At 70.5% G+C, this 57,671-nt stretch carries 47 protein-coding genes (1 of these 47 running past the window's edge); 23 read left to right on the forward strand and 24 right to left on the reverse strand.

Annotated features, from left to right (window positions below; genetic code table 11):
- Together IPZ69_RS17635 and IPZ69_RS17640 are read left to right on the forward strand one after the other, a co-directional pair.
- The coding region (locus IPZ69_RS17635; protein WP_235455088.1) for a DUF5753 domain-containing protein at positions 1-654 on the forward strand (654 nt) is incomplete at its 5' end.
- Complete coding sequence (locus tag IPZ69_RS17640; RefSeq protein ID WP_235455089.1) at positions 651-923, forward strand: DUF397 domain-containing protein; 273 nt, start codon at positions 651-653, stop codon at positions 921-923. The genes IPZ69_RS17635 and IPZ69_RS17640, both read left to right, overlap by 4 nt.
- Positions 924-1,081: 158 nt before the next feature.
- Here the strand turns inward: IPZ69_RS17640 and IPZ69_RS17645 are convergent, their stop codons facing one another.
- On the reverse strand, positions 1,082-1,276 hold the full coding sequence (locus IPZ69_RS17645; protein WP_030346161.1) for a hypothetical protein: 195 nt from the start codon (positions 1,274-1,276) through the stop codon (positions 1,082-1,084).
- A 190-nt stretch (positions 1,277-1,466) separates the two neighbouring features.
- Between IPZ69_RS17645 and IPZ69_RS17650 the strand changes: the two genes are divergently transcribed.
- Complete coding sequence (locus tag IPZ69_RS17650) at positions 1,467-3,596, forward strand: prolyl oligopeptidase family serine peptidase (protein WP_235455090.1); 2,130 nt, start codon at positions 1,467-1,469, stop codon at positions 3,594-3,596.
- Between the two features lie 149 nt (positions 3,597-3,745).
- On the opposite strand, the gene IPZ69_RS17655 is transcribed toward IPZ69_RS17650, so the two are convergent.
- Genes IPZ69_RS17655 through IPZ69_RS17675 form a run of 5 tightly spaced genes read right to left on the reverse strand, consistent with a single transcriptional unit; the run spans position 3,746 to position 9,282 of the window.
- Positions 3,746-4,783 (reverse strand): ABC transporter ATP-binding protein, encoded by a 1,038-nt coding sequence (locus IPZ69_RS17655; RefSeq protein ID WP_235455091.1) that lies wholly within the window; start codon positions 4,781-4,783, stop codon positions 3,746-3,748.
- A complete protein-coding gene (locus tag IPZ69_RS17660) occupies positions 4,776-5,750 on the reverse strand; it encodes an ABC transporter ATP-binding protein (RefSeq protein ID WP_235455092.1) in 975 nt (324 codons plus the stop codon). The genes IPZ69_RS17655 and IPZ69_RS17660 overlap by 8 nt, the downstream gene beginning before the upstream one ends.
- Positions 5,751-5,756: 6 nt before the next feature.
- Complete coding sequence (locus tag IPZ69_RS17665; RefSeq protein ID WP_235455093.1) at positions 5,757-6,737, reverse strand: ABC transporter permease; 981 nt, start codon at positions 6,735-6,737, stop codon at positions 5,757-5,759.
- Entirely contained in the window at positions 6,730-7,653 is a 924-nt protein-coding gene (locus IPZ69_RS17670; protein WP_235455094.1) for an ABC transporter permease, read from the reverse strand. The genes IPZ69_RS17665 and IPZ69_RS17670 overlap by 8 nt, the downstream gene beginning before the upstream one ends.
- A 6-nt stretch (positions 7,654-7,659) precedes the next feature.
- Positions 7,660-9,282, reverse strand: a complete 1,623-nt coding sequence (locus tag IPZ69_RS17675) for a peptide ABC transporter substrate-binding protein (protein ID WP_235455095.1) — start codon at positions 9,280-9,282, stop codon at positions 7,660-7,662.
- Positions 9,283-9,795: 513 nt separating this feature from the next.
- Here IPZ69_RS17675 and IPZ69_RS17680 point away from each other — a divergent pair.
- The 7 genes from IPZ69_RS17680 to IPZ69_RS17710 all read left to right on the forward strand — a co-directional run bounded on the left by IPZ69_RS17680 (position 9,796) and on the right by IPZ69_RS17710 (position 17,663).
- Complete coding sequence (locus IPZ69_RS17680) at positions 9,796-10,785, forward strand: ABC transporter permease (RefSeq protein WP_374293352.1); 990 nt, start codon at positions 9,796-9,798, stop codon at positions 10,783-10,785.
- 80 nt (positions 10,786-10,865) lie between these two features.
- The gene (locus tag IPZ69_RS17685; RefSeq protein ID WP_235455097.1) at positions 10,866-12,632 is read left to right on the forward strand and encodes an ABC transporter substrate-binding protein; all 1,767 of its coding nucleotides are present in this window, start codon (positions 10,866-10,868) and stop codon (positions 12,630-12,632) included.
- A gap of 118 nt (positions 12,633-12,750) precedes the next feature.
- Complete coding sequence (locus IPZ69_RS17690) at positions 12,751-13,731, forward strand: ABC transporter permease (protein WP_235455098.1); 981 nt, start codon at positions 12,751-12,753, stop codon at positions 13,729-13,731.
- Between the two features lie 52 nt (positions 13,732-13,783).
- A complete protein-coding gene (locus tag IPZ69_RS17695) occupies positions 13,784-14,821 on the forward strand; it encodes an ABC transporter ATP-binding protein (protein WP_235455099.1) in 1,038 nt (345 codons plus the stop codon).
- Positions 14,822-14,847: 26 nt separating this feature from the next.
- The gene (locus tag IPZ69_RS17700) at positions 14,848-15,891 is read left to right on the forward strand and encodes an ABC transporter ATP-binding protein (RefSeq protein ID WP_235455100.1); all 1,044 of its coding nucleotides are present in this window, start codon (positions 14,848-14,850) and stop codon (positions 15,889-15,891) included.
- A 261-nt stretch (positions 15,892-16,152) separates the two neighbouring features.
- Positions 16,153-16,659: an RICIN domain-containing protein gene (locus tag IPZ69_RS17705; RefSeq protein ID WP_235455101.1), complete on the forward strand. Its 507-nt coding sequence runs from the start codon at positions 16,153-16,155 to the stop codon at positions 16,657-16,659.
- Positions 16,660-16,922: 263 nt separating this feature from the next.
- Positions 16,923-17,663 carry a class I SAM-dependent methyltransferase gene (locus IPZ69_RS17710; RefSeq protein ID WP_235455102.1) on the forward strand — a complete coding sequence of 247 codons (741 nt, stop codon included), beginning with the start codon at positions 16,923-16,925 and terminating at the stop codon, positions 17,661-17,663.
- 289 nt (positions 17,664-17,952) lie between these two features.
- Here IPZ69_RS17710 and IPZ69_RS17715 read toward each other — a convergent pair whose 3' ends face one another.
- From IPZ69_RS17715 to IPZ69_RS17745, 7 genes are all read right to left on the reverse strand, one after another.
- Entirely contained in the window at positions 17,953-19,071 is a 1,119-nt protein-coding gene (locus tag IPZ69_RS17715; RefSeq protein ID WP_235455103.1) for an ABC transporter ATP-binding protein, read from the reverse strand.
- 12 nt (positions 19,072-19,083) lie between these two features.
- Positions 19,084-20,154: an ABC transporter ATP-binding protein gene (locus tag IPZ69_RS17720; protein ID WP_235455104.1), complete on the reverse strand. Its 1,071-nt coding sequence runs from the start codon at positions 20,152-20,154 to the stop codon at positions 19,084-19,086.
- Between the two features lie 28 nt (positions 20,155-20,182).
- Positions 20,183-21,163, reverse strand: a complete 981-nt coding sequence (locus IPZ69_RS17725) for an ABC transporter permease (RefSeq protein WP_235455105.1) — start codon at positions 21,161-21,163, stop codon at positions 20,183-20,185.
- 87 nt (positions 21,164-21,250) lie between these two features.
- Positions 21,251-23,056 (reverse strand): ABC transporter substrate-binding protein, encoded by a 1,806-nt coding sequence (locus tag IPZ69_RS17730; RefSeq protein WP_235455106.1) that lies wholly within the window; start codon positions 23,054-23,056, stop codon positions 21,251-21,253.
- An 89-nt stretch (positions 23,057-23,145) separates the two neighbouring features.
- Positions 23,146-24,180: an ABC transporter permease gene (locus IPZ69_RS17735; RefSeq protein WP_235455107.1), complete on the reverse strand. Its 1,035-nt coding sequence runs from the start codon at positions 24,178-24,180 to the stop codon at positions 23,146-23,148.
- Positions 24,181-24,751: 571 nt separating this feature from the next.
- The gene (gene typA / locus IPZ69_RS17740; protein WP_235455108.1) at positions 24,752-26,659 is read right to left on the reverse strand and encodes a translational GTPase TypA; all 1,908 of its coding nucleotides are present in this window, start codon (positions 26,657-26,659) and stop codon (positions 24,752-24,754) included.
- 197 nt (positions 26,660-26,856) lie between these two features.
- On the reverse strand, positions 26,857-29,052 hold the full coding sequence (locus IPZ69_RS17745) for an ABC transporter family substrate-binding protein (RefSeq protein ID WP_235455109.1): 2,196 nt from the start codon (positions 29,050-29,052) through the stop codon (positions 26,857-26,859).
- Between the two features lie 328 nt (positions 29,053-29,380).
- On the opposite strand from IPZ69_RS17745, the gene IPZ69_RS17750 reads away from it, so the two are divergent.
- From IPZ69_RS17750 to IPZ69_RS17765, 4 genes are all read left to right on the forward strand, one after another.
- Positions 29,381-29,671 carry a hypothetical protein gene (locus tag IPZ69_RS17750; RefSeq protein WP_235455110.1) on the forward strand — a complete coding sequence of 97 codons (291 nt, stop codon included), beginning with the start codon at positions 29,381-29,383 and terminating at the stop codon, positions 29,669-29,671.
- A 73-nt stretch (positions 29,672-29,744) separates the two neighbouring features.
- Positions 29,745-30,566, forward strand: coding sequence for a hypothetical protein (locus IPZ69_RS17755; protein WP_235455111.1), 822 nt, complete (start codon positions 29,745-29,747; stop codon positions 30,564-30,566).
- Complete coding sequence (locus tag IPZ69_RS17760; RefSeq protein WP_235455112.1) at positions 30,566-32,500, forward strand: fumarate reductase/succinate dehydrogenase flavoprotein subunit; 1,935 nt, start codon at positions 30,566-30,568, stop codon at positions 32,498-32,500. Before IPZ69_RS17755 ends, IPZ69_RS17760 begins: the two co-directional genes overlap by 1 nt.
- Positions 32,497-33,276, forward strand: a complete 780-nt coding sequence (locus IPZ69_RS17765) for a succinate dehydrogenase/fumarate reductase iron-sulfur subunit (protein WP_235455113.1) — start codon at positions 32,497-32,499, stop codon at positions 33,274-33,276. Before IPZ69_RS17760 ends, IPZ69_RS17765 begins: the two co-directional genes overlap by 4 nt.
- Before the next feature lie 18 nt (positions 33,277-33,294).
- Here IPZ69_RS17765 and IPZ69_RS17770 read toward each other — a convergent pair whose 3' ends face one another.
- Together IPZ69_RS17770 and IPZ69_RS17775 are read right to left on the reverse strand one after the other, a co-directional pair.
- The gene (locus IPZ69_RS17770; protein WP_235455114.1) at positions 33,295-33,597 is read right to left on the reverse strand and encodes a hypothetical protein; all 303 of its coding nucleotides are present in this window, start codon (positions 33,595-33,597) and stop codon (positions 33,295-33,297) included.
- 39 nt (positions 33,598-33,636) lie between these two features.
- A complete protein-coding gene (locus IPZ69_RS17775) occupies positions 33,637-34,758 on the reverse strand; it encodes a glycoside hydrolase family 18 protein (protein ID WP_235455115.1) in 1,122 nt (373 codons plus the stop codon).
- 81 nt (positions 34,759-34,839) lie between these two features.
- Between IPZ69_RS17775 and IPZ69_RS17780 the strand changes: the two genes are divergently transcribed.
- Positions 34,840-36,438: a hypothetical protein gene (locus IPZ69_RS17780; RefSeq protein WP_235455116.1), complete on the forward strand. Its 1,599-nt coding sequence runs from the start codon at positions 34,840-34,842 to the stop codon at positions 36,436-36,438.
- 60 nt (positions 36,439-36,498) lie between these two features.
- Here IPZ69_RS17780 and IPZ69_RS17785 read toward each other — a convergent pair whose 3' ends face one another.
- From IPZ69_RS17785 to IPZ69_RS17810, 6 genes are all read right to left on the reverse strand, one after another.
- Positions 36,499-39,087, reverse strand: coding sequence for a SpoIIE family protein phosphatase (locus IPZ69_RS17785; RefSeq protein WP_235455117.1), 2,589 nt, complete (start codon positions 39,085-39,087; stop codon positions 36,499-36,501).
- A gap of 249 nt (positions 39,088-39,336) precedes the next feature.
- Positions 39,337-39,765 carry an ATP-binding protein gene (locus IPZ69_RS17790; protein WP_235455118.1) on the reverse strand — a complete coding sequence of 143 codons (429 nt, stop codon included), beginning with the start codon at positions 39,763-39,765 and terminating at the stop codon, positions 39,337-39,339.
- Positions 39,766-39,863: 98 nt separating this feature from the next.
- Positions 39,864-40,274, reverse strand: coding sequence for a (deoxy)nucleoside triphosphate pyrophosphohydrolase (locus IPZ69_RS17795; protein WP_235455119.1), 411 nt, complete (start codon positions 40,272-40,274; stop codon positions 39,864-39,866).
- 30 nt (positions 40,275-40,304) lie between these two features.
- Complete coding sequence (locus tag IPZ69_RS17800; RefSeq protein WP_235455120.1) at positions 40,305-40,499, reverse strand: SPOR domain-containing protein; 195 nt, start codon at positions 40,497-40,499, stop codon at positions 40,305-40,307.
- A 296-nt stretch (positions 40,500-40,795) separates the two neighbouring features.
- Entirely contained in the window at positions 40,796-41,548 is a 753-nt protein-coding gene (locus IPZ69_RS17805) for a GntR family transcriptional regulator (RefSeq protein ID WP_235455121.1), read from the reverse strand.
- Positions 41,549-41,694: 146 nt separating this feature from the next.
- Positions 41,695-42,912 carry a DUF4190 domain-containing protein gene (locus IPZ69_RS17810; protein WP_235455122.1) on the reverse strand — a complete coding sequence of 406 codons (1,218 nt, stop codon included), beginning with the start codon at positions 42,910-42,912 and terminating at the stop codon, positions 41,695-41,697.
- An 87-nt stretch (positions 42,913-42,999) separates the two neighbouring features.
- Between IPZ69_RS17810 and IPZ69_RS17815 the strand changes: the two genes are divergently transcribed.
- Entirely contained in the window at positions 43,000-44,202 is a 1,203-nt protein-coding gene (locus IPZ69_RS17815) for a serpin family protein (protein WP_235455123.1), read from the forward strand.
- Positions 44,199-45,419, forward strand: a complete 1,221-nt coding sequence (locus IPZ69_RS17820) for a serpin family protein (protein ID WP_235455124.1) — start codon at positions 44,199-44,201, stop codon at positions 45,417-45,419. The genes IPZ69_RS17815 and IPZ69_RS17820 overlap by 4 nt, the downstream gene beginning before the upstream one ends.
- Here IPZ69_RS17820 and IPZ69_RS17825 read toward each other — a convergent pair.
- Positions 45,391-45,831, reverse strand: a complete 441-nt coding sequence (locus tag IPZ69_RS17825; protein WP_235455125.1) for a MarR family winged helix-turn-helix transcriptional regulator — start codon at positions 45,829-45,831, stop codon at positions 45,391-45,393. The two genes, IPZ69_RS17820 and IPZ69_RS17825, sit on opposite strands and share 29 nt — an antisense overlap.
- Positions 45,832-45,959: 128 nt before the next feature.
- Between IPZ69_RS17825 and IPZ69_RS17830 the strand changes: the two genes are divergently transcribed.
- Positions 45,960-46,943, forward strand: coding sequence for an SMP-30/gluconolactonase/LRE family protein (locus IPZ69_RS17830; RefSeq protein WP_235455126.1), 984 nt, complete (start codon positions 45,960-45,962; stop codon positions 46,941-46,943).
- Between the two features lie 11 nt (positions 46,944-46,954).
- On the opposite strand, the gene IPZ69_RS17835 is transcribed toward IPZ69_RS17830, so the two are convergent.
- The gene (locus IPZ69_RS17835) at positions 46,955-47,266 is read right to left on the reverse strand and encodes a hypothetical protein (protein WP_235455127.1); all 312 of its coding nucleotides are present in this window, start codon (positions 47,264-47,266) and stop codon (positions 46,955-46,957) included.
- 55 nt (positions 47,267-47,321) lie between these two features.
- Positions 47,322-47,543, reverse strand: coding sequence for a hypothetical protein (locus IPZ69_RS17840; protein WP_235455128.1), 222 nt, complete (start codon positions 47,541-47,543; stop codon positions 47,322-47,324).
- 218 nt (positions 47,544-47,761) lie between these two features.
- Here IPZ69_RS17840 and IPZ69_RS17845 point away from each other — a divergent pair, with 218 nt between their 5' ends.
- The 5 genes in view from IPZ69_RS17845 to IPZ69_RS17865 are tightly spaced (each overlapping or abutting the next) and all read left to right on the forward strand, a layout consistent with a single transcriptional unit that may run on beyond the window.
- Positions 47,762-51,379: a DUF4132 domain-containing protein gene (locus IPZ69_RS17845; RefSeq protein WP_235455129.1), complete on the forward strand. Its 3,618-nt coding sequence runs from the start codon at positions 47,762-47,764 to the stop codon at positions 51,377-51,379.
- Positions 51,376-52,497: an ATP-binding protein gene (locus IPZ69_RS17850; protein ID WP_374293364.1), complete on the forward strand. Its 1,122-nt coding sequence runs from the start codon at positions 51,376-51,378 to the stop codon at positions 52,495-52,497. Before IPZ69_RS17845 ends, IPZ69_RS17850 begins: the two co-directional genes overlap by 4 nt.
- Positions 52,497-54,866: a DUF5682 family protein gene (locus IPZ69_RS17855; RefSeq protein WP_235455130.1), complete on the forward strand. Its 2,370-nt coding sequence runs from the start codon at positions 52,497-52,499 to the stop codon at positions 54,864-54,866. Before IPZ69_RS17850 ends, IPZ69_RS17855 begins: the two co-directional genes overlap by 1 nt.
- Entirely contained in the window at positions 54,863-56,095 is a 1,233-nt protein-coding gene (locus IPZ69_RS17860) for a VWA domain-containing protein (protein WP_235455131.1), read from the forward strand. The genes IPZ69_RS17855 and IPZ69_RS17860 overlap by 4 nt, the downstream gene beginning before the upstream one ends.
- Positions 56,092-57,671 carry the 5' portion of a hypothetical protein gene (locus IPZ69_RS17865; RefSeq protein WP_235455132.1) on the forward strand. It continues 601 nt past the right edge of the window, so 1,580 of the gene's 2,181 nt are visible here — the first part of the coding sequence; its start codon is at positions 56,092-56,094; its stop codon lies off the right edge, out of view. The genes IPZ69_RS17860 and IPZ69_RS17865 overlap by 4 nt, the downstream gene beginning before the upstream one ends.

The raw sequence follows: 57,671 nt of genomic DNA on the forward strand, positions 1-57,671 counted from the left end.
CGGCCCGAGTATCTGGACAGGGCGGACGAGGTATTGGGGGCGGGTGGCCTGCTCTCGGCGATGAAGGAGGACGTGGCCAAGGTCCGGTACCCGAAGAAGGTACGGGACCTGGCGAAGCTGGAGGCCAGGGCGGTCGAGCTTCAGCTCTACGATCCGCTGAACATCCATGGGTTGTTGCAGACGCCGGAATACGCACGCGGCCTGCTCCTGATGCGGCGCCCGGCGTACACCGAAGACGAGGTGGAGCGGTTCATCGCCGCGCGAGTGGCCCGCAAGGTTGTGTTCGAGCGGGATCCGGCGCCCGAACTCAGCTTCGTCCTGGAGGAGTGGGCCCTGCGACGCCCACTCGGCGGGAGGGCGCTGCTACGCCAGCAGCTTGAGCATCTCCTTGAGGCAAGTCAGTTGCGGAACGTCGAGCTTCAGGTGATGCCGATGGATCGCGAGGAGCACGCAGGTCTGGCCGGCGGTATCGAGGTGCTGAAATTCACCGACGGCTCGGCGGTGGGGCGCTCGCCAGTGGTGGCCAACGGCCGACCGGCCTCCGAGCCCAGGCAGCTCCGTATCCTAGAACTGCGGTACGGCATCATCCGGGCGCAGGCTCTCACACCACGTGAGTCAGCCGCCTTCATCGAGCGACTGCTGGGGGATACATGATCCGCAACACCTCGACCGGGGACGCCTCGGATCTGGCGTGGTTCAAGAGCAGCTACAGCAGCAGCAGCGAGGGGGACTCCTGCGTCGAAGTCGCTCTGGACTGGTTCAAAAGCAGTTACAGCAGCGGCAGCGAGGGCGACTCCTGCCTCGAACTCGCCACCACCCCCAGCACCATCCACGTCCGCGACTCCAAGAACACCGCGGGCCCCCGCCTGGCCTTCTCCCCCGCCAGCTGGTGCGCCTTCGTGCCGTACGCGTCCGAGGACTGACGACTCCGGCAGGGGCTCACGCGCGGGCCTCCCGGGCAAAGACATCACCCGACTGCCGACACCACTTCAGCGCATCGAGTGCCTTCGCCGCGTCGAAACCCGCCCGCGCGGATCGTCCGGCCCCGGCGAGGCCGCCCGAGGGCCGGGCTCGGCGCGCGTCAGAACTTGATGCTGCCGATCATGCTCGCCACGTTCGTCGTCAGCTCGCTGATGGTCGGAGCGACGGTCGAGGAGGCGAGGTAGAAGCCGAGCAGCATACAGACGACCGCATGCCCGCCCTTCAGTCCCGACTTCTTGATCAGCAGGAAGACGATGATCGCCAGCAGCACCACCGCCGAAATCGAGAGTGCCACGGCGGCTCACCTCCAAAGATCCCGGGTACGCGGGGGGTTCGGACTATGGGGGTTGCAGATCGGTCCAGCAATTCCATACAGAAGCCAGCAGGTTCATACCCACTCAGCGGTAGTGATCATAACTATCCGTGCTCGCGCATGGCTCGGCGCACGGCCGCACAAGGGGGCGCATGGCCAATATGGTCGGGGTATGACGACCGAGCCTGACTCCTTCCCCCGACGGCACGCGCGGACCCAGCGTTTCACCCTCGGCGCGCCGCGCGCGTTCAGTGTGGCCCCCGACGGTTCGCGGGTCGCGTTCCTGCGCTCCGCGTCCGGTACGGACCGGGCCAACTCCCTGTGGGTGCTCGATCCTGCGGACGGCGCGGAGCGCGTGGCGGCCGACCCGCGCGCCCTCCTGGGGGGTGCCACGGAGCACCTCTCGCCCGAGGAACGGGCACGCCGCGAGCGCAGCCGCGAGGGCGGTGCGGGCATCGTCGGCTACGCCACCGACACGGCCCTGGAGTTGGCGTCTTTCGCCTTGTCAGGGCGGCTTTTCACGGCGGAGCTGCGGGCCGGCACGGCACGCGAACTCCCGGTCCCCGGCCCGGTGATCGACCCCCGCCCGTCCCCCGACGGACGGTACGTGGCGTACGTCGCCGAGGGCGCCCTGCGCGTGGTGGACGCAGAGGGGGAGGGCGACCGGGCGCTGGCGGAGCCGGAGTCGGAGGGGGTCGGCTACGGACTGGCGGAGTTCGTCGCGGCCGAGGAGATGGGGCGCTCGCGGGGCTTCTGGTGGGCCCCGGAGTCGGACCGGCTGCTCGTCGCGCGGGTGGACGACACGCCGGTGCGGCGGTGGTGGATCTCGGATCCGGCCCACCCGGAGCGTGAGCCACACCACGTCGGCTACCCGGCGGCGGGCACCGCCAACGCGGACGTACGCCTGTTCGTGATCGGCCTCGACGGGGTGCGCACGGAGGTCGCGTGGGACCGGGCGCGCTATCCGTATCTGGCGCGTGTGCACTGGTCAGAGGCGGGTGCGCCGCTGCTTCTTGTGCAGGCGCGGGACCAGCGCAGCCAGCTGTTCCTGGCGGTGGACCCGGAGTCGGGGGCGACCCGGATGGTGCACGCCGACGAAGATCCAACATGGCTTGAATTGTTCGCCGGGGTGCCCTGCTGGACCCCGTCGGGGCAACTCGTCCGGATCGCCGACGAGGGGGGCGCCCGGGTGCTCGCGGTGGGCGAACGGCCGCTGACCGGAGCCCAGTTGCACGTGCGCGCGGTGCTGGACGTCTCCGACCAGGACGTGCTGGTCGCGGCCTCGGCGGGCGAGGAGGTCCCGCCCTCCTCGGACTCTCCCGAGACCGGCGAGGTGCACGTCTACCGGGTGAGCGAACTCGGCGTGGAGCGCGTGTCGCAGGAGCCCGGCGTGCACTCGGCGGTGCGCGCCGGGGACGTGACCGTGATGGTGTCGGCGACACTGAATCGGCCGGGTTCCCGGGTGCAGGTCCTGCGTGACGGAAAACCGACGGCGACTGTCACGTCTTACGCCGAAGATCCTGGTTTGTCCCCCCGCGTGACGCTCACCGAGGGGGGCGCACGCCGAATTCCATGCGCCGTGCTTATGCCACGGGACTACCACGGGGACACTCCCCTGCCGGTGCTCCTGGATCCCTACGGTGGTCCGCACGGCCCGCGCGTAGTGGCCGCACACAACGCGCACCTGACCTCCCAGTGGTTCGCCGACCAGGGTTTCGCGGTGGTCGTCGCCGACGGCCGCGGCACTCCCGGCCGCTCCCCCGCCTGGGAGAAGGCGATCCACCAGGACTTCACCCTGAGCCTCGACGACCAGGTCGAGGCCCTCCAGGCCCTGGCGGAGCACCACCCCCTGGACCTGTCCCGGGTGGCGATCCGCGGCTGGTCCTTCGGCGGCTGGCTGGCGGGCCTCGCGGTGCTGCGCCGCCCGGACGTCTTCCACGCGGGCATCGCGGGCGCCCCGGTGACCGACTGGCGGCTCTACGACACCCACTACACGGAGCGGTACCTGGGCGATCCCGCCGCGGACCCGGCGGCGTACGCCAAGAGCTCCCTGATCACGGACGACGGCCTGTCCGCCGCGGCCGAGCCGCACCGGCCGCTGATGATCGTGCACGGCCTGGCCGACGACAACGTGGTCGTGGCCCACGCCCTGCGCCTGTCCTCCGCCCTGCTGGCGGCCGGCCGCCCGCACGAGGTGCTCCCGCTGTCGGGCGTCACCCACATGACCCCCCAGGAGCAGGTCGCGGAGAACCTCCTCCTGCTCCAGGTCGACTTCCTCAAGCGCTCCCTGGGCCTCGCGTAGAGACGGCAACGGGCCGGGATGCCATGGCATCCCGGCCCGTTTCACGGCACCCGCACGGCCGTACGCTGTTCAGACTGACGCGTCCGTATATCGGTGTCGGGTCGGCCAAGTTGCCTGCGTGTTAACGCGATTGTCACGGGTTTGTACGGCTATGCGACCTCCTCCGGCGGCACCACCCGCTTCTCCTCAGCGAAATGACACGCCGAATCGTGGGCGGCCGGTCCCGCCGTGGACCGGAACTCCTCCGGGACCGCCAGCGCCGGAACCTCCACCGCGCAGCGCTCCCGGGCCTTCCAGCAGCGGGTGCGGAACCGGCACCCGGACGGGACGTTCGTCGGCGACGGCACGTCACCGGAGAGGATGATGCGCTCGCGGTGCGCTCGGGCCTCGGGGTCGGGCACGGGGACCGCGGACAGCAGCGCCTGGGTGTACGGGTGCGTGGGGTGGTCGTAGATCTGCGCGTCCGTACCGATCTCCACGATCCGGCCGAGGTACATCACCCCCACCCGGTCCGAGATGTGCCGCACGATCGACAGGTCGTGCGCGATGAAGACGTAGGAGAGTTCGAACTCCTTCTGCAGGCGGGCCAGCAGATTGACGACCTGCGCCTGGATCGAGACGTCCAGGGCCGACACCGGCTCGTCGGCGACGATGATCTCGGGGTTCAGGGCCAGCCCACGGGCGATGCCGATGCGCTGGCGCTGGCCGCCGGAGAACTGGTGCGGATAGCGGTTGATGTACTCGGGGTTGAGGCCGACCACGTCCAGTAGCTCCTGGACCTTGCGGCGCCGGTCGCCCTTGGGGGCCGCCTCCGGATGGATCTCGTACGGCTCCCCGATGATGTCGCCCACCGTCATACGGGGGTTGAGGGAGGTGTACGGGTCCTGGAACACCATCTGGATGTTGCGGCGGACCGCCTTCAGGGCCCGGCCGGACAGCTTGGTGATCTCCTCGCCCTTGAAGCGGATCGAGCCCGCCGTCGGCTGCTCCAGGCTGCACAGCAGCCGCGCGACCGTGGACTTGCCGCAGCCGGACTCGCCGACGATGCCGAGGGTCTCGCCGCGGCCGAGCGTGAAGTCGACGCCGTCGACGGCCTTCACCGCGCCGATCCGCTTCTTGAAGACGATGCCCCGGGTGAGCGGGTAGTGCTTGACGAGGCCGCTGACCTCCAGGATCGGCTCAGCCATGCAGGCACTCCTGCCAGAAGTGGCAGGCGCTGGCGCGCGCTTCGGAGACCTCGTACAGCGGCGGCGGGTCGGTGCGGCACACGTCCCGGGCCATCGGACAGCGGGGGTGGAAGGCACAGCCCGGGGGGATGTCCATCAGGTTCGGCGGCAGGCCCTTGATGGCGTACAGCTCCCGGCCCTTGTGGTCCAGGCGCGGGATGGAGTCCAGCAGGCCACGCGTGTACGGATGCGCTGGCGCCTTGTAGATGTCGTGCACGGGGGCCGACTCCACGATCCGGCCCGCGTACATGACGGCGATGCGGTCGGCGACGTCCGCGACCACGCCGAGGTCGTGGGTGATGAGGATGAGCGCCATGGCGTACTCGCGCTGCAACTCCGCGAGCAGGTCCATCACCTGGGCCTGGACGGTGACGTCGAGGGCGGTGGTCGGCTCGTCGGCGATGATGAGCGCCGGCTCCAGGGCCAGCGCCATCGCGATCATGATGCGCTGGCGCATGCCGCCGGAGAACTGGTGCGGATAGTCGCGCACCCGCTGGGCGGCCCCCGGGATGCGGACCCGGTCCATCAGCTCCACCGCCCGCGCCCGCGCGTCCTTCTTCGACATCCCGCGGTGCACGACGAACATCTCGCCGAGCTGGTCGCCCACCGAGAGCACCGGGTTCAGGGACGACAGCGCGTCCTGGAAGATCATCGCCATCCCGGCGCCCCGGACCTTGCGTCTGTCCTCTTCTTTCAGCGTCAACAGGTCCTGGTCCCGGAAGAGGATCTCCCCGCCCGTGATCCTGCCGGGCGGCATGTCCAGGATCCCCATCACCGCCTGCGCGGTGACCGACTTGCCGGAGCCGGACTCGCCGAGCACCGCGAGGGTCTCCCCCGCGTCCACGCCGTAGCTGACACCGTTGACGGCCTTGGCGATCCCGTCCCGGGTCCGGAACTCCACGTGCAGGTCGCGCACTTCCAGCAGCACCGCGGTTCACCTCAGCTTCGGGTCGAGGGCGTCGCGCACCGCGTCGCCGAGCATGATGAACGCCAGGACCGTGACGGCCAGGGCTCCGGAGGGCCACAGCAGCGCGTGCGGGGCGTTGCGGATGTACGGGGAGGCGGCGGAGATGTCGATGCCCCAGGAGACGTTGGGCGGCTTCAGACCCACGCCCAGGTACGACAGGGTCGCCTCCAGCGAGATGTAGGTGCCGAGCGCGATGGTCGCCACGACGATCACCGGCGCCACGGCGTTGGGCGCGATGTGCCGCAGCAGGATCCGGCTGTGGGAGGCGCCCAGCGCGCGGGCCGCCTGGACGTAGTCGTTCTGCTTGGCGGTGATGACCGAGCCGCGCGCGATGCGGGAGATCTGCGGCCAGCCGAGCAGCACCATGAACCCGATGACCGGCCAGACCGTATTGCTGGTCACCACGGAGAGGAGGACCAGACCGCCGAGGACGACGGGGATCGCGAAGAAGACGTCGGTGATCCGGGACAGGAAGGAGTCCCAGGCGCCGCCGAAGAACCCCGCCAGACCGCCCAGGGCCGAGCCGAGGAGCGCCACCCCCAGCGTGGCGCAGACGCCGACCGTGACGGACGTACGGGCGCCGTAGACGGTCCGTGTGTAGACGTTGCAGCCCTGGCCGTCGTACCCGAAGGGAGCGCCCGGCTGGGAGCCCTCCTGGGCCTTGGCGAGGTCGCACTGCAGGGGGCTGCCGGAGGCGATCAGCGAGGGCCACAGGGAGATGACGACGAGGAAGACGATGACGAGCCCGGAGACGAGGAAGACGGGGTTGCGGCGCAGGTCCCGCCAGGCGTCGGACCACAGGCTGCGGGGCTTGGCCTGCGGGCCGGTGCCCTGGGGCCCGCCCGGCGTCCGCTCCAGCGTCTCCGCCTCGCTCGCCGCCAGATCCATCGCGCCGCCCGCCCCGGTGCCCGCGATGGCGCGATCGGGCTCGTACGACTGCTCAGGCATAGCGGATCCTCGGGTCGAGCACGGCGTACAGCAGGTCGACGAGCAGGTTGGCGACCAGGAAGACGAGTACGAGGACGGTCACGAAGCCGACCACGGTCTGGGTGTTCTGCCGCAGGATGCCCTGGTAGAGCTGGTAGCCGACGCCGTGGATGTTGAAGATCCGCTCGGTGACGATCGCGCCGCCCATCAGCGCGCCGATGTCGGCGCCGATGAAGGTCACGACGGGGATGAGCGAGTTGCGCAGCAGGTGCCGGGTGATGACCCGGTGTCTGGGCAGGCCCTTGGCGACGGCCGTACGGACGTAGTCGGACCGTTTGTTCTCCGCGATGGAGGTGCGGGTCAGCCGGGTGACGTAGGCGAGGGAGACGGCGGCCAGGACAAGGCCCGGCACGATCAGCTCGCCGAACGTGGCCGCCTGGGACACCGAGGGCTGGATCCAGTGCCACTGCACGCCGAGCAGGAGCTGGAGCAGCAGGCCGGTGACGAAGGTCGGCACGGAGATGACGACCAGGGTGGCGAGGAGCACACCCGTGTCGACGGGCCGGCCGCGGCGCATGCCGGTGACCACGCCGAGGGTGATGCCGATGACGATCTCGAAGAGGATCGCCACGATCGTCAGCCGGATGGTGACGGGGAACGCGGTCGCCATCAGCTCGGTGACCGGCTGGCCGTTGAACGCGGTGCCGAAGTCGCCGGTGAAGACGTTCCCCATGTAGGTCAGGTATTGCTGCCACAGCGGCTTGTCGAGGCCGAACTCCTTCTTCAGCTGGGCGGCCGTCGCCGGGTCGCAGGCCCGCTCTCCGCACAGGCCCGCGATGGGGTCGCCCATCACGTTCACCATCAGGAAGATCAGCAGTGTGGCCCCGACGAACACCGGGATCATCTGGAGCAGTCGCCGGACGACATAGCGCCCCATGGCGGCTCAGCTGACCTTGATCTCGTTGTAGACGGGGACGCTGAAGGGGTTCAGCGCCACGTTGGACAGCCGCTGCGAGTAGCCCGCGCTGCCGTTCTGGTACCAGAGCGGGATGGCCGCCATGTTGTCGCGCACCACCCCCTCGGCCTGCTGGAAGGTGGAGACCGCCTTGGCGGTGTCGGACTCCGCGTTGGCCTGGTCCACGAGCTTGTCGAACTGTGCGTTGGACCACTTGCCGTCGTTGGAGGAGGCGTTGGTGTAGTAGAGCGGCTGCAGGAAGTTCTGGATCAGCGGGTAGTCCATCTGCCAGCCGGCCCGGAAGGGGCCGGTCATCTTGTGCTGGCTGATCTGGTTGCGGAAGTCCGCGAAGGTGCCGACCGGGTTGCCCACGCAGGCCTTGTCGTTGCCGAGCGCGTTGTTGATGGAGTTGCACACGGCGTCCACCCACATCCTGTGCGAGCCGGTGTCGGCGTTGTAGGTGATCTTGATCTGGCCGCCCGGGAGCCCGCCGCCCTCCTGGATCAGCCGCTTGGCCTCGGTCGGGTTGTAGTCGCAGGCGGTCCCGCACAGGCCGTCCTGGAAGCCGCCCTCCGGGCCGAGCACCGGCGAGGTCCAGTCGGTGGCCGGGGTGCGGGTCCGCTGGAAGATCGTTTCGGTGATCTGCTTCCGGTTGATCGCCATCGACAGGCCGGTGCGGACCTTCTCCGAGCCGCTCTTGTTCCAGGCCTGGTCGTAGTACGGGAACGCGAGGGTCTGGATGATGCCGGCCGGGGTGTTGATGTAGCGGTCGCCGAGATCCTTCTTGACGTTCTTCAGCTGGGAGGCGGGGATGTCGTCGACGAGGTCGAGGTTGCCGGCCAGCAGGTCCGTGTAGGCGGTGTCGCTGTCCGTGTAGACCTTGAGGGTCACGCCGTCGTTCTGCGCCTTGTCCTGGCCGGGGTAGCCGTCCCACTTCTTCAGGGCCATCTGGGCGCCCTTGGTGTATGAGTCGATCTGGTACGGCCCGTTGCCGACCGGCTTGCTCACCCAGGCCGCGTGATCCTTGAAGAACGCCTGGGGCAGCGGGGCGAAGGCCACATAGCCCAGGGTGTCGGGGAAGCTGGAGAACTTCTGGTTCAGCTTCACCGTGAAGGTCCGGTCGTTCACGACCTTCAGGCCGGAGAGCGTGTCGGCCGTCTGTGAGCCACTGGCCGGGTGGACCTGGTCGTAGCCCTCGATGTAGCCGAAGAAGTACGCGTTCTTCTGGTTGTTCTTCAGGCTCGCGCCGTAGTTCCAGGCGTCCACGAACGACTTGGCGGTCACCTTCTCGCCGTTGCTGAAGGTCGAGCCGTCCTTGACGGTGATCGTGAAGTTCTGCGAGTCCGGGGTGTCGATCTTCTCGGCGAGCATGTTCTTGGCCTGGCCGGTCTTCGAGTCGTACCGCTTCAGACCGCGGAAGATCATGTCGAGGACCTTGCCGCCCTGCACCTCGTTGGTGTTGGCCGGCTCCAGCGGGTTCTGCGGGTCGCCCCAGGAGGAGCTGAGCACTCCGGCGCCTTCGCCGGAGCCGCCCCCTCCTCCGCACGCCGTCGCGGCGAGCGCCACCGCCATCGCGCCGGCGGCCCATCGGGCGTGCGTGGCTCCACGCATGGCGTGCCTCCTCCATGAGCGTTGATCCATTACCGGTCAATATCAGCGCAAATCACCCATATCGCATGCGCACGCCACCCAGGAGAGGGCCTTTCAGTGGACAGGTCATCCGGATGCACGCAGGCGTCCACCGGGGCCGTGAGCGATCTTGAGCGACGAACGCAATGGATCTACGCGGAACGATGCCGAAACGTTGGATTTCCTTGCGCCGATGTACGCATTTCGACACGCAGGCGTCCGCATATCGAACTCGTTGCCTGAATTGCCCCTTTAGTCCGATGTGAAGCACAGAATGGTTACATCGCGCTACCCGCGTAGCTACGGAACAGTCAAGTACGAGTAAAGAAGGTAAATAGACAACCAAGGCGACCGAGAATTTATTGACCTTGAATGAATTGCGTTGAAAAAGTCCGGCGTAGCCCGTAGGGGAGTGCCCTGCGGAGTCATCAGACCCTCCCTTGGGCCAGGAGCACCATGACCCCCCCAACTCCATCCACGGCTGCCCCGCTTGAGGTGACCGACGAGAGCACCGAGAAGCAGACCGCTTCTCCCTCCTCGAAGGGCAACGAGAGCCGGTCTCCGGGACAGCTGGCTTGGCGCCGTTTCAAGCGGGACCGTACGGGCGTCGCCTCGGCGATCATCGTGATCCTCTTCTTCGTGATCGGTCTCGCCGCGCCGCTCATAGCCAAGCTGTACGGGAAGGACCCGTACACGACGTACGGCCTGAACACCCCGGGCCTGCTGGGCGACAACGGTTTCCCGGCGAAGCCGAACGGCGGCATCGACAGCGAGTTCTGGTTCGGCATCGACCCCCAGCTGGGCCGTGACGTCTTCAGTTTCCTGCTGTACGCGATCCGCAACTCGCTGCTGATCTCCACCGCGATCACGCTCCTCGTCATGATCTTCGGCGTGGTGATCGGCATCACGGCGGGTTACATCGGCGGCAAGACAGACTGGTTCCTCGGCCGGGTCATCGACATCCTGCTCGCCTTCCCGCAGCAGCTGTTCTTCGTGGCGTTCACGCCGGTGATCCTCAGCCTCTTCGTGCCGGCCAACGAGGACACGCCGACCTGGATCGTCGTGGTCTCCCTGATCACGCTGCTGGTCGTCTTCGGCTGGGCCTCCATCGCCCGACTGCTGCGCGGCCAGGTTCTGGCCCTGCGCGAGCGGGAGTTCATCGAGGCCGCCAAGGTCACGGGTGCGTCCCCGGCCCGCATCATCTTCAAGGAACTGCTTCCCAACCTGTGGACGCCGATCCTGATCCAGGGCACGCTCCTGCTGCCGGCGATGGTCACCACGGAGGCGGGTCTCGCCTTCATCGGTGTCGGTATGCAGGACCCGACCCCCGACTGGGGCGTCATGCTCGGGTACGCCGCCGGCTTCTACCAGAACGACATCACCTTCCTGCTGTTCCCCGGTATCACGATGGTGATCTTCGTCCTGGCGTTCAACCTCCTCGGTGACTCGCTGCGCGACGCGCTCGACCCGAAGACCAAGCGCTGATCCGGCCCTCTTCAGGACCACGGCAAGCACGCCGGGGTGCCGGACTTCTCTCACCAACTCTCATCCAAGGCAGGATTGCGATGTCCTTCTCGCGCAGAAATTTCCTGATTGCCACCAGCGTCGCTGCGGCATCCACCACCGTGCTGAGCGCCTGCAGCAGCGGCAACTCCAGCAGCTCCGGCAAGGCGGGCAAGCAGGAAGCGGCCAAGGCCCACACGACCACGGTCAAGATCGGCACCGCGGAGGACTCCAAGGGCCCGGCTCCGGAGGTCTCCGGCGCGAAGAAGGGCGGCAAGGTCTCCCTGCTGAACGATGACGACTTCTCGCACCTCGACCCCCAGCGCGTCTACTACGCCTGGAACTCGCTGGCCGTGGTCGTCCTCTCCCGTACGCTGACCGGCTACAAGATCGGCGACGACGGCTCCATGACCCTCGTCGGCGACCTCGCCACCGACACGGGCACCATGAAGGACGAGGGCAAGACCTGGTCCTTCACGCTGAAGGACGGCGTCAAGTGGGAGGACGGCTCCGACGTCACCGTCGACGACGTCCGCCACGGCTTCGAGCGCGCCTTCGCCAACTTCGTCACCGAGGGTGCCGTCTACGTCCAGTCCTGGCTGACCGGCACGCAGGAGTTCCGCAAGTCGTACCCGGGTCCCTTCAAGGGCAACAAGCACCTGAAGTCGATCGTGACGAGCGGGAAGACCATCACCTTCCACCTCTCCGAGGCGCGTCCGGACTTCAACTACGTCGTCGCGATGCACTCCTACGCGCCGACCCCGGTGAAGCACGACACCAAGCAGGACTACGACAAGAAGCCGTTCTCCAACGGTCCTTACAAGATCAAGTCGCACACCACCGACAAGTCGATGGTGCTGGTCCGCAACGAGCACTGGGACCCGAGCACGGACGCGATCCGCAACGCGTACCCGGACGAGTTCGACTTCACCTTCGGCATCGAGGCGGAGACCGCCGCCGACCGCCTCATCGCCGACTCCGGCAACGACCAGTTCGCCGTCTCGTGGCGCACGGTTCCGCAGTCGCGCCAGGCGCAGGCCACCGCCAAGGCGAAGGACCGTCTGTTCGAGGACCTGAGCAGCGGCACCAGCGTCTACTGGATCAACCAGACCCGCGTCACGGACATCAAGGTCCGCGAGGCGATCATCAAGGCCTGGCCGACCGCCGGCATCCGCCAGATCCAGGGTGGTCTGCACCGCGGTGACTACGCGACCGGCATCATGAGCCCGCTCGTCGCCGGCTACGAGTCGCAGGACGTCTGGGGCAAGCTGAAGAACCCGGCCGGCGACCCGGCCGCGGCGAAGGCGGTCCTGAAGAAGGCCGGCAAGCTCGGCGCCAAGATCGTCTACGCCTACCAGCAGGACCCGATCAACGCCAAGGTCAAGGTCGTCGTCGAGAACGCCCTGAAGGCCGCCGGCTTCGACGTCGTCTCCAAGGGCATCGACTCCACCACCTGGTACGACCAGATCGGCAAGGTCGACAACGAGTACGACATCTACTGGGGCGGCTGGGGCTCCGACTGGCCGACCGGTTACTCGGTCTTCCAGCCGCTGTTCGACAGCCACAACGTGGTGGACCAGGGCACCAACTACTGCCACCTGAAGAACGCCGACGTCGACGCCGCCATCAAGGCCGCCACGGCGGAGACGGACAACGACAAGGCCAACGCCATGTGGGCCGCGCTGGACAAGCAGGTGACCGAGCTGGGCGCCTTCATCCCCGACGTGTACATGAAGCGTCTGTACCTGCACGGCTCGAAGCTCGGCAACGTGAAGATGGACCCGAACTTCGACGGTTGCATGCTCTACAAGATGTACGTCAAGGCCTGATCCATCCCTGAGAGGTGGGGCGGCTCCGGCCGCCCCGCCCTCGGCTCGTCCACCGGGCCTCCGGTAACCCCGGCCCGGCCCGTTCCGCACGACGGCCCTCCCAGGAAAGCCAACCCCCATGCTTCGCTTCCTAGTCCGCCGATTCATCGGCGCCGCGATCACGCTGCTGATCATCAGCGCGATCACATTCATGCTCTTCTACGCGGTGCCGCGCGACCCTGCCCGGATCGCCTGCGGCAAGGTCTGCACGCCGGAGACCCTTGAGGTGATCCGGCACAACATGGGGATCTCCGATCCACTGCCGGTCCAGTACTGGCACTGGCTGGAGGCCATCTTCGTGGGCCGTGACTACTCCGGCTTCGGCCACTGCGACGCTCCCTGCCTGGGTTACTCGTTCGTCAACCGCGAGCCGGTCCTCGCCACGGTCTGGGACCGCTTCCCGACGACGGCCTCCCTGGCCATCGGCTCCTCGGTCGTCTTCCTCATCTTCGGCATCGGCACCGGCATGCTCGCCGCCGTGAAGCAGGGCAAGGCCCTGGACAAGATCGCCAGCTCCGGCTCGCTGATCGCGTCCTCGATGCAGATCTACTTCGTCGGCCCGGTCGCCCTGTACTTCCTCGTGTACCAGACGCACCTCCTGGACCAGCCGTCGTACACGCCCTTCAGCGAGAACCCGGGCGCCTGGTTCAACGGCCTGCTCGTGCCATGGCTGGTGCTGGCGCTGATCTGGACCGCCAACTACACGCGTATGACCCGCTCCCAGCTGGTGGAATCGCTCACCGAGGACTACGTCCGCACGGCCCGCGCCAAGGGCCTGTCCCGGCGCAACGTCTTCTTCCGGTTCGCCTGGCGCGGCGCCATGGGCCCGATCGTCACCATCTTCGGCCTCGACATGGGCGTCCTGCTCGGTGGCGCGATGATCACCGAGAAGACCTTCAGCCTCCAGGGCCTCGGAATGCTCTCGGTGAAGTCGGTGTTCAGCAACGACCTGCCGATGCTCCTCGGGGTCATGGTCATCACCGCGGCCTTCGTGGTGTTCTCCAACATCATCGTCGACGCCTGCTACGCCCTGATCGACCCGCGGATCCGGCTCGCCTGACCCCGCCCGCCCCCGACAGCAACCCCGCATCACCCCCCTCTGGAGCGTCCCCGTGACGAGCACCGACCAGCAGCCCTTCCTGTCCATCAAGGACCTGAAGGTGCACTTCTCGACCGAGGACGGCACCGTCAAGGCCGTCGACGGCCTCTCCTTCGACCTGATGCGGGGCAAGACCCTCGGCATCGTGGGTGAGTCGGGGTCCGGCAAGTCGGTCACCAACCTGACCATCCTGGGTCTGCACAACCCGGACAGCACCACCGTCGAGGGCTCCATCGAGCTCGACGGCGAGGAGCTGAACGGCGCCTCGGACAAGACGCTGGAAAAGCTCCGCGGCAACAAGATGTCGATGATCTTCCAGGACGCGCTGGCCTCGCTGTCGCCGTACCACACCATCGGCACGCAGATCGGCGAGGTCTACCGCAAGCACACCGGCGCCTCCAAGAAGGTGGCCCGGGCGCGGGCGATCGAGATGCTGACCCGGGTCGGCATCCCCCAGCCGGACGTCCGGGTGGACGACTACCCGCACCAGTTCTCCGGCGGTATGCGCCAGCGCGCGATGATCGCCATGGCGCTGGTCTGCGACCCCGAGCTGCTGATCGCCGACGAGCCGACCACGGCCCTCGACGTGACGGTCCAGGCCCAGATCATGGACCTGCTCAAGGACCTCCAGAAGGAGTTCGGCACCGCGATCATCTTCATCACGCACGACCTGGGTGTCATCGCCGACATCGCGGACGACGTGCTGGTGATGTACGGCGGCCGGTGCGTGGAGCGCGGCCCGAAGGAGGAGGTGCTGCGCACCCCGCAGCACCCGTACACCTGGGGCCTGCTGGGCTCCATGCCGAGCCTGGACGGTCCGGTCGACGTGCCGCTGAACCCGATCCCGGGCTCCCCGCCGTCGCTGCTGAACCCGCCGTCCGGCTGCCGTTTCCACCCGCGCTGCGCCTTCGTCGAGAAGGTCGAGGGTGGCCGGTGCTCCACGGAGCGCCCGCTGCTGGAGATCGTGGACGGCCGCGGCAAGGCCTGCCACCTGACCGATGACCAGCGCCGCGAGTTCTTCGCCGACCTTGCCGCCAGCAAGGCCCACTGACGTACAAGAGACGGGATTTCCCCACCATGAGCAACACCTCTCCTCTCCTGGACGTCTCCGGGCTGACCAAGCACTTCCCGATCAAGGGCGGCTTCCCGATCCGGCGCACCGTCGGTCATGTCCAGGCCGTTGACGGGCTCGACTTCCAGGTCTCCGAAGGCGAGAGCCTCGGCCTGGTCGGCGAGTCCGGCTGTGGCAAGTCGACCACCGGCCGGCTGATCACGCGGCTGCTGGAGCCGACGGGCGGCAAGGTCACGTACCGCGGGCAGGACATCACGCACGCGGACCGCCGGGGGCTCGCGCCCATCCGGTCCGAGATCCAGATGATCTTCCAGGACCCGTACGCCTCGCTGAACCCGCGGCACACGGTCGGCAAGATCATCGCCGGTCCGATGGAGATCAACGGCATCAACCCGCCCGGCGGTCACGAGAAGCGGGTCCGTGAGCTGCTGGAGATCGTCGGCCTGAACCCCGAGCACTTCAACCGCTTCCCGCACGAGTTCTCCGGCGGTCAGCGCCAGCGCATCGGCGTCGCCCGCGCGCTGGCCCTGAACCCGAAGCTGATCGTGGCCGACGAGCCGGTGTCCGCGCTCGACGTGTCCATCCAGGCGCAGGTCGTGAACCTCCTCCAGGAGGTCCAGAAGGAACTCGGCATCGCGTTCGTGTTCATCGCCCACGACCTGGCGATCGTGCGGCACTTCTCGCAGCGCGTCGCGGTGATGTACCTCGGTAAGATCGTCGAGATCGCCGACCGCGACGACCTGTACGACAACCCGCGCCACCCCTATACGCGGGCCCTGCTCTCCGCCGTGCCCGAGGCGACGGTGGACGAGGTGCCGCGCGAGCGCATCCGTCTCGTCGGCGACGTGCCCTCCCCGATCAACCCGCCCTCCGGCTGCCGCTTCCGCACCCGTTGCTGGAAGGCGACGGAGAAGTGCGCGACGGAGGCCCCGCCGCTGGTGCAGGCGTCCGGCAACAAGCCCGGCCACCTGACCGCCTGCCACTACCCGGAGACCACGGACATCATTCCGGCCCCGCGCCTCTCCAAGGACCCCGAGCCGGCGGTCTGACACACCCCTTTCCGTCAGCCGTCGCCTACGGAACGGACTTTCACCGGCCCATTGACCCGAGCCCATGAACGTCCTGTTCCAGGGGACGAAGGCCCGCGCCTCCCCAGGCGCGGGCCTTCGCTCGCATCCCTGGACACACCACGGGCCTCGCGTTGATCAGGCGGCTCAGATGTTGCTCAACTTCCTTTGCTTTCCCCTGCGCATCACCAATGATCAACTCAACAGTGTCCGACCATGCACTGGGAGTTGGGGGAACAACCTATGAAGCACCTCAAGACATCGGGCCTCGCCGTCGCCGTTTCGGCGCTCGCCTTCTCGCTCGTCGGTCCGGTCTCACCGGCCCAGGCCCAGGGCCCGGCCCCGGTCCGGTCCCAGGTCCGAACCGGCTACTTCTCCATCGTCAACAAGGACACGGGCAAGTGTCTGGAGTGGAACGGCTACAACAAGAAGATCACGCAGGAGAAGTGCAGGAGCACGCCGTATCAGTGGTGGAACTACGATGCCGCCAAGCTGTGCAACTACGTCTCCATCGGCGGTGACTACTGTCTGGGCGAGGACGGCAGGGACAAGCCGGTGTACGGGCGGCACAACCGTGACGCTCCCCAGCTGTTCTACTCCAGCCTCCGGAACAACGCCGTCACCACCATCGGGGCCCTGCATTGCGGCTACTTCAAGGTCGTGAGCGGCAAGGTCATGTGCGGCGCCCGGATCCTGATCAACCACGGGCACAGCTACTCGCCGAAGATGAAGTGGGTCATCAAGTACTGACCCTCGCCGGAGGCCGAAACTGAGTGCCGCCCCGCAGAAGTGAAGGCCCCACGCCTGTCGCAGGCGCGGGGCCTTCAGAGTGGTTCAACAGCGTCACTCAGCGGCGAAGAGCTCCACCGCGTCCGTGGCGTGTACGGCGCGTGCGGGCCTTGGCTGTACCGCCAAGTCCTCTGTGCCGAGGGGGCGTTGCCCCGAGTTCAGAACCTGACAAGAAGACGATGGATCGCGCCGTACGGTTCACTCACGTATGACAAACTGCCGCGGTGGTCGATCATTCGTTCGCCGATCTTTCGCTTGCCGCCCTGTACGAGAGCCTCAACCCGTGGGGGGAGGGTGACGACTTCTATCTGGGCCTGGTGAAGGCCGCGGAGTCCGTGCTCGATGTCGGCTGCGGCACCGGGCAGTTGCTCAGGCGGGCACACAAGGACGGCCACCCCGGACGGCTGATGGGTGTCGATCCGGCCGCCGCCATGCTCGTACAGGCGCGACGGAACGCCCCCGCCGTGGAATGGGTGCTCGGGGATCTGCGGACGCGGCTGTGGGACGGCGAGTTCGAGCTGGTCATGATGACCGGGCACGCCTTCCAAGTGATTCTGAGCGACGAGGAGTTGCGTCTCTGTCTGCGCGCTGCGCGGTCGGCCATGGCGGACGGCGGACGGTTCGTCTTCGAGACCCGCAACCCGTCCGTCCGCGCCTGGGAGACCTGGACCCCGGACCGGGTGCGTGAGGTCACGGGCGCCGACGGCACCGCCGTACGCGTGTGGCACGAGGTCCAGGGCGGTCCCGTCGGGGGCCGGGTGACGTTCACCGAGACCTATGAGGGCGACGGCTGGGCCCGACCGCGGGTCAGTCGGGCCACACTCCGCTTCCTGGATCCCGAGGCCCTGTCCGGCTTCCTCGGGGAGGCCGGACTCAAGGTCGTCGAGCAATACGGCGACTGGGAGCGGGGGCCGGTGACCCCCGCGAGCCCAGAGATCATCACCGTGGCCGAACGGTCCCTTTAGGGGGTGTCGTTTGGATCATCCCGGCGTCGCGGGCCCTGGCACGCACTCCCCCAAGCTCTTCGAGCAGGGGGGACCCCCAGCCGCGTTGTCGTCACTCGCCGACTCCCCCAAGTTCTCGACTTCGCTCGAACAGGGGGACCCCCATCGCGTCGACTCCCTCCTCCGCCTTGCAGCTGCACGCTCCCCCAAGCTCTCGACTTCGCTCGAGCAGGGGGCACCCCCATGACCCCGCTCGGGGTCGGCCGATCTGCACCGTTCGTCACGGCCGGCCTGATCCAAACGACACCCCCTAGTTCTCGCCCTCCTCCAACGCCGCCAACGCCGGGTCCAGGACGATGTCCTCGTCGCGGGCCTCGATCGTTGGTTCCTCCGGGAAGTGGCATGCCGTCAAGTGGCCGGTGTGGTTGCCGGAGATCTGGATCAGTGGGGGTTCCTCGGTGGCGCACCTGTCCTGAGCCTTCCAGCAGCGGGTGCGGAAGCGGCAGCCGGAGGGCGGGGAGATGGGGGACGGGACGTCGCCGGCCAGGCGGATGCGTTCGCGGCCGGCCGAGTCGTCGTCCGTGAGGTTCACCTCGGGGACGGCGGACAGGAGGGCGTGGGTGTAGGGGTGGCGGGGGCGGGTGTAGATGGAGTCCCGGTCGCCGACCTCGATGATCTTGCCGAGGTACATCACCGCCACGCGCTGCGAGAAGTGCCGTACCACCGCCAGGTCGTGGGCGATGAACAGGAACGCGATGCCCAGTTCCTTCTGGACCTCCTGGAGGAGGTTGACCACCTGGGCCTGGATGGAGACGTCCAGGGCCGACACCGGCTCGTCCGCCACGATCAGCTTCGGGGACAGGGCCAGCGCGCGGGCGACACCGATGCGCTGGCGCTGACCGCCGGAGAATTCGTGCGGGAAGCGGTTGTAGTGCTCGGGGTTCAGGCCGACGATCTCCAGCAGTTCACGGACGCGCTTCTCCCGTCCGCCCTCCGGCTCGATCCCGTTGATCTCCATCGGATTGGAGATGATCCTGCCGACCGTCTGCCGGGGGTTCAGCGAGGAATACGGGTCCTGGAAGATCATCTGGATCTCGGACCGGATCGGCGCCAACTGCGCCCGCGAGGCATGGCTGATGTCCCGGCCGCGGTACGTGATCTTCCCGCTCGTGGGCTCCAGCAGCCGCGTGATCAGCCGGCCCGTGGTCGACTTGCCGCAGCCCGACTCGCCGACCAGGCCGAAGCTCTCGCCGACGCCGACGGTCAGGTCGATGCCGTCGACGGCCTGCACATGACCGACCGTACGCCGGATCGGGAAGCCGCCCTTGACCGGGAAGTGCTTGGTCAGTCCGGAGACTTCCAGGAGCGGCTCCGAGTCCGCCCCGGAGTCGGACTGACGCGGGACGGGGAGGACCAGGTCCTCTTTCATGGCGTTGTCCTCCTAGCCCTGGCCCAGGCGGGGCTTGATCTCGTCGATGAAGATGGTCCGCTTCTGCTCCGCCGTGAGGTGGCACGCCGAGGCCCGGTCGGGGGCGAGCAGCGGGCGCTCCGAAGCACAGCGGCCGCTGCCCGAGACCCGGTCCTGGAAGGTGCACCGGGGGTGGAAACGGCAGCCGGACGGCGGGTTGAGCAGCGAGGGCGGGGTGCCGGGGATGGGGGACAGCGGGGTGTCGAGCGCGGAGTCGATGCGCGGCATCGAGTTCAGCAGACCCCAGGTGTAGGGGTGCTGGGGCGAGCGCAGCACCTCGTCGACCGTGCCCCGCTCCACCGCACTGCCCGCGTACATCACCATGATGTCGTCGGCCATGTCGGCGATCACCCCGAGGTCGTGGGTGATGAAGACGATGCCGGTGCCGAACTCCTGTTGCAGATCCTTGAGCAGGTCGAGGATCTGCGCCTGGACCGTCACGTCCAGTGCCGTGGTCGGCTCGTCCGCGATGAGCAGGTCGGGGTCGCAGACCAGCGCCATGGCGATCATCGCGCGCTGACGCATACCGCCGGAGAACTGGTGCGGGTAGTCCTTCGCCCGCTCCTTCGGGTGCGGGATGCCCACCTTGCCGAGCATCTCCACCGTGCGGTCCCAGGCGGCCCGCTTGGAGGCGCCGTTGTGCTTCATGTACGGCTCGGCGATCTGGCGGCCCACCGTGTAGTACGGAGAGAGCGCGGTCAGCGGATCCTGGAAGATCATGGCCATCTTGTTGCCGCGCAGCTTCTCCATCTCGGATTCCCGCGCCGTGGTCAACTCCTGCCCGTCCAGCAGGATTTCGCCCTCCACCGTGGTGAACATGGGGTTGTGCAGGCCGAGGACGGTCAGGTTGGTCACCGACTTGCCGGAGCCCGACTCCCCCACGATGCCCAGCGTCCTGCCGCGCATCAGGTCGAAGGAGAGCCCGTCCACGGCCCGTACGATGCCGTCCTCGGTCTTGAAGCTGACGTGCAGGTCCCGCACCGAGAGCAGCGGGCCCGCACCGGCCGGGGAGGGGACGCCGGCCTCCTTGGTCAGAGTGGTCACGACAGTGCTCCTAAAACGGCCACACGGCCTAGGCCAGCCGCACACGCGGGTCGATGAAGGCGTAGCAGGCGTCGACGATGATGTTGAAGAGCAGGATCATGCTGGCGGAGAACAGCATCACGCCGAGCAGCAGCGGCAGATCGCTGAAGAACACCGACTGCACCGCGAGTTGTCCGAGTCCCGGCAGGCTGAAGGTGTACTCGGTGATGATGGCGCCACCGAGCAGGGCTCCGAGGTCGATGCCGAAGATGGTGACGATGGGGATCAGCGAGCCGCGCCAGGCGTAGCGGAAGAAGACGTACTGCCTGGACATGCCCTTGGCGCGGGCGGTGCGGACGTGTTCCTCCTGGAGCTGTTCGATCATCGACGAGCGGGCCATACGGGTGTACTGCGCGGCGAAGATCGTGGACAGGACGACCCAGGGGAGGATCAGCCCCGTGAACCAGGTGAACGGGTCGGCGGTGAAGTCGTTGTAGGCCGGTTTGTCGAACCAGTGGGTCTGGTAGACGAGGATCGCCAGGGCCAGTGGGCCCAGGAAGTAGATCTGCATCGAACTCAGCACCATCGCCCCGGCCGTCGCGGCCTTGTCGATCAGCGTGCCGCGCCGCCAGGCGGCGAGCAGGCCGGTGCCGAGACCGACGATCAGGAAGCAGACGGCCCCGCCGAGGGTGAGCGAGACGGTGGTGGGCAGCCGGTCCATCAGCGTGCCCCAGACCTGCTCGTTGGTGTGGTACGAGTAGCCGAAGCAGGGGGCGGGGCAGGGGCCTTGTGCGAACTGGTCGCTGCCCGTGACGAGGTTGTGCAGGAAGATCCAGTACTGCTCGGGGACCGACTTGTCGAGGCCGAGCACATGGTGGATGTTGGCGAGGCTTTGCGGGTTGCAGGTCTTGCCGCACATCAGCAGCGCCGGGTCACGCGGCATCCCGAAGAACATCAAGAACGTGACGATGCTCAGCAGGAAGAGAATGACGACGGCACCGAGGAACCGGCGGACGAGGAAGCGCAGCATGACAGGGGCAGCTCTCTGACGTCGGCGGGCCGGACGGTACCCGGTGCGCACCCGTGGGGCGGCACACCGGGTACCGGGCGGGGACGGTTACTTGATGTAGAGGCGACGCGGGTCGATGCCGCCGATCACGTCGTCGTAGACGAGGCCGCCGACCTTGGAACCGGCGATCTGGGTCTGCTTGTAGTCACCCGTCGGGACGACGTTGACGACGTCCTTGACGAGGTACTGGTCGAGCTTCTCCCACTCGGCCGCCGACTTGACCGGGTCGGTGATCTGGTTGATCCGGTCGATCTCGCTGTTCACCTTGGGGTCGTTGACCTGCGAGTAGTTCTGCGCACCGTCGGCGATCACGCGGCCGTCGTACAGCGGCGGGATCACGGTCGAGGCGGACGGCCAGTCGGCACCCCACGCGGTGTGGAAGATGTCGTAGTTGTTGTCGAGCTTGCTGACCTGGTCGTAGTAGGTCTCGGCCGGGATCTCCTGGCGCTGGACGTTGAAGCCGGCCTTCTTCAGGCCCGCCGCCATGGCGGTGGAGTACTGCTGGCCCTCGGGGGTGTTGATGTAGCCGAAGGTCAGCTTCATGTTGAGCTTGCCGGCCTTCTTCAGCAGCTCCTTGGCCTTGTCCGGGTCACCGGCGGGCTTCTTCTTCTTGCCCCACGGGTCGAAGGCCGCGTCGTAGCCGCTGACGGTCGGGGAGATCAGGCCGCCGGCGACCTCCATGGCGTCGGTGCCGCCGTAGGCGCGGACGAACGGCGTGACGGGCAGGGCGTAGGCGATAGCCTCGCGGACCGTCTTGTCCTTCAGCGCCGGGTGGCTCATGTTGATGTTCATCTGACCCACGTACGGCTGGTACCCGGAGACCGTACGGGACTTCATGCTCGGGTCCTTGAGGACCTTGGACAGGTTGCCCGCGTCCACCTGGTTGTTGAAGCTGAGGCCGGTCTGGTCCGCGCCACTGTCGGCCAGCAGGGCCTTGGTGGAGGTCTCGTACTGCTGGTTGAAGGTGATGTTGAACTGGTCCACGTACTGGTGGCGGATCGGGTCCGTCTTCGGGTCCCAGTTGGTGTTCTTGACCAGCACCATCGACTTGCCGGACTTGAACGACTGGATCTTGTACGGGCCGGTGAGCACCGGGGTCTTGTCGTACTTCTCCTTGGTGTCGCCCTTCTGGGAGACGACCGCGTAGCCGGCCATGGCCAGCGCGTACGGCAGGTCCGGGTGCGCCGTCTTGAAGTGGAAGACGATGGTCTTGTCGTCCGGCGTCTCAAGGATGCTGGTAGGCAGGTGCTTGCCCTTGTACGGGCCGTCCTTGAGGAGCTTGCGGTACGCGGTGCCCGGGGAGTCGGCCAGCCACTGCTGGACGTACGTCGGGCCCTGGTTGATGAAGGGCGCGAACAGCCGCTCCAGGGAGTGCCGGACGTCCTTGGACGTGATCGGCGAACCGTCCTGGAACTTGATGCCGTCCTTCAGCGTGTACTTCCAGGTCTTGCCGCCGTCCGTGGTGGCACCGGAGTCGGTGGCCAGGTCGCCGACGACCTCGTGCTGCGCGCCGTCGTTGCTGGTGGCCTTGTAGCCGGTGAGGCCGCGGTGGAGCAGCGTGGCGAGGGAGCCCTCGTCGGAGACGTAGATCTGGCCCGGGTCCAGGTGTGCGTAGCTGTCCCGCTGCAGTACTTCCATGGTGCCGCCGGCCTTGGCGCCGGGCACATCCGGCGCCGGGCCCGTGGAGTCCGCCGCGTCGCCGAATTTGATCGACGCCTGCTGGCGTTTGGCGTTCTCCTGCTGCTTCTTGTTGTCTCCGCCGCTGTCGCTGCCGCCCTTGCTGCAACCGCTGAGCACAAGAGCTCCGGCGGCGAGCACGGAGAGTGCGCCGTAGACGTGGCGTCCCCTACTCATCACTCAGTTTCCCACCCATCTGTGTGTCACCAGTGCTCCGTGTGTCACCAGTGCGAAAGAACTGCCGTGGAAATTCGCGAAATGCCCGGTCAGCGAGCGGTCTTGGGGTCGAAGGCGTCCCTGACCGAATCCCCGAGCAGGTTGAATGCGACGATGAAGATGATCATCGAGATGCCGGGGAAGAACATGTAGGTGATGTCGTTCTGCATCACCAGTTCCGTGGACGCCTTGGAGAACATCTGCCCCCAGTCCGGCGTCGGTTCGACGATGCCCACGCCCAGGTACGACAGACCGGCCTCGGCGGTCACGAAACTGGGCAGCAGATACGTCGCCTGGACCAGCAGCGGTGTGACGACGTTCGGCAGGATCTCCTTGCGGATGATCCGCCACGGCGACGCGCCGCTCACCTTCGCCGCCTCGATGAACTCCCGCTCGCGCAGGGCGAGTGAGGTGCCCCGCAGGATGCGGGCGAGGCTCATCCAGCCCAGGAACCACTGGACGAGGATCAGGGCGACCACCCGTACATAGGTCGGTGTCTCGTCTCGGGGACTGACGAACAGTGAGACCACGACGGGCATGCTGGCGATGAAGAACAGCTGTGCCGGGAAGGCGAGCAGGAAGTCGATCACCCGGCCGATGAAGTAGTCCGTCCGGCCGCCGAGATAGCCGGCGGCCACCCCGAGCAGGATGCCGGTCAGCACGACCGCGACGGTGACCGCGACCGAGATCATCAGCGAGGTGCGGATGCCGTACAGGAGCTTGGTGAAGACGTCGTATCCGTTGCCCGGTTCGAGGCCGAACCAGAAGTCGCCGCTGATACCGCCGTTGGGCTGGACCGGCACACCGGCACTGTCGAAGAGCTCCGGGCGTTCGTCCGCGTACACCGTGTACGGGTCTTTCCCGTACAGCTTGGAGATCAGCGGGGCGAGCAGCCCGATCAGGAAGAAGAACACCACGACGTAGGCCGAGATCACGCCCGTCCGGTCGCGTTTGAAGCGGATCCACATCAGCTGGCCGGGGGACCGGCCTTCGAGCTTGACGGCCTCTGACTGCGTCTGTGGCCCCGGCTCGCCGCCGACGGCCAACGCTGTCCCGCCGCCCTCAATGTCGATAGGACTTGTCACTGTTCGTCCGTTTCACAAGTGTGGGTGTGAGAGGCGTCCAGATATTCCGAGCAACGCGAATCCCCACTGGGACGCGCGTAGTTGAGCGGCCGCAGAGCGCGGTCGCGGTTTTCTCAGAGCTGGTCGCCGGACGAACGGCCGGGACTACCACGCATGGGGATCCTCCTCATGACGTCACGTGTTCACCAACGGAAGGGGGTTTCCGTCCCAGTCCTCCGACACCCCTGACGGAGGGCCAGACACCCCCTGGTGCTCGTGAGTCGGCGCTGTCCCCACAGCGCGTGACCCATTGACCCGAGCGGTACGCGGCTAACTATCTGCCATGGGTCCACTACCGACCACCGTTCTTAAATCTCAATTCAGTCACAGCTCACGTGTAGACCTTCCAAAATCTGGACAAACGGTTCGACCGAAGAAGGCCGCGAAACGGACGTGTTACATGGGTATCGGGCAGGGATCTCCGCATTACGGACATTGGACAGCGCACGGAGCCCGAAAAATGAGTTGCAAAAGGCCCGGGCATCCCCACGATGGGGACACCCGGGCCTCGTGACTGCCGGCGGCCGGTGAATCAGCCGTGCTTGGCGCGGCTCGCGGCGCGGGCCCGCTCACGGGCGTCCAGGTTCACCTTGCGGATGCGGACCGCCTCCGGGGTCACCTCGACGCACTCGTCGTCGCGGCAGAACTCCAGGGACTGCTCCAGGGAGAGCTTGCGCGGCGGCACGATCGACTCGGCCACATCGGCCGTGGACGACCGCATGTTGGTGAGCTTCTTCTCCTTGGTGATGTTGACGTCCATGTCGTCGGAGCGGGAGTTCTCGCCGACGATCATGCCCTCGTACACCTCGGTGCCCGGCTCGGTGAACAGCACGCCGCGCTCCTGGAGGTTCGTCATCGCGAACGCGGTGACGGCACCGGCGCGGTCGGCGACCAGGGAGCCGTTGTTACGGGTCTGGAGCGGGCCGAACCAGGGCTCGAAGCCCTCGTGGATGGAGTGGCCGATGCCGGTGCCGCGGGTCTGGGTCAGGAACTCGGTACGGAAGCCGATCAGACCGCGGGAGGGCACGACGAACTCCATGCGGACCCAGCCGGAGCCGTGGTTGGACATGTTGTCCATCCGGCCCTTGCGGACACCCATCAGCTGCGTGACCGCGCCCATGTGCTCCTCGGGGACGTCGATCGTCATGCGCTCGACCGGCTCGTGGACCTTGCCGTCGACCTCCTTGGTGACGACCTGCGGCTTGCCGATGGTCAGCTCGAAGCCCTCGCGGCGCATCTGCTCGACCAGGATGGCGAGCGCCAGCTCACCACGGCCCTGGACCTCCCAGGCGTCCGGGCGCTCGGTCTCCAGGACGCGCAGCGAGACGTTACCGATCAGCTCGCGGTCGAGGCGGTCCTTGACCTGACGGGCGGTGACCTTGCGGTCCTTGACCGCGGCCTTCGCGTCGGCGCCCTTGCCGGTGCCGCCGCGGCCGACCAGCGGGGAGGTGTTGGTGCCGATGACCATGGAGATCGCCGGCTCGTCCACCGTGATCAGCGGGAGCGCGATCGGGTTCTCGGTGTCGGCGAGGGTCTCGCCGATCATGATGTCCGGGATACCGGCGACGGCGCAGATGTCACCCGGGCCGGCCATCTCGGCGGGCTTGCGGGTGAGGGCCTCGGTCATCATCAGTTCGCTGATGCGCACGTTGCTGATCGAGCCGTCGCGCTTGATCCATGCGACGGTCTGGCCCTTGCGCAGCTCGCCCTGCTCGACGCGGAGCAGCGCGATACGGCCGAGGAAGTTGTCGGCGTCCAGGTTGGTGACGTGGGCCTGGAGCGGGGCGGCCTCGTCGTAGTTCGGGGCCGGGATGTGCTCCAGGATCGTGGAGAAGAACGGCTCCAGGCTGGTGGAGTCCGCCGGGACCGTGCCGTTGTCCGGCTTGGTCAGCGAGGCGATGCCGTCACGGCCGCAGGCGTAGACGATCGGGAACTCGATCTGCTCCTCGTCCGCGTCCAGGTCGAGGAAGAGGTCGTAGGTCTCGTTGACGACCTCGTCGATGCGGGAGTCCGGGCGGTCCGTCTTGTTGATGCACAGGATGACGGGCAGGCGCTGCTGGAGCGCCTTGCGGAGCACGAAGCGCGTCTGCGGCAGCGGGCCCTCGGAGGCGTCGACGAGCAGGACGACACCGTCGACCATCGACAGACCACGCTCGACCTCGCCGCCGAAGTCGGCGTGGCCGGGGGTGTCGATGATGTTGATGGTGATCGGGTCCCCGCCGTCCTTGGGGTGGTACTTCACCGCCGTGTTCTTGGCGAGGATCGTGATGCCCTTCTCACGCTCCAGGTCGTTCGAGTCCATCATGCGGTCGTCGACGCCTTCGAGCTGGTGGGCGGCGAAGGCACCGGCCTGCTTCAGCATGCCGTCGACGATGGTCGTCTTGCCGTGGTCGACGTGGGCGACGATGGCGACGTTGCGGATGTCGTGGCGCGTGGCCATATTGCGACGTACTCCCGGAGTGTGAGGAAGGCCCTCTGCGTACGTCCGTGTGACGCGGGCCCTGCCGGGCTTGACATGCCACGGCCTCACCCCATGTTACGTGGCCTCGCGGGGGGCGGCCTCCCGGCCCCGAGCCGGAGCGGCCTCAAAGTGGCCCCGGAGCCGCCTCCGAGCGGCCTGTTACGGGGCTCGCGAGCTCACTTCTCCGAGGGGCTCGGGGAGATTTTCGCGCCCTTCTTCAGGAAGCCCATGTCCTCGTAGACGGGCGTCTGGAATCCGAAGGCACCCGCGTTGACCAGGTCCTTCCGTGTGCCGATGAGCTGCGGGCGCTGGTAGAGGGGCAGGGAGCCGGCCGCCGCCCAGATGCGCGAGTCGGCCTTGCGCAGCAGATCGCGGGCCTCGTCCTCGTCGAGTGTGGCGAGTGCCTCGTCGAAGAGCTGGTCGACCTGGTCGGTGCCGACGCGGGTGTAGTTCTGTTCGATGTTCACGGAGCCGTCGGCGGCCACGACGGGCTTGGCGTAGATCGGGCGGGCGTCGGTGGCGGGGAAGGCGGAGGACGGCCAGGAGTAGAGGGCGAGGTCGTACTGGCCGGCCGCGATGTGGTCGCGGAAGTAGCTCTCGTCGGAGACCCTGGTGATCTCGGTGCGGATGCCGACCTTCTCCAGCATCAGCGAGATGCGGTCGGCGACGCCCCGCAGGGTGTCCGAGCCGGGGCCCGCGGGGAGCACGAAGCGCAGCAGGAGCGCCTTGCCGTTCTTGGCGAGCGGGGCGGCTGCGGCGCCCGCCGGGGCCGCGGTGCCCTTCGGGGCGTAGGCGCCGGGCGCCCCGCCCTGCCCCAGGTGCCGGCCGCCGTCCTGGGCGAGGTGCCGGCCGCCCTCGTCGCCGGTCGGCTCGTGGCGCTTGCTCTTGTCCCGGTGGTCCTTGTCGTCCTCGCCGACGACGTACGTGCCGTCCTGGCCGCCCTCGGACTCGTCGGCGGCCTTCTCGGCCTGTGGGCCTGCCGCCTTCTCGGCCTTCTTCTCCTCCTTGATCGGACCGCCCGACACCCAGCCGGCGTCCGCGAGCAGCGCCTGCGCCTGCGCGGTGTCCTGACCGCCCAGGGCGCCGCTGTTGTCGGCGTAGACGTCCTGGCCGGCGAGCGCGAGGTGGCTGCCGACGGGGGTGGCGGGCAGACCGAGCGGGGTCAGGACGATCTTGGCGAGCGCGGCGCGGTCGAGGGCGTGGGCGACGGCTTGGCGCACCCGCTCGTCGGCGAGGGGACCGGTGGAGCCGTTCAGGGCCAGCTGGGTGTAGGCGGGCTCCAGCGACTTGCGGACCTCGAAGCCGGTCAGCTGCTCCTGCTGGCGGACGTAGCGGGCGATGACCTCGCGCAGCTCCTTCTTGTCGCCGTCGCCCTTGTCGCCGTCGTCGCCGTCGGCCTCCTCGGTGTCGAGGCCGTGCGCGCGCGCCCAGTCGCGCAGCTTCTTGGCGGAGGTGCGGCCCGCGCCCTGCAGCGGGGTGGAGACGCCCTGGTCGCGGGAGGCGATGGTGATCCGCTCGGCCTCGGCGCTGTCGACGTCGGCGAGGTCCACGGTGCCGGCGGCGAGCGCGGTGGCCCGCTGGTCGCGGGGCACGGCCTGCAGCACGATCTGGGAGAGCTTGGTGGGGTGGCCCCACCAGCGCGGGTTGCGGCCGAGGACGACGTCCTTCGCGGCGACGTCGACCTTCTCGACCCGGAAGGGGCCGGCGCTGACGTTGAGCTTGCGGCGGGCTCCGTCGTTGAAGGCGTCCGGGGTGCCCATGACGTCCTTCGGGTACAGCGGGGAGAACAGCGACTTCCAGTCGGCGTAGGGACGGTTGAAGGTGACCTGGACCTCCAGGTCGTTGGCGCCGCGTTCGATCTTGGCGATGCGGTCGTAGCCGGCGTTGCGGGCCGTCCAGTAGGCGGCGTCCTGGCCGGACAGGGCGCGCCACTGGGCGGCGAAGTCGGCGGCGCCGATCTCCCGGCCGTCGCTCCAGACGGCCTGCTGGTTGAGCTTGTACAGCACGACCTGGCGCGGCTCGGTCTCGACGACCTCGGCGGACTCCAGGAAGTCGGGATTGCGGACCGGGCGGCCGTGCGCGTCGATCCGGAACATCGAGGGCAGCACGGCCTGGGCGACCCGGGTGCTGCCCGCGTCGGCATCCGCCTGGAAGGTGTTGAACGTCTCGGGTACGGCGTCCACGGCCCAGTGCAGCGTGCCGCCGTCGGCGACCTTGTCCCGGGTGACGGAGGCGATGTCCTGTCCGACCAGCGGGCTGGCCGCCTCGTCGTCCGAGCTGCAGCCGGCGAGGAGGGGCACCGCGAGCGCGCCCGCGGTGAGGAAGACGACCGAGCGCTTGACCGCGCGCAGTCCGACGCCGTCGTGGGACATCTCTGCTACCTCCGGGGAGCCCGGTGACACGGGTGTGGTCTGTTCACATTTGGCGGTATTTTGGTGTTGATCAGATCTACAGACCCACTGAAGAGGAAAGGGTTCGCCTGCCGGGGGCGACACGGCGGCCGGGGCTCCCAAGCCCACCCGTGCGGCGCAACAAGCGCCCCCGGCGCACGCAGAGCGCGCGTGCGGGCGTGCGGTGGAGGCGTGCAATCCGCCAATCGCTGCACATGGCTTCACATCAGCAGGTGTGACGCGCAACACTCGCAGGCGCATGAACGTTGCCGCCTAGGACCAGAAGGTCCGCGGGAAGTGAGGTCACGTCATGTCCGTGCACGACGACCTGACGTCAGTCCAGCGCAGTCTCGACGACCTGTTCCGGTCCGTGGGGCGCCTGGAGCAGCAGCTCGGAAGCGGCGGGCTGGAGATGCGCCGCGTCCGCGCCGACGCCGATCACCTGCGCGAGAGCGTGGCACTGCTGCGCGAAGCCGCCCCCGGCTTCGGCCAGCAGCGTCGCCCCGATCTCGTGACCATCTCCGACACGCCGTACGACATCAGCCTGTGGACGGACACGGACGACGAGGGTCTCGGCGCCCGTGACCGGCACGCCCCCTAGGAGCAGTGGCCGCAGGCCGCCCAGGGGGTGCCCGCGGGCACCCCCACAACCCGAACCCGACCGGAGTCATGAGTTGGCCACTGGTACGGAACCCCATATGAACAGCGGCGGCGTACAGACCGGTACGCGCGCCGCGATCGCCGCACCGCATCTGCGGACCGACCGCTGGTGGCTGGCCCCGGCCGTCACCGCGGCCGGTCTGTTCGCCTTCGTCGTCTATTCGACCTGGCGGGCCTTCGCCAATGCGCACTACTACGCGGCGCCGTACGTCTCACCCTTCTACTCGCCGTGTCTGGCGGAGAACTGCCGGACCATGCACGCGGGCCCGAACGCCGATCTGTTCGGCAGCTGGTGGGCGATCTCCCCGGCGATCATCATCCTGATCTTCCCGCTGGGCTTCCGCCTGACCTGCTACTACTACCGCAAGGCCTACTACCGCAGCTTCTGGGCGTCCCCGCCGGCCTGCGCGGTGGCCGAGCCGCACAAGAAGTACACCGGCGAGACCCGCTTCCCGCTGATCCTGCAGAACGTCCACCGGTACTTCTTCTACGCCGCGCTGCTGGTCGCCGGAGTGCTGACCTACGACACCGTGCTGTCCTTCCGCGACGAGCACTACCGCTGGGGCCACATGGGCCTGGGCACCCTCGTCTTCCTGGCCAACATCGTGCTGATCTGGGCGTACACGATCTCCTGCCATTCGTGCCGGCACATCGTCGGCGGGAAGCTCAAGCACTTCTCCAAGCATCCCGTGCGCTACAAGGCATGGCAGTTCGTCGGGAAGCTGAACGCCCGCCACATGCTGCTGGCCTGGGCGTCGCTGGTAAGCGTGGCCCTCGCCGACTTCTACGTGTACCTGGTCGCGTCCGGTGTCTTCGACGATCCGAGGTTCTTCTGATGCCCGTGGTGGACCGGCAGGAATGGGACGTCGTCGTGGTCGGTGCCGGCGGCGCCGGGCTGCGGGCCGCGATCGAGGCGCGCGAGCGGGGCGCCCGGACGGCGGTGATCTGCAAGTCGCTGTTCGGCAAGGCGCACACGGTGATGGCCGAGGGCGGCATCGCGGCGGCGATGGCCAACGTCAACGAGCACGACAACTGGCAGGTCCACTTCCGCGACACCATGCGCGGCGGCAAGTTCCTGAACCAGTGGCGGATGGCCGAGCATCATGCGCGGGAGGCCCCGGACCGGGTGTGGGAGCTGGAGACCTGGGGCGCGCTGTTCGACCGTACGAAGGACGGCAAGATCTCGCAGCGCAACTTCGGCGGCCACGAGTACCCGCGCCTCGCGCACGTCGGCGACCGCACGGGTCTTGAGCTGATCCGCACCCTCCAGCAGAAGATCGTCTCGCTCCAGCAGGAGGACGAGAAGGAGACCGGTGACTACGAGTCCCGGCTGAAGGTCTTCCAGGAGTGCACGGTCACCCGGGTCCTCAAGGACGGGAGCAGGGTCTCGGGAGTCTTCGCCTACGACCGCGAGACCGGCCGCTTCTTCGTCCTGGAAGCCCCCTCCGTGGTGATCGCGACGGGCGGCATCGGCAAGTCCTTCAAGGTGACGTCGAACTCGTGGGAGTACACCGGCGACGGGCACGCCCTCGCCCTGCTCGCCGGGGCGCCGCTGCTGAACATGGAGTTCGTGCAGTTCCACCCGACGGGCATGGTCTGGCCGCCCTCGGTGAAGGGCATCCTGGTCACCGAGTCGGTGCGCGGCGACGGCGGGGTGCTGAGGAACTCCGACGGCAAGCGGTTCATGTTCGACTACGTCCCGGACGTCTTCAAGGAGAAGTACGCCGAGTCGGAGGAGGAGGGCGACCGCTGGTACGAGGACCCGGACAACAACCGGCGTCCCCCTGAGCTGCTCCCCCGCGACGAGGTGGCCCGCGCCATCAACGCCGAGGTGAAGGCGGGCCGCGGCTCCCCGCACGGCGGTGTCTTCCTCGACGTGTCGACGCGGATGCCCGCGGAGGTCATCAAGCGCCGGCTGCCCTCCATGTACCACCAGTTCAAGGAGCTGGCGGACGTCGACATCACGGCGGAGGCGATGGAGGTCGGGCCGACCTGTCACTACGTGATGGGCGGCATCGCGGTCGATTCCGACACGGCGGCGGCGCGCGGGGTGCCGGGGCTGTACGCGGCCGGGGAGGTCGCCGGCGGCATGCACGGCTCGAACCGGCTCGGCGGCAACTCGCTGTCCGACCTGCTGGTGTTCGGGCGCCGGGCGGGCTGGCACGCCGCCGAGTACGCGGCGGAGCACGCGGCCGAGCGCCCGCCCGTGGACGACACCGAGATCGACGCGGCGGCCGCCGAGGCACTGCGGCCGTTCTCGGCGGAGGTCGAGGAGCCCGCCTCGGGCCCGCCGGAGAACCCGTACACCGTGCACCAGGAACTCCAGCAGACCATGAACGACCTGGTGGGCATCATCCGCCGCGAGGGCGAGATGGCCGAGGCCCTGCGCAGGCTGGCCGAGCTGCGGGTACGGGCGCGGCGGGCCGGGGTCGAGGGGCACCGCCAGTTCAACCCGGGCTGGCACCTCTCCCTGGACCTGCGGAACATGCTGCTGGTCAGCGAGTGCGTGGCCCGGGCGGCGCTGGAGCGCACCGAGTCGCGCGGCGGGCACACCCGCGAGGACCATCCGACGATGGAGCGCGACTGGCGCCGGATCAACCTGCTGTGCCGGCTCGCCGATCCCACCGGGGGCCTGGCGGCGACGGACCCCGTCCGCGGTCAGATCACCCTCGCCCGCGAGACCACCGAACCCATCCGCACCGACCTGCTCGCCCTCTTCGAGAAGGAGGAGCTGGTCAAGTACCTCGCCGAAGAGGAGCTCTACGAGTGAGCAGCTACGAGGCCCGCTTCAAGGTGTGGCGGGGCGATGTCGGGGGCGGCGGCCTGGAGGACTTCGCGGTCGAGGTCAACGACGGCGAGGTGGTCCTGGACATCATCCACCGCCTCCAGGCGACGCAGGCGCCGGACCTGGCGGTGCGCTGGAACTGCAAGGCGGGCAAGTGCGGTTCGTGCTCCGCGGAGATCAACGGGCGGCCGCGGCTGATGTGCATGACCCGGATGTCGGTCTTCGACCGCGCGGAGACGATCACCGTCACACCCCTGCGCGCGTTCCCGGTGATCCGCGATCTGGTGACGGACGTCGGCTTCAACTACCAGAAGGCCAGGGAGGTTCCGTCCTTCGTGCCGCCCGCCGGGGTGGGGCCGGGCGAGTACCGGATGATGCAGGAGGACGTGGACCGCTCGCAGGAGTTCCGCAAGTGCATCGAGTGCTTCCTGTGCCAGGACACCTGCCATGTGGTGCGTGACCACGAGGAGAACAAGAAGGCGTTCGCCGGGCCGCGTTTCCTGATGCGGGTGGCCGAGCTGGACATGCATCCGCTCGACGCGGCCGCGGAGTCCGGGCTGGACCGCAAGAGCACGGCCCAGGACGAACACGGCCTCGGCTACTGCAACATCACCAAGTGCTGTACGGAGGTGTGCCCCGAGGGCATCAAGATCACGGACAACGCGCTGATCCCGATGAAGGAAAGGGCCGTCGACCGCAAGTACGACCCGCTGGTGTGGCTGGGGTCGAAGATCGGGCGGCGGTCCTCCCAGTCCTCGTAGGCCTGCTGGACGGACCGGTCAGGGGGTGCGGCCGGGGCGCTGGGCCAGGAACTGGATCAGCAGTCCCACCATGAACAGGCCCCAGCCGCACCACGCGACGACACCGCGGACGCCGACCGAGGGTCCGCCGCCCTCGGGCCCCACGAAGAGGAACACCCCCACGCCGACCGCTCCGGCCAGCGACCCCCAGCCCCAGAGCTTCGGCCGCAGGACCCGGCGCCGTCCCCACGGCGCCACCCAGCCGGTCGCCGCGGCCGCCGTGCCGGCCGCCGCGAGCAGCGCCACGCACAGCGCGGAGGCCACCACCAAGTACATGTGCATGACGATGATCGTCCCACGCGGCCCTGGCTCCGCACCAGATCAGGAACGGTGCGTCCAGCCCTTCCGGTACGCCGTCCAGTCGGCCTCCGTCGCCGCGAAGTCCACGTAGAGGGCGAGGCCGAAGCGGGCGCGGTCCGCGTCCGTGCGGGACAGGCCCAGGCGTACGCCGCGTACGGCGGCCGGGACGGTCTCGGCGTGCGCCCAGTGGCCGAAGCGGTTCTCGTGGTAGAAGGGCAGGCCCATGAGGAGGTCGGTGGTCGGCGGGGTGACCTCCAGGGCGAGGCTGGTCTGCTGGGCGACATAGCCGCCGTACAGGCTCTCCAGCGGCTGCATGGTGTCGTACGACATCACCGCGATCTGGTCGACACGGCGGGCCACCTGGCCGAAGTAGGCCTGCGACCACCACTTGGGGTGGCCGGTGGTCGCGCCCCAGAAGGAGTGGAACGCGGGCAGCGGGTCGATCTGATGGGCGGCCACGGAGAGCAGGGCGTGCCGGTCGCGGGTGACGGCGCGCAGGTCGTCGAGGAGCGAGAGGTAGTGGCGGTCGCCCGAGTGGAGGGGCTCCAGGTCGAAGTGGGCGCCCTCGAAGCCGGCGGCCAGGATCTGGCGGGTGGAGCGGACCACGGCGGCGCGGGTGTCGGCGCGTTCGAGGCGCAGGCCGTCGGGTCCCTCGGAGGCGAGCTTGTCGCCCAGCCAGGCCTGGACGCGGATGCCGGGGAGTTCGCGGTGTACGGCCGCGATCAGTCGGCGGGCCTTCGGGTACGCGGACTCGGGGAGGGTGCCGTCGTGTTCCAGGGGGCCCGAGTGGACGTAGAGGTCGCGGATGCCGGTGCCCCGCAGGCGGCGGGCGAGGGCCTTGACGTCGGCGTCGGTCTTGCGGCCGTCGACCCAGGCGTGGCCGAGCCAGATCGCGTCCTTGTCGCGGGTGTACGTGCCGTCCGCCGGGTCGCCGGTGTAGTTCAGGCGGAGGGCGGTCTCGGCGGCGAGGAGGGGGACGAGGAGCAGGAGGAGGGTGACGAGGATCGCTCTGCGGACGCGGCGCGCGCGGGTGCGGCGGGGTTTCACCTCAGTTTCTGCGGGTGCGGACGGTTCCTGTGCGGGGGGTTCCGGGTCGAGGGACGGGGCCGGGGGTGATTCGTCGTTCGTCCCGGGCTTGTCCATGCCTCGTCCCCCTGTTCTCGTCGTCCCCCGCGTGTATGCGCCCGGTCGCGAGGGCGGTTACCTGCCCATACGCTCCGAAATGTGACGTCATCCTTGATCCGGGGCCGGCCCAGGCACGCCACGGCGCACATAGCCGTGCGGGTGGCGCATGCCGTGCTGGGCGGTGTGGCCGGGGGCCTGTGGCTGATGTTGCCGGTGATGACGATCAACGCCGAGGCCCCGGTTCCCGCGGCGCGGGCCGGACCGGTGGCGGGCGCCGCCGAGACGCCGGAGCAGGGCGGGACGTCTCCCGCCGATCTGGTCCTGCCGCTCGTCGCCGGAGGCGCGGCGGGGACCGTGGCCGTCTACTGGTACGTGCGGCGCACCCGGCGCGCCCGGAGCCGTGCCACCTCCGGTGTGGTGTCCGAGCGGCCGCCGCAGCCGACGGCGGGCGACTTCGAGCGGCAGGCCCAGGCCTCGCTGGTGCAGGCGGACGACTGCGTGCGCACGAGCCGCGAGGAACTCGGCTTCGCCGAGGCCCTGTTCGGGGCCGAGGCCGTGGCGCCGTTCGCGCAGGCGCTGCGCGCGGCCGAGACCGAACTGGCGGCCGCGTTCGCGATACGGCAGCGGTACGAGCAGGGGGCGCCGGGCGACGAGGTGGCCCGGCGGCAGGCGCTCGTCGGGATCGTCGGGCGGTGCGCGGAGGCCGGGCGGCGGCTGGACGCGGAGGCGGCCGGGTTCGACCGGCTGCGGGCGCTGGATCAGGGGGTCGGCGACGCGCTGCGGGTCGCCGAGGGGCGGTTCCGGGAGCTGGCCGGGCGGACGGCGGGGGCGCAGGCGGCACTGGACGAGATGCGCGAGCGGTACGCGCACCCGGCCGTCGCGCCGGTCGTCGGATACGTCGAACAGGCCAAGGACCGGCTGGTGTTCACTACGAGCCACCTCAACCGGGCCCGCCAGGCCGCGGATTCCGACGACCTCGAAGAGGCGGCCCGTCGGCTCCGCGCCGCCGAGGGGGCCATCGCCCAGGCGGACACCTTCCTGGCGGGCGTGCACCGGCTCGCCGGCGACCTGCGCCGGGCCGCGGGGATCGTGCCGGCGGCGCTCACGGGCGGGGAGGTGGAGATCGCGGCGGCTCGGGGGCCGGCCGCCGCCGTCCCGCTTCCCGCCGGTGAGCTCCACGCCCGCATCGCCCGCGCCGACGTCGCCCTGGCCGCCGTACGGACGGAGTTGACCTCCGGTCCGTACGACCCGCTGGACGCCCTGCGCCGGATCGCGCGGGCCGTCGAGCAGCTGGAGGTGGGGCGCACCGGGGTCGTCCCGGTGGCCGCCCTGGTCGTCGCCCGCAGTGCCACCGCCGCCGCGGGCGACTTCGTCGCCACCCACCGGGGAGCGGTCGGCGCCGAGGCCCGGACCCGGCTGGCGGAGGCGCGGCGGCGGTTCGCGGAGGCGGACGAGGGGCAGGGCCGGGGCCTTGGTACGGCCTCCGCGGACGCCGACGAGTTGGCCCGGGAGGCCCGGGAGCTCGCCGAACGGGACGTACGGACGCGCGGGAACCCCTACGCCGACGCCGAGCCCGCGAGCGGACTTGCCGGAGCCGTCCTCGGCGGGATCCTCCTCGCCGAGGAAACCGACGGCGGGCCTCCGGCGAGCTTCGGCGGCCCGGAGACCCGGGGCCGCCGCAGGCTCGCGCGGCCGTAGACCCGGGCGGCCGCAGGCCACAGGCCTCGGTCCTTGCCGGCGGACTCCGGTGCCGCCCCCTCAGAACAGGCTCAGCAGCGCCTCCGCCGGGTCCGTCAGACCGTGTTCGCCGTCCGGGAGCGGGAGTTCGAACCAGACCGTCTTGCCGCGAGGAGTGCGGCGGGAGCCCCAGGCCGCGCTGAGGAGGCCGACGAGCTGGAGGCCGCGGCCGCCCTCGTCGGTGTCGCGGGCCCGGCGGCGGCGCGGCTGGACCAGGCCGGAGTCCCAGACCTCGCACACCAGCGTGCGGTCCAGCAGCAGGCGGAGTCTTATGTCGCCCTCGCCGTACCGCAGGGCGTTGGTCACCAGCTCACTGACCAGGAGTTCCGCCGTGTCGACCAGGGGCTCCAGGTCCCAGGTGAGCAGCTGGCCGCGGGCGTACTCGCGGGCGCGGCCCACGCTGCGCGGCTCGCGCGGCAGCGTCCAGTCGCCGACGGAGTCGGCGGGCAGCCCCTGGACGCGGGCCATGAGCAGGGCGATGTCGTCCTCGCCGTGGTGGGTGTCGAGGGTGTTGAGGACGTGGTCGCAGACGTCCTCCAGGGGGCTGGTGGGGTCGGTGAGCGCGCCGACGAACGCCTGGAGGCCCTCGTCGAGGGGGTGGTCGCGGGATTCGACCAGTCCGTCGGTGTAGAGCGCGAGCAGTGCCCCTTCGGGCAGTTCGACCTCCACCTCCTCGAAGGGCTCGCCGCCCACGCCCAGCGGCATGCCGGGGGGTACGTCCAGCATCAGGGCCGCCTCGCCCGGTTCCACCAGCACCGGCGGCAGATGGCCCGCGTTGGCGAACGTGCAGCGTCTGGTCACCGAGTCGTACACCGCGTACACGCAGGTCGCGAGGTAGACCTCGGACAGGTCCGCGGTGCGCGGCTGGCGGGCCGCGCGGGTGGCCTGCTGGACTCCGCCGGGGGTGCCGAGGCCGCGGGCGATCTCGTCCAGGGCAGCGAGGACCTCGGCCGGTTCGAGGTCGAGCAGGGCCAGGGTGCGCACGGCCGTGCGCAGTTCGCCCATCGCCACCGCCGCGCGCAGGCCGCGGCCCATCACGTCGCCGACCACCAACGCGGTGCGGTGCCCGGGCAGTTCGATGACGTCGAACCAGTCGCCGCCCACCTCGGTCGCCGCGTTGCCGGGCAGGTAGCGGCACGCGATGTCGAGTCCGGAGGCCTCCGGGTCGCCGGGCGGGAGCAGGGACCGTTGCAGTATCAACGCCCGCTCGTGCTCGCGGCGGTACAGGCGCGCGTTGTCGATGCAGACGGCGGCGCGGGCCGCCAGCTCCACCGCCAGGTCCCGGTCGCGGTCGCCGAACGGCTCGCTGCCCTTCGTCCGGGCGAACTGGGCGAGTCCCACGACGGTGTCGTGGGCGACCATCGGAACGGCCAGCGTGGACTGGACGAGTCCGCCCTCCTCCGCGGGGACCGACTGCGGGCGGGCGGTGCGCAGGGCGTCCGCGCAGGGGGAGTTGAACGGGTAGTGGTGGACGGCGCCGACCGCGACCGGCAAACCGCCGCCGCCGAAGGGCACGTCGGAGACCGCGCTGGCGAAGGCCACGCGGCGCAGTTCCGCGCTGCCGTCGGCGAGTCCGGGCGGTGTCTCGTCGCCGGCCAGGAGGCCTTGGTAGAGGTCGACGGTGGCGAGGTCGCAGAAGCCGGGGACGACGACGTCGAGGAGTTCGCGGGCGGTGGTCTCCAGGTCGAGGGAGTTGCCTATGCGGGCGCCCGCCTCGTTGAGAAGGGCGAGATTTCGCCGGGCGGCGGCGGCCTCGCGGGCGGCCGCGCGGCGCGCGGTGATGTCGGTGCCGAGCCAGGCGACGCCGATCGGCCGGCCGCTGCCGCTGTGTACGCGGTAGAGGTTGACGGACCAGTGGCGGCGCTCCTCCGAACCCGGGACGAAGCCCGTGACGTGCATGTCCGTGATGGAGTCGCCGGTCTCCAGGACCCGGCGCAGGGTGGCCGAGACCCGTTCCGCCTCGCCGCGCGGCAGGTAGTCGTGAACTCCCTTGCCCCGGTGGTCGTCGGGTGTCCCGCCGAAGATGGAGGCGAACCGCATGTTGGCGCGGCGGACCGTGAGGTCGGTGTCGATCAGCAGGAAGCCGAAGGGAGATTGACCAAAAATGGCCTGCGAGGCGGCGAGGTCGGTCTCGATGCTGCGCAGGGTGCGGACGTCGACCACGATGCAGACGGCGGCCTTGTCGCCCTCGGCGGTCTTGGTGGGCATGACGTAGACCTCGGCGAGGCCCTCCTCGCCGCGGACCCCGTCCGCCGTGTCCGGCATCCGGAAGGGAACCACCCCGGTCCACTCCCGCCCGTCGAGGATCTCGGCCATCTTGCGCTGGCCGCGCTCGTGCAGGTCGGGGTCGATGAACGCCTCGATGGGGTCCATGCCGACGGCGCGTTCGGCGGGGATGCCGAAGAGTTGCTCGGCGCGCAGGCTCCACTGGTCGACCAGTCCGCCGGGGCTGATGGCGAAGGAGGCGACCTTGATGTAGTCGTACATGGAGCCGGGCGGACTGCTCTGCCACATGGCATCGCCGGTCGCCGCGCCGTCCCTTGCGGCCTGAGCCCTCGCGCCGTCCGACGGGTCCTCGGACTCCGTCGCCTTCGCTGGTATCTCGCTCACGCGAACCGTCCCCTCCAGCTCACCGCGTCCGGCACCGGTCACCGGGGGCGGCTGCCCGCAGTATCCAGCACTACGGCGCCGCACGACACGGTGTTCACGATCACAGCACGGACCGAGCGGTTTTCGGACCGTACCGTGGCAACACTTCCAGTCTTCTAACCAGGGAACACGCCCTCGAATCACGCTCTTGGGCAACGGTCTCCGGCCAGTTCCGTCCGCTGGACGGGGCTGGGGGTGCTGTACACCGGTTCAGTCCGGAACGGCGAGTTCGAACCAGACGGTCTTGCCGTTGACGCCGGGCCGGGTACCCCAGCGGCGCGAGGAGCTGGCGACCAGTTGGAGGCCTCGGCCGCCCTCGTCGTCGTCGTGGGCGACGCGCTCGCGCGGCGGGTCCGGGAGCGGGTCGGAGACTTCCACGAGGAGGACGTCGGGGAGGTCGTCGGGGCGGACCAGGCGTACCCCGATGGGGCCCGTGGCGTGCCGCAGGGCGTTGGTGACCAGTTCGCTGACCAGCAGTGCCGTCATGTCGGCGAGGCTTTCGAGACCCCAGCCCCGCAACTGGGTGCGGACCGCCGTGCGGGCCGTGCGCACGGCGCCGGGGTCGGCGGGGAAGATCCACTTGGCACAGTCGCCTTCGGTGTCGATCACGCCGATCACTTCCCAGGCCGGTGAGCCCACCCATGTCCTGTTTCATGGGGTTAATGGGCACATACCCGATATCCGGCGGGCAGTATCGCCTCGAAGGGCGCACTGTGGCACGAACGGCGTACGGGTGCTCAGCGCGCCCCGGCGTCGATACGGGCCTCGACCTGCCGCACGGCGGCGACGTCCTGGTCGAGCCAGTCCACGTCCCAGACCTCGGCGGGGGTGAGCCAGCGCAGTTCGTCGTGATCCTGGAGGGGCTTGGGGCGGGCGGAGCCGGGGAGCAGCCGGGCGGTCCACACCTGGAGCACGTACGGATCCTTCAGGGGCCACTCCCCCGGGACGCGCTCGACGGCCTCGGTCTCGACGCCGAGTTCCTCGCGCAGTTCGCGCTCCAGGGCGTGCTCGGGACGCTCGCCGGGCTCGACCTTGCCGCCGGGCAGTTCCCAGCGACCGGCCAGCTCGGGGGGCGCGCTGCGTCGCGCGGCGAGCAGGCGGCCGTCGTCGAGCAGGGCCGCTCCGACCACCACGATCCGTTCCGTCATGGTCGCGAGCCTACGGGAGGGCGCAGGCCGTCAGTTGCGCCTGCCGTCTCCGTTCTGACCTATGCGCTCGACCCAGTAGAGCTGCTTGTGTCCGCGGTCGTCGAGGCTGTCGGCGATCTTCTGGGCCTCGGCCCGGGTCGCGTACCTGCCCACGCGGTAGCGATTGCCGTTGTCGTCCTGCCGTATGACGAGCCAGGGGAAAGAGACCGCGCCTTCACCGCTCATCGCACCCCGCCCCTCCGCGTGCTCTGGCCTCGCCCTCTAAGGAAACCGCACTCCGCATATGCCCGAGCGTACGCCTAACCTTTACGCAGCGAACACGCCTTTTCACAAAGAGGTACGCAACCAGCCAGAACACCGGGGGCGCACGATGACGAATGCGCCGTCCGCGGGCCCGGTGCCTTTGGTCGGCGGCACGCCCGGGACAGCTGGGACCACCTGCGAGAACGGCCGGATTCCAACGGCCCGCCGGCGGGCGTGAATCGGGCGAAGTACGGGGCCAACCGCCCCTGAGGTGTGCGCTACTTCACCGGGAGGTGATACGAGGCACGGTAGCGGTCGGCGGGGATCACCACGTCCGCCGTCTCCACCGGGCGGCCGGAGGCGTAGTACGTGCGCTGGATGACCAGGACGACATGGCCGGGGACGCCGCCCAGGGTGAGCAGTTCCTCGGCGAGGCCGGGGCGGGCACCGACCTCCTCGGTGACGTTGTCGACGATGACGTCGATGGCGCGCATGCGCTCGACGACGCCCATGCCGCCGAGCGGGCCCTCCTCCGGCAGCATCACGGGCGTGCGGCCGGTGACGGCGAGCGGCTCCCAGGAGGTGGAGAGCATCATCGGCTCGCCGGCGTCCCGGTAGAGGTACTTGGTGCACATCACGCGGTCGCCGGGCCGGATGCCGAGCCGCTCGGCGACGGCGCCGCTCGCCTCGGTCTGCTCGCTGTTGGACTCCCAGGTGCCGCGGGCGGCGGCGTCCGACTGCTCCTGCCGGAACGGCGTGGCACCGCCGTTGGGCCGGAACCCGGAGCGGGCCACCCGCCGGGGCACGGGCCGCTCGCGCACATAGGTCCCCGAGCCCGAGCGGCCCTCGACCAGCCCCTCGGCCATCAGCACCTTGCGGGCCTCCAGGGCGACGGTGTCGGAGACCCCGTACTCCTCGCGGATGCGCGCCTGGGAGGGCAGCCGGGTGTGGGGCGGCAGCGAACCGTCGACGATCTTCTTGCGGAGATCACCCGCGACACGCAGGTACGCCGGCTGCTCACCGAATGTCACGGGCCGCTCCCATCAGGTTGTACAGACAGCAACAGCGTGGCAACCGTGGGTTGTGCCATGCAAGCAGAGGCCAGAGAATCACTCGATGTGATGACTTCTGGACCGGGAGGGCTTTACCAGGCACTTTCTCCCCGCTATGGCCGACCTCACACCTGCATGCCGGCGCCGTCCGACCCGCCGCCGGAACCACTGCCACCGCTGTCGGCGGACGGCGGGGTGGTGGCCAGGCCCAGAGCCTTGCGTGCGGTGACCGACTTGGTCGGGTCGAGGAGCTTGAACCCCTTGTCGTAATGGGCGTAGAAGGCGTCCGCGTCGGCGGCCTCGGCGGCCTTGGCCCATTCGGCCCGGGCCTTGTCCAGTTCCCCGGCCAGGACCTCGACCGGCTTCTTCACGTCCGCCGGGTAGGGGTGCGCGCGCAGCAGCCCGGCCTGCCGGGTCAGGGCCCCCGACACCCGGCCCGCCCACGCCTTGTGCCCGGGCAGGTCGTCCTCGACGTACTCCTCGTCGGGCGCGGAGTCGAGCGCCGCGTTGAGGTAGTGCGCGGCCTTCAGGTAGGCGACCTGGTCCGCATCGAGGACGGTCTCGTCGTTGCGCAGCGAACCGGTCAGGTTCTTGCCCTCGCTGACGCTGCCGAACACGCAGGTGATCTCGCGGTCGCCCATGCGCCAGCTGCCCCGGGTGGGCGTCAGGTAGTACACGTCGACGTCGTCGGGGACGGCCCAGCCGTCCATCGCGTAGCTGTCCCGGAGCCCGTAGCAGCGCCGGTCGGCGGTGTCGGTGACCGCGTCGTCGCCGGGGTAGGAGCGGCCCGTCAGCTCGAAGACGGCGAAGACCTCGCCGTCGTGCTCGCGCGCGCAGGACACCTTGTCGACGTCGTACGTCTCACCCGTCAGCGCGCCGCCGGGCGCGTTGAAGCACTCGCCCTTGGCCAGCGAGAGGCTCGCGCCGTCGCGCGCGCCTTCCTTGAACCCCTGCCAGAAGTCGGACGCCCCGCCCGTGGCGAGCGCCAGCACCCACAGCGCGAGCCCGATCGTGGACAGCACGGAGCCGCCGATCGCCAGCCCCTTGCCGCGCTCGCCCCGCTTGCGGATCTGGCTCAGCGCGATCAGCCCGAGCACCAGGCCCACGCCCGGCAGGAAGCAGAGGATGCCGAGGACCAGGGCGGCGATGGCGAGTCCGTTGACGGGCGCCGGGTGGTTGAAGGGACTGTAGCCCTGGTTCCAGGTCTGGTACGGCGGCTGCCCGTAGGGGCCCTGGACGTAGGGGCCCTGCGCGTAGGCACCTTGATCGTACGGTCCCTGCGCGTACGGCGGCGGGTACTGCCCTTCGGGCTGCTGGGGGCCGGGAGGCGGAGGTATGGACACGGGTACCGTGCTCCTGGGTCGGGCGGCGACGACGCTGAACTGACGTACGACTGGGCGCATCGTAAGCGCGCTACGGGTGGGGGTGGAATGCGGGTCGCTAGTGCGACGGTCCGCGCGGTGAACGGGCTGACCGCCCGTTGGGCGGGCACTACGGGGGACGGAACGGTGTTCTCGGCGGCGGGGGTGTGGCCGCTGCTGGCCTTCCTGGCCGACGGGGCCGCGGGGCCGGCGCGGGACGAGCTGTCCCGGGCGCTGGGACTGCCCGCGGAGCAGGCGGCGGGCGCGGCGCGGGAGTTGCTCGCCGCAATGGGGTCCGCGCAAGGGCTCGACACGGCTCTGGGGCTGTGGACCAAGCGCACGCTTCAGCTGCGCGAGGAGTGGGAGGGGGGACTGCCCGCCCAGGCCCACGGGGTACTGACCGGGGACCTCGGGGCGGACCGCGAGGCGCTGGACGCCTGGGCGGTGAAGCGGACCGGCGGGCTGATCGACCGTATGCCGGTGCGGCTGACCGAGGACACCGAGATGGTGCTGGCGAGCGCGCTGGCCCTGCGGACGCGCTGGCTGAGGCCCTTCCACGAGGTGCCGTTGGAGACGGCGTACGAACCCTGGGCCACCACGGAGCGGCTGGGCCTGCGGCGCTCCAGTGCCGCGCTGGACCGGATCGGTGTGGCCGGCACGCCCGACGGGTTCGTCACCGAGCTGAAGGTGCTGGGGAGCAACGCCCTGGACGTCCACCTGCTGCTCGGCGAGGAGGGCATGACACCGGGGCAGGTGCTGGGAGCCGGCGTCGGCATCCTGGCGGGCCGGCACGCGGTCCTGCCCGGGCCCCGGCTGCCGTACGGGCACGTCGGACCGGGCCTGCGGGTGGAGAAGGTGCGCTCCATGGTGCCCGAGCCGCCGTCCCTGGACGTGACGACCGTGGCGTACGACATGAGGGCGAGCCACGACCTGCTGGAGCTGCACCGGCTGTTCGGTCTCACGACGGCAACGGACACCTCGCACGGCCACTTCCCCGGCGTGAGCGGGTACCCGCTCGCCGTCGGGTCGGCCGAGCAGAACACGATGGCGAAGTTCGGCGCGCTGGGCTTCGAGGCGGCCGCGGTGACGGCGTTCGGCGTGGTCGGCGCGGGTGCGGCCGAGCTTCGCTACGTCACCACCAGGATCAGCGCCGCCTTCGACCGCCCCTTCGGCTTCCTGGCCCTGCACCGCCACACACGTCTCGTGCTGGCGGCGGGCTGGGTCACGGATCCGCTGCCGTTCCCCGAGTTCGACGGGGAGGAAGAGTGGTGAGCGGGACGACCGGGGAAACGGTGCGCGCGGTCAACGGGCTGACGGCACGTTGGGCGGGGAGCTGTGCGCGGGGCACGGCCTTCTCGGCCGCCGGTGTCTGGCCGCTGCTGGCCTTCCTGGCCGACGGCGCGGCGGGCCCGGCGCGGGCCGAGCTGGCGCGGGCGCTCGGGGTGCCGGCGGAGCGGGCGGCCTTCGCGGCACGGGAGTTACTGGCCGTGCTGGACGCGATACCCGGCCTGGACTCGGCCCTCGGCCTGTGGACGGACCGCGCGCTGGAGCTGCGGGAGCAGTGGCGGGCCGGGCTGCCCGCCCAGGCACACGGGGTGCTCACCACGGACCTCGCGGCCTCCCAGGAGGCGCTGGACGCGTGGGCGGTGAAGCGGACCGGCGGGCTGATCGAGCGGATGCCCGTCACGCTCACCCCGGACGCCCGGATGGTGCTGGCCTCGGCGCTCGCCCTGCGCACGGACTGGCCGCACCCCTTCACGGAGCTGCCGCTGCGGCCGCGCGGCGGGCCGTGGCAGGGCCGCACGCTGCTCGGGCTGCACCGCAGGGGCGTACGGCCGGACCGGGTCGGTGTGACGAGCACGCCCGAGGGGCTCGTCACCTCGCTGAAGGTGCCGGGCGACAACGGCATCGACGTCCATCTGCTGCTCGGCGAGGAGCGGATGTCCCCCGGGCAGGTACTGCGGGCGGGCGTCGGCGTCCTGGAGCGCGCGCTCGCGGTGACCGGGGGCGGCCGGCTCCCGTACGGGCAGGCGGGTCCGGGCCTGTCGGTCGAGCGGGTGCCGTCCGTCACGCCGGAGCCGCCGGCGCTGGACGTGACGACCGTGGCGTACCGGGTGGCGGCGGACCACGATCTGACGGTCCTGCACCAGTTGTTCGGGCTGACGTCCGCGCTGGACACCCGGCAGGGGCACTTCCCCGGCGTCAGCGGCTCCCCGCTCGCGCTCGGGGCGGCCGGGCAGTCGGCGGTCGCCGAGTTCGGCGCGCTCGGCTTCCGGGCGGCCGCGGCGACGGCCCTGATGCCGGTGGCGGGCAGCGGCCCGCCGCGGTTCCGCCACGAGACCACCGTCGTCCGGGCGCTGTTCGACCGTCCCTTCGGCTTCCTCGCCGCGCACCGGGAGACCCGTCTGGTCCTGGTGGCGGGCTGGGTCGCGGAGCCGAGCCCGTATCCGGCCCCGGACTTCAGGGGCGTTCCCGCTCCAGGACGCTGACACAGCGGGCGAGGAGGCCGGTCAGTGCCGCGCGCTCCTCGCCCGTGAACTCGGCGGCCAGCGCCCGCTCCACGCGTACGGCCCGGGCGTCGGCGTCGGCCATGACGGTGCGGCCCGCCTCGGTGAGGCGGGTCTCCAGCACGTTCTTGTGCCACTCGTGCGGGGTGCGCTCGATCAGTTCACGGTCCTGGAGGTTCTTCAGGACCGTGTTCATGGTCGGCGGGGTGACCCCGCACAGCCGGGCCAGGGCCGCCGCGCTGATGCCGGGGTTGGCGGACAGGTGGAGCAGCGCAGCGTACTGGGCGACGGTCAGGCCCGCCGGCTTCAGGACCGCGGTCTTGGTCGCGTTGAGGGCCTGTTCGGCTCGCTTGAGGTGGGAGCCGAGGCGCTCGGCGGCGGGCATGGACGTCATCTGCGCATGGTAGCCAGCGCGTACATCGATTCACGCCCACGCAAGCATTAATACATTGACGATGATTAGAGCTCTAACTTAGGTTCATATTCGTCATCAAGCGAGTAGCCGAATCGAGAGGCACCACTGTGTCCCGTTCGATCCACCGACGTACCTTCCTGACCGCCACCGCCGCCCTGGCCGTCGCCGCGGCCGCCCCCGGCGCCCAAGCGGCCGAGAGGACCCACGTCTCCCCCGCCTTCACGCTGCCCGGTGACCGCGTCTATCCCGAGGGCATCGCGCTCGACCCGCGCACCGGCGACGCGTACGTCGGCTCGTTCGCGGACGGCACCGTGTACCGGGCCGCCCCCGGCCGGCGCACCGCCGAGGTCTTCCTGCCGGCCGGCGCGGACGGCCGGCACACCGCCAACGGCCTGAAGGCCGACCGCGCGGGCCGGCTCTGGGTCATCGACTCCAGCGCCGGCGTCGACGTGTACGACCTGCGCGACCGCTCCCTGATCGCCCGCTTCGAGGTGCCGGGCAGCGGCCCGCGCATGGTCAACGACCTGGCGATCACCCCGGACGGCACGGCGTACCTCACCGACAGCCGCCGCCCGGTGCTCTACCGCGTCACGCCCGCCGACCTGGCCCGCGCCCGCGGCGGCCGCGCGGCCCTCACCCCGTACGTCGACTTCAGCGGCGTCCTGGCCCCGCACCCCTCCGAAGCCTTCACCCTCAACGGCATCGTCGCCGACCCGGCCGGGCGCCGGCTGTTCGTCGTCGACATGACCGGCGGCGACCTCTACCGGGTGGACGTGGCCACCGGAGCCATACGCCGGGTCGCCCTGCACGGCGGCGACCTGACCCACGGCGACGGCCTGGAGCTGGCCCACGGCACGCTCTGGGCGGCGCACAACACCGTGAACACGATCAGCCGCTGGCGGCTGTCGCCGGACGGCACCTCGGCCCGCCTGGAGCGCAGCCTCACCGATCCCGCGCTCCAGATCCCGACCACGCTGGTCCGGGAGCGGGGGCGGCTGCTCGTGGTGCGGTCGCAGTTCGACAAGGGCGGGCCGATGGGACCCGGGGTGCCCGAGATCCCGTTCACCGTGGCGCGGGTGCACGGGATCTGACGGCCGGCATCTCAGCCGCCGGCGAGCGCGACCAGTCTGACGAAGACCAGGTCGGGGTCGGTCGTCAGGTCGACGAGTTCGTCGAGGTCCTCGACCTGGCGGTCGGCGGCCAGGACGAAGAAGCCGTTGGCCAGGAGGGCGCGTTCGGCGATCTCGGCCTGGCGTTCCCAGTCGAGCGGCCGGGGTGTGCGCAGGCGGTAGCCGTTCAAGTCGGTCTCGGCGTCCTCGGGGCGGACGAGGCCGTTGAAGCGGTGGGCCGGGCGGGCGTTGTGGCGGGCGACCTCCTCCCGGACCCGCAGCCGGATCAGGTCGCGTACGGTCATCCGGTCCGGGAGGCCGGCGACCTCCCACGCGCCGGCCGGACTGAGGTCCGCCCAGTCACGGACTCCGTCCGCGCGACGAGCGCCTCGAACATCCGGCGCCCTCGACCGCGAAGCGGGCCCACGTCGCCGTGGGCGTGGCGGCACGGCCGAGGCCGTAGGCCACCGGGAGGAGGTCGCCGAGCTCCTCGTCGGAGATACGCGACAGGTCGATGCCTCGCACGTCGTGCGGAGGGGCCGGGTCGGTCAGCGCGCGTGTCAGACGCTCGGCGGTGTTCATCGGGCACTCCTGCGACCGGCCTCGAACTTCCGCCGGGCCGCGGCCAGGAGGGTGTCGTAGCGCATGAACGGATCATCGCAGGGGCCACTGACAACGCCATCGAGCTGCGGATTCACGGCTTCTGACGGGCAAGCGGAGGCGTTGTCAGTGTGCCCCGTTACTGTGACCGCCACCTGAACGAGCGATCATCCGACCACCGAGTCGGCGGAGGAGGGGCTGTGGGGCGCTGGGAGTTGGTCGGCGACGGTTCGGCGAAGTTCTGGGAGGCGGAGGCCGAGGGCGACACCGTCACCGTGCGCTACGGGCGCATCGGCACGGACGGCCGTACGCAGGTGAAGGAGCTGGAGTCCGCCGAGGCGGCCGAGCGGTACCTGGCGAAGGTGGTCGCCGAGAAGGAGCGCAAGGGGTACGCGGAGGTCACGGACGAGGCCTCCGGGACCGCCACGCGGGCGGTCACGGCGCAGGCCGCGCCCGCACCGGCGGACGTACGGAGCGGAGCGGAGGGCGCCCAGGGCGTGGTGTTCCCCGACGAGGAGTCCTTCGAGATGCCCGTCGGCTGGCGGCGGTTGGTGTACCCGAGGCGCGGCGGGATCGAGCGCAGCGTCCCCCGGCCGCACGCCGATGCCGCTGAGCTGGTGGCCGGCCGGCGGCAGGAGTCGGCGAGCTGGATCGAGGAGATGCTGTCCGCCCCGAAGAGCGACCAGCGGATCGTCGAGGACACCCGGGCGCACCTGAACGGCAGCCACAACCCGCTGGGCGCGGCCGTCGTGGCGCATCTGACCATGCACTACCAGCTGCCCGACGGCGTCTTCGCGGACACCTGGGTGCAGGACCACGGGCTGGCGTTCGCCGCCCGCGCGGTGGTGGAGTACTTCGACATCGAGCTCCACTACATGCAGTACGGGGGACGCCGGGAGGACCCCTGGATCTCCGCGCGCCCGGTGACCAGCCCCCTCGGCTTCCACGACGGACGGTCCAAGTTCGCCGACCGGATCCGCTTCCTGCTGGCCGCGGCGGACGAGGAGACCTACCGGCGGACGGTCGCGGCCCTGGCCGGCTGCCGCAGCGACGTGCGCCGCCGCATCGTCGTGTCCTACCTGGTGCCCGGCGAGCGCGACTGGGTCGAGGAGTGCTGCGCGGAGGCGGACAAGGCCGAGGGGGCGCTGAGGGCGATGCTGCTGTGCTCGCTGAACTCCCCCGAGCAGCTGGCCCACTTCGGCCGCAGCTTCCGCCTCGGCTACAACGACTGGACCATGTCGCTGGTCGCCACGCTCGCCGAGGGCACCGGCAAGGCCTTCGCGCCCGTGCTGGACGAGGCCATCGAGTCGGCGTACGGCTCCGACCGGGTCAAGGTCTTCGCCGGCGCCCTGGTGAAGCTGCCGACGGACAGCGCCTTCCACAGCCTCCTGACCCGTGTCGAGGACAAGCACGTCCGCCCGCACCTCCTGGAGGCGATGCGCTGCTACCCGGTCCGCGCCCTGCGCCTGCTGAGCGAGGTGGCGCGCGGCCCCGCCAAGTACGCGCCGATGGCCGAGCAGTTGCTGGCCTCGCACGTCCTCGCACACCCGGAACTGACCGCCGCCGCGCTGCCCGACCTGCCCGCCGAGGTCGCCGCCCACCTCGAACCCCTGCTCACCCGCACCGACCGGATGCCCGAGGCTCCGGCGGACGCGTTGCCCCCGCTGCTGGTCGACCCGCCGTGGACGAAGAAGCGTACGGCGCGCAAGGCCCGCGTGGCGGCCCAGATACCGGCGGCCCCGGCGCCGCGGGTCGTCTGGCAGCCGGACGAGCAGGAGGCCTGGGCCGGGACCACCTCCTGGTACAGCAATTGGCGCGGTGCGTACACCTGGAGCGATGAGATCAAGAAGCTCCAGCGGGGCGAGCAGCTCAAGGACGTCCGGGACGCCCGGCTGTTCGTGGCCGTCGCCGCGGACGTGGTCCGCCCACTGCTGGCCCACTTCACCCCCGAGGACTACTGGGACGGCGAGAACGCGCTCAAGCCGGTGGCGGCGAAGCACGGTGTGCACGCCCTCCCGCTGCTGCTGCGCGCCTCCGCACGGCACCCCGGCACGCTCGGCCCGCTGCTCCTGCCGTATCTCGACGTCGAGGTCGCCGGTCAGGTGTGCGACTGGCTGGCCCGGCTGAAGTCGGCCGACGCCACGGGCCGCGCCTGGCTGTCGCGGCACGGCCTGAGCGCCGTGCCCGTCCTGGTCCCGCACGCCGTGGGTCCGGTCGGCGTCGTGCGGCGCGGCGCCGAGAAGGCGCTGCGGCTGCTGGCGGCCGAGCACGGCGACGAGGCGGTCCTGCGGGCCGCCGCCGCATGCGGGCAGGAGGCCGCGGGCATCGTCGAGGAGCTGCTGGCCGCCGACCCGCTGGAGAGCGCCCTTCCCGCGCGTATCCCCGCCGTCGCCGCCTGGGCCGACCCGGCGGTGCTGCCGCAGCTGCTGCTCACGGAGGGCGGCGCGCTGCCCGCGGACGCGGTGCGGCACGCCCTCACCCTGCTCGCGCTGTCCAAGCCCGGCGAGGTCTACCCCGGCCTGGACACCCTGACCACGCACTGCACCGCCGACTCCCTCGCCGACTTCGTCTGGGGCCTGTTCGAGCAGTGGCGGCTGTCCGGCATGCCCGCCAAGGACAGCTGGGCGCTGCACGCGCTGGGCTGGCTCGGCGACGACGAGACCGTACGCCGCCTCACTCCCGTGCTGCGCGCCTGGCCCGGCGACGGCGCGCACCACCGTGCCGTGGAGGGCCTGAGCGTCCTCGCGACGATCGGCACCGACGTGGCGCTGCTGCATCTGCACGGCATAGCCCAGCGGGTGCCGTTCAAGGCGCTCAAGGTCCGCGCCCAGGAGAAGATCACCGAGGTCGCCGAGGGTCTGGGGCTCACGGCGGAGCAGCTGGGCGACCGTCTCGTCCCCGACTTCGGTCTCGACGCGGACGGCAGCACGGTCATCGACTACGGCACGCGCAGCTTCACCGTGGGCTTCGACGAGCAGCTGCGCCCCTACGTCCGCGACTCCGACGGCAAGCGCCGCAAGGCCCTGCCGGCCCCCGGCGCCAAGGACGACCCGGAGCTGGCGCCCGCCGAGCGCAAGCGGTTCGCCGCGCTGAAGAAGGACGTCCGCACCGTCGCCACCGACCAGGTGCGCCGGCTGGAGGCGGCGATGGTGGCGCAGCGCGGCTGGACGGCGGGCGAGTTCCAGGAGCTGTTCGTCGCCCACCCGCTGCTGTGGCACCTGGTGCGGCGGCTGGTCTGGCTCAGCGAGACGGACGGTACGGTGACGGCCTTCCGGGTCGCCGAGGACCGCACCTTCGCCGATGTCGACGACGACGAGCTGACGCTGTCCCAGGAGGCGACCGTCCGCGTCGCGCACCCGCTGCACCTGGGCGGGGACCTGGAGACCTGGTCGGAGCTGTTCGCCGACTACGAGATCCTGCAGCCCTTCCCGCAACTGGGCCGCGCGGTCCACGCGTTCACCGCGGAGGAGGAGTCGGGCCACCGGCTGGCCCGGTTCGAGGGCGCCACCGTACCGGTCGGCAAGCTGCTGGGCCTGACCAAGCGCGGCTGGGAGCGGGGCGAACCGCAGGACGCGGGCGTGGAGCGCTGGTTCCACCGGCGTATCGACGACGGCCGCTACCTGGTGATCGACCTCGACCCGGGCATCCCCGTCGGCTGGGTCGACGGGCTCGGCGACCAGACCTTCCGGGCCGTCTGGATCGACACCACTCCGGGCGACTTCTGGGAGAGCCGCCCGTTCCCGCTCCGCTTCGCCGGTCTCCCCCCAGTGATCGCCTCCGAACTGCTCGCCGACCTCACCGAGGTGACCGCCAAGTGACCGCCACACCCGCCACCGGCACCGATACCGGCACCGGCACCGGCACCGAGGAGCTGGTGCAGCGCCCGCCCGCCGAGGTGCGGTACGCCGACGAACTCGCGGCCCTGCGCGCGGCCGACGGCGATCCCCGCCCGCCGGGCTGGCAGCTCAGCCTGCGCGCCGCCCGCCGCTTCATCGTCGGCGACGAACGGGCCGGAGTCAGCCGCAAGTTCGTCGGCAACGCCGCCCTGGTGGAGCGGGCCCTGGTGACCCTCGCCACCAACCGCGGCCTGATGCTCGTCGGCGAGCCGGGCACGGCCAAGTCGCTGCTGTCGGAGCTGATCTCGGCGGCCGTCAGCGGCAGCTCCGCGCTCACCGTGCAGGGCGGCGCGGCCACCACCGAGGACCAGATCAAGTACTCCTGGAACTACGCGCTGCTGGTCTCCGAAGGACCCTCTCCCCGCTCGCTGGTGCCCGCGCCGATGCTGCGCGGCATGGCCGAGGGGCGGATCGTGCGGTTCGAGGAGATCACCCGCTGCCCCCTGGAGGTGCAGGACTGCCTGCTCTCCCTGCTGTCCGACCGGGTCATCACCATCCCGGAACTGCACGGACCGCAGGGCCTGGTCTTCGCCAGGCACGGCTTCAACGTCATCGCCACCGCCAACACCCGCGACCGGGGCGTCAACGAGATGAGCGCCGCCCTCAAGCGCCGCTTCAACTTCGAGACGGTCTTCCCCATCGCCGACTTCGACACCGAGCTGGCCCTGGTGGAGGCCGAGGCCACGGCGCTGCTGCGGCAGTCCGGGGTGGAGCCGCCGCCGCGCCGGGACGTGCTGGAGGTCCTGGTCGGCACGTTCCGCGAGCTGCGCGGCGCCTTTGGGCAGGGCGAGCGGATGTCCACGGTGATGAGCACCGCCGAGGCCGTGTCCGTCGCGCACGCGGTGGGGGTGCGCGGCTGGTTCCTGCGCGGGGAGCCGGGCAGCGCCGCCGACGTGGTGGCGAGCCTCGCGGGTACGGCGGCCAAGGACAGCCCCGAGGACCTGGCCCGGCTGCGCCGCTTCCTGGAACAGGAGGTACCGCGCCGCAAGGGCACCCAGTGGCGGGCCCTGCACGACGCACGGCACCTGCTGGCGGACTGATGACGAACACCCCGCCCGCCGACCCGCCGGCGCCGGACGCCGCTGCCGCCGGCGCCGGCGTCGCCACCGCTTCCGCCGTCTTCCTGGGCGTACGGCACCACTCCCCCGCCTGCGCCCGTCTGGTCGCCCGCGCGATCGAGACGTTGCGGCCGGCGTACGTGCTGGTGGAGGGGCCGGCGGACATGAACGCCCGGCTGGACGAGCTGCTGCTCGAACACCGGCTGCCGATCGCCGTCTTCAGCCACTACCGCGACGAGACGCGCGTCGCCACCTCGTGGGCCCCGCTGTGCGAGTACTCCCCGGAGTGGATCGCCCTGCGTCAGGGGCGGGCCTCGGGAGCGGAGGTGCGGTTCATCGACCTGCCCGCCTGGCACCCGGCCTTCGCGGAGCGCGCCGAGCGGTACGCCAACCGCTACGCCGACGCCGAGGCCCGCTACGCGCGGGCGACGGAGCGGCTGTGCGCGCACTTCGGCGTGGACTCGGTGGACGCGCTGTGGGACGGGCTGTTCGAGGTCACCGAACCGGGTGACGACCTGATGACGCGCCTCGACGCCTACTTCGACCTGGTGCGCGGCGACGCCGAGGCGGACCCCGGCGACCGGGCGCGCGAGGAGTACATGGCGTCGTGGGTGCGCGCCGCGCTGGCGCGGGCGGGCGGCCGGCCGGTGCTGGTGGTGACCGGCGGCTTCCACCAGCCGGCGCTGCGCGCCCTGGCGGACCGGGACGGCCCGGCCGACTGGCCCGAGGTGCCCGCGCCGCCCGAGGACGCGCTCGGCGGGAGCTTCCTGGTGCCGTACTCCTTCCGGCAGTTGGACGCCTTCTCCGGCTACCAGTCCGGCATGCCCTCGCCCGGCTACTACCAGCGGCTGTGGGAAGCGGGCCCGGAGCAGGCGGCGCGGGGCCTGCTCCGCTCGGTCGCCGACCGGCTGCGGGCCCGCGGGATCCCGGTCTCCACGGCCGACCTGATCGCCGCACGCGGTCTGGCCCAGGGGCTGACCCTGCTGCGCGGGCATCCGTACGAGACCCGGGTGGACGTCCTGGACGGTCTGGCCGGCGCTCTGATCAGCGACGACCTGGACCGGCCGCTGCCGTGGACCACCGGCGGCACGCTCAGCGCGGGCACGCACCCGGTGGTGGTGGAGATGGTCGCCGCCTGCGCCGGCGAGGCCGAGGGGCGGCTGCACCCCGACACGCCCCTGCCCCCGCTGGTGCACGACGTGACCGAGCGGCTCGTCCGCCTGGGCCTCGCCGACGCCGAAGGACCGGTCACCCTCGACCTGACGTCGGCGGGCGGACTGATGCGCAGTCAGGTGCTGCACCGGCTGCGGGTGCTGGACATCCCCGGCTTCACCCGGGTCTCGGGGCCGGCCGACGGCGCCGACCCGGTGTTCACCGAACGCTGGCAGCCGGGCCGGGTGAGCGGGCGCGAGGCGGCGCTCATCGAGGCGGGCGCGTACGGGGCGCGGCTGGACGAGGCGGCCTCGGTGGTGCTCGGCGAGCGGGCGCGCGACGCGGGCCCGGACGTCGGCCCGCTCGCCGGGCTGCTGTTCGACACGGTGCTGTGCGGGGTGGGCCCGCTGTGCGGGGAACTGCTGGGCGCGCTGGCCGCGCGGGTGGGGCGGATCAGGGAGCTGGGCTCGCTCGGCGAGGTGCTGGCGGCGGCGCTGGGCCTGTGGCGCCACGACCGGGTGTTCGGCGTGGCCCGCGACCCGCTGCTGGGCAGCGTGGTGGCGGACGCGGCCGACCGGGTGTTCTGGCTGGCGGAGGGGCTGCACGGCGGACCCGGCGTGGACTTCGCCCGGCTGCGCGCGCTCGCGGCCGCGCGGGACGCGCTGCTGCACGCGCCCGAACTTCTCTCGCTGACCCGGGAGGCGGCCGCCGAGGCGGCCGGCCGTATCAGCCGGGACCAGCGGGCCCCCGCCGACCTGCGGGGTGCCGCGTTCGGCCTGCGCTGGGCGCTCGGCACCCCGGACGATCCGGCGGCTGCCGTACGGGCCCTCGCCTCGGCCCCGGCCGACACCCTCGGGGACTGGCTGGCCGGCCTGTTCGCCGTGGCCCGCGAGGAGGTCGTGGGCGGCGCGGCGGCGGGCGGGGAGCCGCTGGTGGACGTCCTGGACGGGGTCGTCTCGGCGATGACCGAGGGCGACTTCCTCATCGGCCTGCCCGCGCTCCGGCAGGCCTTCGCCTTCTTCCCGCCCCGCGAACGGGAGCGCATCGCACAGCGCCTGCTGGAGCGGCGCGGGGCACGCGGCTCGGCCCGTTCCCTGCTGCGCACGACCGCCGACCCACTGCTGCTGGCCCGCGCCGCAGCCCTGGAGGACAACGTGGCCCGACTGCTCGACCGGTACGGCTTGGGGGCGACGCGATGAACTCCTTCGAACCGGAGGGGACTTCGGAAGCAGCCTCGCAGCCGGCGTCGGCATCGGCGTCGGCATCGGGAAGCGCCCCCGTCCCCGACGCCTCCCTCGAACGCTGGCGACTGATCCTCGGTTCCGCCGCCGAACGCCGCACCGGTGCGCTGCACGGCTCGGCCGCCGCCCAGGACGCCGCGCTGGACTGGCTCTACGGCCGCGACGAGGACCTGCGCCGACGTGGTGTGCGGCGTGGCCCGGGCGGCCCCCGCGAGGGCGGCTCGGAGCCGTCCCAACTGACCGCCGTCGACTGGCTCGACGACATCCACCGGCTGTTCCCGAAGGAGACCGTGGAGCGGCTGGAGCGCGACGCCGTGGAGCAGTACGAGATCCACGAGATCGTCACCGACCCGGACGTCCTCGCCCGCGTCGAGCCCAGCCAGACCCTGCTGCGCGCGGTCCTGCGCACCAAGCACCTGATGAGCGCCGACGTGCTGGCGGCGGCCCGGCGGATCGTGGAGAAGGTCGTACGGGACCTGATGGAGCGTCTGCGGCCGGAGGTCCGCCGGGCCTTCACCGGCGCCCGCTCCCGCCGCCCCAGCCTGCTGCCCCTGGCCCGGGACTTCGACTTCCGGAGCACGATCCGGGCGAACCTCGCCCACTACCAGCCCGAGGAGCACCGCATCCTGATCCAGCGGCCGCACTTCCACTCCCGTACCCGCCGCCACCTTGAGCAGTGGCAACTTGTGCTGCTGGTCGACCAGTCGGGGTCGATGGCCGGCTCGGTGATCCACTCCGCCGTCACGGCCGCCTGCCTGTTCAGCCTGCCGGGTCTGAAGACCCATCTGGTCGCCTTCGACACCCAGGTGGTGGACCTGACCTGCGACGTGACCGATCCGGTGGAGCTGTTGATGAAGGTCCAGCTCGGCGGCGGCACCGACATCGCCCGTGCCGTCGACTACGGCGCCGGTCTGATCGGGAACCCCCGGCGGAGCATCGTCGCCGTGGTCTCCGACTTCTACGAGGGCGGAGACTCGTACCGCCTGGTCCGTACCGTACGGACGATGGTCGGCCAGGGCACCACCGTGCTGTGTCTGGCCGCCCTGGACGAGGAGGCCGATCCCGTCTACGACCGGGCCCTCGGGGCGCGGCTCGCGGAGGCCGGGGCGCATGTGGGCGCGATGACGCCCGGCCGGCTGGCCGAGTTCGTCGCCGAGAAGGTGGGCAGCGGAGGGCAGAGCCGATGAACCGGGCCGACCTGCGGGCGCTTTCGCCGGAGACGCTCGCCGCCCTCGCCAACCGCGGCCTCGTCAAGCGCGCCGAGAAGGACCTTACGGCGGGCTCCGGTCCGACCGTGACCGCCACCGACGACGGCACCGTACGCGGGACGTTCCCGGACGGCACCGAGACCGAACTGCCGCCGGGCGTCGGCCTGGACGAGGCGACGTGCGGCTGCGGCGCGGCGGGTATCTGCCGGCACCGGATCGGCCTGGTCCTGGCGTACCAGCGGACGGCCGTGGGCGCCTCGCAGGAGCGTCGCGCGACGGCGGACGTCCCCGGTCCACGCACCGCACCCAAGACACCGGACCGGGACACCGACGGGAGCGCCCCGGATCACCGCACGGACGCGGACGGCCCCGACGCCTCGGAGCGCGCCCGCGACACCCTCACGAACCCGGTCGAGCGCGCCGGGGACTCCGGATCGCCCCCGGTCGAGCCCGGCACCGGGCGCGGGTTCGTCGACTGGTCACCGGGCGACTTCGACGACGACGCGCTCACCGCGGCCCTGGGCCGCCCCGCGCTGACCTCCGCGCGCCGGCTCCGCGACCGCGGCTACACCGCTCGCCTGCACCGCCCCGACCCCCAGGACCCGGTGCCCCGCGTGGAGTTGCCCACCTGTTCCGTCAGCTTCCCGGTCCCGCACGAGCTGGGGTACGCCCTCACCGACGCGGCCGGTCCGCTGCGCGGCGAGGTCGTGGCCCTGGCGGTCTGGGCCTTCCGCGCGGGCGACGCCGGCCGGACGACCCAGGTGGCCGTCGGCGGTCGTACGGCCGCCACGGACGGCCCCGACGACGCGCTGCGCACCGCCCTCGCCCTGGCCGACGAACTCCTGCTGGACGGAGTGCAGCAGGCGGGTCCGGTGTTCGCCGGGTCGCTCCAGCGCGCCCGGGAGGCGCTGACCGCCACCTCCCGGCACTGGCCGGCCGGAGCGGTGGCCGAGCTCCAGGAGCAGGTCGGGGCGTACGCGGCGCGCGGCACGCACTACGACCCGCGGCGCCTCGCCTCTCTGCTGGCCGAACTGCACGCCCGCCACCGCGCGGCGAAGCGCGACCCGGCCGGGGTGCTGGGCACCAAGGAGGCGCCGGTGCCCCCGCTGCGCCGGGTACGCCTGGTGGCGCTCGGCTGCCGGATCGGCGGCACCGCCGGGGACCGTACGGCCGAGACGTACTTCGCCCACGCCGACGCGGGCATCGCCCTGGTGCTGCGCAAGCGCTGGGAGCTGACGGAGGGCCAGGAGCCCACCGGCCACGAGTTGTCCACGCGGCGCCTGCTCGGCTCCCCGCTGCTCGGGCTGGCCACCGCGAACGTGGTGAGCGAGCACACCTCCCGCGCGGCCGACCGTACGGTCACCATCTCCCGGGGCCGGATCGCCGCCACCAGCGTCACCCCGGTCGGCTCCGCCTGGACGGAACTGCCGGGCACCCTGCTGCTCCGGGACGTCGCCGCCCATCTGCGGGCCGCCGCGGACCGCCCGCCGCGCCTCGTCCGGCCCCGCGTCGAGGCGGAGTCGGTGCGGGTGGTCGCGGTGAGCACGGTGGACCG

It is taken from the genome of Streptomyces olivochromogenes, assembly GCF_021538895.1.
Taxonomy (GTDB): Bacteria; Actinomycetota; Actinomycetes; order Streptomycetales; family Streptomycetaceae; genus Streptomyces; species Streptomyces olivochromogenes_A.

Excerpts from the sequence above, each read along its gene's own strand:
- IPZ69_RS17640 (WP_235455089.1), top strand. The coding sequence starts at position 651 with ATGATCCGCAACACCTCGACCGGGGACGCCTCGGATCTGGCGTGGTTC.
- IPZ69_RS17650 (WP_235455090.1), top strand. The coding sequence starts at position 1,467 with ATGACGACCGAGCCTGACTCCTTCCCCCGACGGCACGCGCGGACCCAG.
- IPZ69_RS17655 (WP_235455091.1), bottom strand. The coding sequence starts at position 4,783 with ATGGCTGAGCCGATCCTGGAGGTCAGCGGCCTCGTCAAGCACTACCCG.
- IPZ69_RS17665 (WP_235455093.1), bottom strand. The coding sequence starts at position 6,737 with ATGCCTGAGCAGTCGTACGAGCCCGATCGCGCCATCGCGGGCACCGGG.
- IPZ69_RS17670 (WP_235455094.1), bottom strand. The coding sequence starts at position 7,653 with ATGGGGCGCTATGTCGTCCGGCGACTGCTCCAGATGATCCCGGTGTTC.
- IPZ69_RS17675 (WP_235455095.1), bottom strand. The coding sequence starts at position 9,282 with ATGCGTGGAGCCACGCACGCCCGATGGGCCGCCGGCGCGATGGCGGTG.
- IPZ69_RS17685 (WP_235455097.1), top strand. The coding sequence starts at position 10,866 with ATGTCCTTCTCGCGCAGAAATTTCCTGATTGCCACCAGCGTCGCTGCG.
- IPZ69_RS17690 (WP_235455098.1), top strand. The coding sequence starts at position 12,751 with ATGCTTCGCTTCCTAGTCCGCCGATTCATCGGCGCCGCGATCACGCTG.
- IPZ69_RS17700 (WP_235455100.1), top strand. The coding sequence starts at position 14,848 with ATGAGCAACACCTCTCCTCTCCTGGACGTCTCCGGGCTGACCAAGCAC.
- IPZ69_RS17705 (WP_235455101.1), top strand. The coding sequence starts at position 16,153 with ATGAAGCACCTCAAGACATCGGGCCTCGCCGTCGCCGTTTCGGCGCTC.
- IPZ69_RS17715 (WP_235455103.1), bottom strand. The coding sequence starts at position 19,071 with ATGAAAGAGGACCTGGTCCTCCCCGTCCCGCGTCAGTCCGACTCCGGG.
- IPZ69_RS17725 (WP_235455105.1), bottom strand. The coding sequence starts at position 21,163 with ATGCTGCGCTTCCTCGTCCGCCGGTTCCTCGGTGCCGTCGTCATTCTC.
- IPZ69_RS17730 (WP_235455106.1), bottom strand. The coding sequence starts at position 23,056 with ATGAGTAGGGGACGCCACGTCTACGGCGCACTCTCCGTGCTCGCCGCC.
- typA (WP_235455108.1), bottom strand. The coding sequence starts at position 26,659 with ATGGCCACGCGCCACGACATCCGCAACGTCGCCATCGTCGCCCACGTC.
- IPZ69_RS17745 (WP_235455109.1), bottom strand. The coding sequence starts at position 29,052 with ATGTCCCACGACGGCGTCGGACTGCGCGCGGTCAAGCGCTCGGTCGTC.
- IPZ69_RS17750 (WP_235455110.1), top strand. The coding sequence starts at position 29,381 with ATGTCCGTGCACGACGACCTGACGTCAGTCCAGCGCAGTCTCGACGAC.
- IPZ69_RS17760 (WP_235455112.1), top strand. The coding sequence starts at position 30,566 with ATGCCCGTGGTGGACCGGCAGGAATGGGACGTCGTCGTGGTCGGTGCC.
- IPZ69_RS17770 (WP_235455114.1), bottom strand. The coding sequence starts at position 33,597 with ATGCACATGTACTTGGTGGTGGCCTCCGCGCTGTGCGTGGCGCTGCTC.
- IPZ69_RS17775 (WP_235455115.1), bottom strand. The coding sequence starts at position 34,758 with ATGGACAAGCCCGGGACGAACGACGAATCACCCCCGGCCCCGTCCCTC.
- IPZ69_RS17795 (WP_235455119.1), bottom strand. The coding sequence starts at position 40,274 with ATGACGGAACGGATCGTGGTGGTCGGAGCGGCCCTGCTCGACGACGGC.
- IPZ69_RS17800 (WP_235455120.1), bottom strand. The coding sequence starts at position 40,499 with ATGAGCGGTGAAGGCGCGGTCTCTTTCCCCTGGCTCGTCATACGGCAG.
- IPZ69_RS17815 (WP_235455123.1), top strand. The coding sequence starts at position 43,000 with ATGCGGGTCGCTAGTGCGACGGTCCGCGCGGTGAACGGGCTGACCGCC.
- IPZ69_RS17825 (WP_235455125.1), bottom strand. The coding sequence starts at position 45,831 with ATGACGTCCATGCCCGCCGCCGAGCGCCTCGGCTCCCACCTCAAGCGA.
- IPZ69_RS17835 (WP_235455127.1), bottom strand. The coding sequence starts at position 47,266 with ATGACCGTACGCGACCTGATCCGGCTGCGGGTCCGGGAGGAGGTCGCC.
- IPZ69_RS17840 (WP_235455128.1), bottom strand. The coding sequence starts at position 47,543 with ATGAACACCGCCGAGCGTCTGACACGCGCGCTGACCGACCCGGCCCCT.
- IPZ69_RS17855 (WP_235455130.1), top strand. The coding sequence starts at position 52,497 with ATGACGAACACCCCGCCCGCCGACCCGCCGGCGCCGGACGCCGCTGCC.
- IPZ69_RS17860 (WP_235455131.1), top strand. The coding sequence starts at position 54,863 with ATGAACTCCTTCGAACCGGAGGGGACTTCGGAAGCAGCCTCGCAGCCG.